36 protein-coding genes, 1 tRNA gene and 1 riboswitch are annotated in these 42,790 nt (G+C 43.8%); of the genes, 14 read left to right on the top strand and 23 right to left on the bottom strand.

Annotated features, from left to right (window positions below; translation table 11 throughout):
* Positions 1 to 92: 92 nt before the first annotated feature.
* Complete coding sequence (locus AB4513_RS24050; RefSeq protein WP_017099041.1) at positions 93 to 542, bottom strand: low molecular weight protein-tyrosine-phosphatase; 450 nt, start codon at positions 540 to 542, stop codon at positions 93 to 95.
* A gap of 84 nt (positions 543 to 626) precedes the next feature.
* On the opposite strand from AB4513_RS24050, the gene cobO reads away from it, so the two are divergent.
* Positions 627 to 1,232 carry a cob(I)yrinic acid a,c-diamide adenosyltransferase gene (gene cobO / locus AB4513_RS24045; RefSeq protein ID WP_009848617.1) on the top strand — a complete coding sequence of 202 codons (606 nt, stop codon included), beginning with the start codon at positions 627 to 629 and terminating at the stop codon, positions 1,230 to 1,232.
* Positions 1,233 to 1,471: 239 nt separating this feature from the next.
* Here the strand turns inward: cobO and AB4513_RS24040 are convergent, their stop codons facing one another.
* The 3 genes from AB4513_RS24040 to apbC form a co-directional block, all read right to left on the bottom strand.
* On the bottom strand, positions 1,472 to 3,655 hold the full coding sequence (locus AB4513_RS24040; protein WP_009848618.1) for an AsmA family protein: 2,184 nt from the start codon (positions 3,653 to 3,655) through the stop codon (positions 1,472 to 1,474).
* 106 nt (positions 3,656 to 3,761) lie between these two features.
* Positions 3,762 to 4,403 carry a uridine kinase gene (gene udk / locus AB4513_RS24035; protein WP_004734002.1) on the bottom strand — a complete coding sequence of 214 codons (642 nt, stop codon included), beginning with the start codon at positions 4,401 to 4,403 and terminating at the stop codon, positions 3,762 to 3,764.
* A gap of 256 nt (positions 4,404 to 4,659) precedes the next feature.
* Positions 4,660 to 5,736 carry an iron-sulfur cluster carrier protein ApbC gene (apbC, locus tag AB4513_RS24030; protein WP_009848619.1) on the bottom strand — a complete coding sequence of 359 codons (1,077 nt, stop codon included), beginning with the start codon at positions 5,734 to 5,736 and terminating at the stop codon, positions 4,660 to 4,662.
* Between the two features lie 158 nt (positions 5,737 to 5,894).
* Between apbC and metG the strand changes: the two genes are divergently transcribed.
* Positions 5,895 to 7,955 carry a methionine--tRNA ligase gene (gene metG / locus AB4513_RS24025; protein WP_009848620.1) on the top strand — a complete coding sequence of 687 codons (2,061 nt, stop codon included), beginning with the start codon at positions 5,895 to 5,897 and terminating at the stop codon, positions 7,953 to 7,955.
* Between the two features lie 221 nt (positions 7,956 to 8,176).
* A complete protein-coding gene (locus tag AB4513_RS24020) occupies positions 8,177 to 8,656 on the top strand; it encodes a DUF1456 family protein (protein WP_102257903.1) in 480 nt (159 codons plus the stop codon).
* Positions 8,657 to 8,798: 142 nt separating this feature from the next.
* Here the strand turns inward: AB4513_RS24020 and fadR are convergent, their stop codons facing one another.
* Positions 8,799 to 9,638, bottom strand: a complete 840-nt coding sequence (gene fadR / locus AB4513_RS24015) for a fatty acid metabolism transcriptional regulator FadR (RefSeq protein WP_009848622.1) — start codon at positions 9,636 to 9,638, stop codon at positions 8,799 to 8,801.
* A gap of 641 nt (positions 9,639 to 10,279) precedes the next feature.
* Here fadR and nhaB point away from each other — a divergent pair.
* Together nhaB and dsbB are read left to right on the top strand one after the other, a co-directional pair.
* Complete coding sequence (gene nhaB / locus AB4513_RS24010) at positions 10,280 to 11,872, top strand: Na(+)/H(+) antiporter NhaB (protein WP_009848623.1); 1,593 nt, start codon at positions 10,280 to 10,282, stop codon at positions 11,870 to 11,872.
* 131 nt (positions 11,873 to 12,003) lie between these two features.
* Complete coding sequence (gene dsbB / locus AB4513_RS24005; RefSeq protein ID WP_009848624.1) at positions 12,004 to 12,528, top strand: disulfide bond formation protein DsbB; 525 nt, start codon at positions 12,004 to 12,006, stop codon at positions 12,526 to 12,528.
* 125 nt (positions 12,529 to 12,653) lie between these two features.
* Here the strand turns inward: dsbB and AB4513_RS24000 are convergent, their stop codons facing one another.
* Entirely contained in the window at positions 12,654 to 13,274 is a 621-nt protein-coding gene (locus AB4513_RS24000; protein ID WP_009848625.1) for an SEC-C metal-binding domain-containing protein, read from the bottom strand.
* A gap of 218 nt (positions 13,275 to 13,492) precedes the next feature.
* Here AB4513_RS24000 and AB4513_RS23995 point away from each other — a divergent pair, with 218 nt between their 5' ends.
* Together AB4513_RS23995 and dusC are read left to right on the top strand one after the other, a co-directional pair.
* The gene (locus AB4513_RS23995) at positions 13,493 to 14,035 is read left to right on the top strand and encodes a prepilin-type N-terminal cleavage/methylation domain-containing protein (protein WP_009848626.1); all 543 of its coding nucleotides are present in this window, start codon (positions 13,493 to 13,495) and stop codon (positions 14,033 to 14,035) included.
* 70 nt (positions 14,036 to 14,105) lie between these two features.
* Complete coding sequence (gene dusC, locus AB4513_RS23990) at positions 14,106 to 15,062, top strand: tRNA dihydrouridine(16) synthase DusC (RefSeq protein ID WP_017099046.1); 957 nt, start codon at positions 14,106 to 14,108, stop codon at positions 15,060 to 15,062.
* 43 nt (positions 15,063 to 15,105) lie between these two features.
* Here the strand turns inward: dusC and AB4513_RS23985 are convergent, their stop codons facing one another.
* The 3 genes from AB4513_RS23985 to yfbV all read right to left on the bottom strand — a co-directional run bounded on the left by AB4513_RS23985 (position 15,106) and on the right by yfbV (position 18,553).
* Positions 15,106 to 16,572 (bottom strand): sensor domain-containing diguanylate cyclase, encoded by a 1,467-nt coding sequence (locus tag AB4513_RS23985; RefSeq protein ID WP_009848628.1) that lies wholly within the window; start codon positions 16,570 to 16,572, stop codon positions 15,106 to 15,108.
* A 251-nt stretch (positions 16,573 to 16,823) separates the two neighbouring features.
* Entirely contained in the window at positions 16,824 to 17,789 is a 966-nt protein-coding gene (locus AB4513_RS23980; RefSeq protein ID WP_009848629.1) for an ABC transporter substrate-binding protein, read from the bottom strand.
* Positions 17,790 to 18,100: 311 nt separating this feature from the next.
* Positions 18,101 to 18,553, bottom strand: coding sequence for a terminus macrodomain insulation protein YfbV (gene yfbV / locus AB4513_RS23975; protein WP_009848630.1), 453 nt, complete (start codon positions 18,551 to 18,553; stop codon positions 18,101 to 18,103).
* A gap of 341 nt (positions 18,554 to 18,894) precedes the next feature.
* Between yfbV and AB4513_RS23970 the strand changes: the two genes are divergently transcribed.
* On the top strand, positions 18,895 to 20,091 hold the full coding sequence (locus tag AB4513_RS23970; protein WP_009848631.1) for an acetate kinase: 1,197 nt from the start codon (positions 18,895 to 18,897) through the stop codon (positions 20,089 to 20,091).
* A gap of 146 nt (positions 20,092 to 20,237) precedes the next feature.
* The gene (gene pta, locus AB4513_RS23965) at positions 20,238 to 22,403 is read left to right on the top strand and encodes a phosphate acetyltransferase (RefSeq protein ID WP_009848632.1); all 2,166 of its coding nucleotides are present in this window, start codon (positions 20,238 to 20,240) and stop codon (positions 22,401 to 22,403) included.
* 93 nt (positions 22,404 to 22,496) lie between these two features.
* Here pta and AB4513_RS23960 read toward each other — a convergent pair whose 3' ends face one another.
* From AB4513_RS23960 to moaA, 11 genes are all read right to left on the bottom strand, one after another.
* On the bottom strand, positions 22,497 to 23,435 hold the full coding sequence (locus AB4513_RS23960) for a glutathione S-transferase family protein (protein ID WP_009848633.1): 939 nt from the start codon (positions 23,433 to 23,435) through the stop codon (positions 22,497 to 22,499).
* Between the two features lie 356 nt (positions 23,436 to 23,791).
* Positions 23,792 to 24,778 (bottom strand): murein tripeptide/oligopeptide ABC transporter ATP binding protein OppF, encoded by a 987-nt coding sequence (gene oppF / locus AB4513_RS23955; protein WP_009848634.1) that lies wholly within the window; start codon positions 24,776 to 24,778, stop codon positions 23,792 to 23,794.
* Entirely contained in the window at positions 24,775 to 25,746 is a 972-nt protein-coding gene (locus AB4513_RS23950) for an ABC transporter ATP-binding protein (RefSeq protein ID WP_009848635.1), read from the bottom strand. Before AB4513_RS23950 ends, oppF begins: the two co-directional genes overlap by 4 nt.
* Positions 25,747 to 25,797: 51 nt before the next feature.
* Positions 25,798 to 26,700, bottom strand: a complete 903-nt coding sequence (oppC, locus tag AB4513_RS23945) for an oligopeptide ABC transporter permease OppC (RefSeq protein WP_009848636.1) — start codon at positions 26,698 to 26,700, stop codon at positions 25,798 to 25,800.
* A 15-nt stretch (positions 26,701 to 26,715) separates the two neighbouring features.
* A complete protein-coding gene (gene oppB, locus AB4513_RS23940) occupies positions 26,716 to 27,636 on the bottom strand; it encodes an oligopeptide ABC transporter permease OppB (protein ID WP_009848637.1) in 921 nt (306 codons plus the stop codon).
* Between the two features lie 110 nt (positions 27,637 to 27,746).
* On the bottom strand, positions 27,747 to 29,378 hold the full coding sequence (locus AB4513_RS23935) for an ABC transporter substrate-binding protein (protein ID WP_009848638.1): 1,632 nt from the start codon (positions 29,376 to 29,378) through the stop codon (positions 27,747 to 27,749).
* Between the two features lie 660 nt (positions 29,379 to 30,038).
* Positions 30,039 to 30,512: a molybdopterin synthase catalytic subunit MoaE gene (gene moaE, locus AB4513_RS23930; protein ID WP_009848639.1), complete on the bottom strand. Its 474-nt coding sequence runs from the start codon at positions 30,510 to 30,512 to the stop codon at positions 30,039 to 30,041.
* Positions 30,513 to 30,514: 2 nt separating this feature from the next.
* Positions 30,515 to 30,760, bottom strand: coding sequence for a molybdopterin synthase sulfur carrier subunit (gene moaD / locus AB4513_RS23925; protein WP_009848640.1), 246 nt, complete (start codon positions 30,758 to 30,760; stop codon positions 30,515 to 30,517).
* Positions 30,757 to 31,236 carry a cyclic pyranopterin monophosphate synthase MoaC gene (gene moaC, locus AB4513_RS23920; protein ID WP_004734026.1) on the bottom strand — a complete coding sequence of 160 codons (480 nt, stop codon included), beginning with the start codon at positions 31,234 to 31,236 and terminating at the stop codon, positions 30,757 to 30,759. Before moaC ends, moaD begins: the two co-directional genes overlap by 4 nt.
* Positions 31,237 to 31,248: 12 nt before the next feature.
* Positions 31,249 to 31,761: a molybdenum cofactor biosynthesis protein B gene (gene moaB, locus AB4513_RS23915; RefSeq protein ID WP_009848641.1), complete on the bottom strand. Its 513-nt coding sequence runs from the start codon at positions 31,759 to 31,761 to the stop codon at positions 31,249 to 31,251.
* Between the two features lie 86 nt (positions 31,762 to 31,847).
* Positions 31,848 to 32,837, bottom strand: coding sequence for a GTP 3',8-cyclase MoaA (gene moaA / locus AB4513_RS23910; RefSeq protein WP_009848642.1), 990 nt, complete (start codon positions 32,835 to 32,837; stop codon positions 31,848 to 31,850).
* A riboswitch (molybdenum cofactor riboswitch) is annotated at positions 32,826 to 32,978 on the bottom strand. (Overlaps the previous gene by 12 nt.)
* Before the next feature lie 194 nt (positions 32,979 to 33,172).
* Between moaA and AB4513_RS23905 the strand changes: the two genes are divergently transcribed.
* Positions 33,173 to 34,060, top strand: coding sequence for a YvcK family protein (locus AB4513_RS23905; RefSeq protein WP_009848643.1), 888 nt, complete (start codon positions 33,173 to 33,175; stop codon positions 34,058 to 34,060).
* Between the two features lie 101 nt (positions 34,061 to 34,161).
* Here the strand turns inward: AB4513_RS23905 and luxU are convergent, their stop codons facing one another.
* From luxU to uvrB, 3 genes are all read right to left on the bottom strand, one after another.
* Entirely contained in the window at positions 34,162 to 34,506 is a 345-nt protein-coding gene (gene luxU, locus AB4513_RS23900; protein WP_009848644.1) for a quorum-sensing phosphorelay protein LuxU, read from the bottom strand.
* Between the two features lie 24 nt (positions 34,507 to 34,530).
* Complete coding sequence (luxO, locus tag AB4513_RS23895) at positions 34,531 to 35,919, bottom strand: quorum-sensing sigma-54 dependent transcriptional regulator LuxO (RefSeq protein ID WP_009848645.1); 1,389 nt, start codon at positions 35,917 to 35,919, stop codon at positions 34,531 to 34,533.
* A 301-nt stretch (positions 35,920 to 36,220) separates the two neighbouring features.
* Entirely contained in the window at positions 36,221 to 38,251 is a 2,031-nt protein-coding gene (gene uvrB, locus AB4513_RS23890) for an excinuclease ABC subunit UvrB (protein WP_009848646.1), read from the bottom strand.
* A 509-nt stretch (positions 38,252 to 38,760) separates the two neighbouring features.
* On the opposite strand from uvrB, the gene AB4513_RS23885 reads away from it, so the two are divergent.
* From AB4513_RS23885 to rsxC, 4 genes are all read left to right on the top strand, one after another.
* Positions 38,761 to 38,836 (top strand) — tRNA-Asn (locus AB4513_RS23885).
* Between the two features lie 526 nt (positions 38,837 to 39,362).
* Complete coding sequence (gene rsxA / locus AB4513_RS23880) at positions 39,363 to 39,941, top strand: electron transport complex subunit RsxA (RefSeq protein ID WP_004734039.1); 579 nt, start codon at positions 39,363 to 39,365, stop codon at positions 39,939 to 39,941.
* Between the two features lie 2 nt (positions 39,942 to 39,943).
* Positions 39,944 to 40,537, top strand: a complete 594-nt coding sequence (gene rsxB / locus AB4513_RS23875) for an electron transport complex subunit RsxB (protein WP_009848647.1) — start codon at positions 39,944 to 39,946, stop codon at positions 40,535 to 40,537.
* A gap of 7 nt (positions 40,538 to 40,544) precedes the next feature.
* Positions 40,545 to 42,790: electron transport complex subunit RsxC (rsxC, locus tag AB4513_RS23870; protein ID WP_372193444.1), on the top strand; the 2,246-nt coding region annotated here is incomplete at its 3' end.

Here is a 42,790-nt window from a genome sequence, read left to right as displayed (position 1 = left end):
CTTAAACGATCGGCATTAGACATTCAATGTCGGCCTTTTTTATATCGATGAACCTTGATACTTTATCGCCCACCAAGAACACAGCCTCTACACTATATTGAACGCAGTATCGCTTCGCTCGACTCTTCGATTAAATCCAACACTAATTCAAAGCCATTCCCCTCACCATAATAAGGATCGGGAATTTCTTGATATTGTGACTCTCCAAAACTCAAAAATAACGCGAGCTTGTATTGGAGGTGAACTGGACACTGGCTCACTAAGTCATCTAAATTCGCCTTGTCTGCCGCAAGTATCAGGTCAAACTCTTCGAAGTCATTATCTACCACTTTACGAGAGGTAATCCCTTTAAAGCTGTAGCCGCGCTTCTCTCCTGCTGATTTTGAACGTGAGTCTGGCGCATTGCCTTGATGAAAGCCAATCGTCCCAGCGGAGTCGACCGTTACATTAATATCCATCTGCTGAGCTTTCTTTCTCAGCACCGCTTCACCTGTTGGCGAACGACAAATATTCCCCATACAAACCACGAGTATCTTTTTCATCCGTAATCACCTGTTCTTCCGATGGTTTTTGCTATCGTTAAGTTAGGCTATGATAGGCGTAATCACAACTTAAAAGGATTTGTTATGTCGACCGAAGACAACAAAGAACAACGCCACAAAGCAAGACAACAGAAAGTAAAAGAGCAAGTCGATGCACGTGTTGCAGCAGCGCAAGAAGTGAAAGGACTGTTATTGGTTATTACTGGCAACGGGAAAGGGAAATCGACATCAGGTTTCGGTACGATTACACGTGCAGTCGGTCACGGTAAGAAATGTGCCGTTGCTCAGTTTGTAAAGGGAACCTGGGATAACGGTGAAAAGAACGTTCTTCAAAAACTCGATGTAGAGTTCCAAGTGATGGGTACAGGCTTTACTTGGGAAACTCAAAATAAGGCGAAAGATATTGAAGCCGCACAGCGCGTATGGAAAGAGTGCCAACGCATGCTAGCTGATGAGTCGATTGATGTAATTCTGTTTGATGAGCTGACGTACATGGTAAGCTATGGCTACATCGAGCTAGATGAAGTGGTAGAGGCTCTGAGTAACCGTCCTAAAATGCAATCAGTGATCATCACAGGCCGTGGAGCGCATCGTACTTTAACGGACATGGCCGATACCGTGTCTGAAGTTCGTAACGTTAAACACGCTTTTGAGTCTGGTGTTAAAGCTCTGCAAGGTGTGGATTGGTAACAGCCTTCCAACCAGAGGTCCCCGACTCGGTCACTCTTCCCTCTCGAGGATGACGACCACTAGACTGTCTCGCCCTTGAACAAGGCACTAATACCTATCGTCATTCCCTAATGCGAGGGACGAGCTTCATAGGGAATCTCTCTTGGGTATTATCGGCAGCCAAACAAAAGCGCCATTCCTCGTAATAAGGAATGGCGCTTTTTATATGCTATTTATATGCTATTTATTTAAAATAGCGATTAGTTAAACAAGCCTTTGAGTAAACCATTGACTGCATCTCTAGTTTTCTCATCTTTGATCTTGTCACCGTATTTTTCTTCAAGTTTCTTAATACCGCGATCAATCTCTTTTTCAGCTTTCTGTTTCAACACATCATCAAAAACAAGCCCAAATTTCGGGTCAGCCCACTGGCCGGTTACCTTAATTGGAATCGTCACATCTTTGAGATCATCAATGCTCTTACCACCCTGGCCTTCAAGCGAACCAACAATTGACGTGCGAACCAGGAAGTCGACCGTTTCATTGATGAAGTTTGCTTTACCTTGACCTGTCACGCGTAAAAGAGGCGATTGTGCCGATAAGTCATTCGTTGAAACCCAACCTTTATCAACCTTGAGTGTTGCTTTCATTGCACTAAAATCTGTCTTTTGAGACTCGTCTTTGCTTTCGACTTTTTCGCCTTTGATCTTAGCGTAGTTTTCTCTAATCAGTTGCGCGATGTTGATGCCATTAACCGCACCATCTTCAAAGTTAATCGCAATAGTACCAACCAAGTTCTTCTTGATTCCTGTTGGCGTCAAGCTCTTACCTTTAACGTTAACATCGATATTACCGGTACCTTCCAGCGTATCGTTGTTCGCTACGTCAACCAGTAACGGTTGTACTTTTACGCCTTTAATCTTTTTCTTAGCCGTGTAAGTCGCTGGCGTCTTGCGTGCATCTAATCGTGCTGTTGCCGAGATAGAGCCTTGGTAAAGATTCGAGGTAAACGATATCAGATCTGCGATACCACGGTTAACTGAGAACGCAGTTTTCACGTTCTGCATTTTTGCGTTGTTCGCCTTGAACTTATCGATTGTGATATTACCTTTCACATCGAGCGTTTTCAGAGCTGACAGGTCAGGTTCTACTTCTTTCGCAGGAGCCGAGTTATCTGAACTTGAAGTCGAGCTACCTGAGCTTGACGTCGAAGAAGCTGTAGTATTTGAAGTTGAGCCACCAGCAGAATCAGAAGGCGCAGCGCTCGCTGTTTCTTCTGTATTACCTAGGCCTAAGAACTCATCTAAATCGATGTTCGGGCTATGAAGAGAAAAACGAACCTTTGGTATTTCAGATAAAGTGATGTCCGCTTTACCGTCTAGTGCGATAGCGTTAGCTTGCAGCTTCGCTAGCACAAAGCTCAAGTGACTCTTCGTTAGATCAAAGCTTAAGTCAGACAGCATATCCACTTTCATTGGTGATTGAGGAAGCGTTTCACCTTTGAATGTTGAGTCTAATGTTAACTTGTTCAGTGTAACTTTTGAGATCGCGCTATCGACAGTTAAGTCACCGCCACCTTTAAGATCAAGGTCAAGACCAGCAGCATTACCAATCACCGCATAAGTCAGTTGGTTAACCTTATCGAACTCAAACGTATTTAAGCCAATCTTCGCTGACTCGATCGACGTTGCTGGATCATTGAACTTCGCATTAAGGTCAATATTTCGTAATGCGTAGCTTGCAAAGCCTTCCGCTAATTTGAATTCAGCACTGCCATTTGCAGAGAACTTCTGTTGGTTGTTTTCACCAGAAGCCGCAAACGTCGCGGTCGTCCATGTATCAACGGCAAACTCAGAAAGACTCAAAGACACATCGTATAGCTTAGTGAATGAACCTGCTTGCTTGTCGTCCATCTCAAACAATGCGTTTGAGACAGTTACACCTGCAAGATTGATCGTCCAGCCAGATGTGTCTGTAGAAGTTTGCTCTTGAGGCGCCGGTGTTGCTTCAGAACTTGTATCCGCTGCAGGTTCAGACTCCTTAGGAGCAGACACTTGTGTGAGCGCATCGATGTTCTTGCGACCATCTTTAAGCGTTTCTAAATAAAATTCTGCACCATCTAGAGTGATATTGCCGATCTCTAGTTGATTGCTAAATAGCGGAGTAACCGAAACATCAACGCCAACCGTATCAACCTTAAACAGGTTTGGTTGAGTGAACCCTTCAGGGTTACGTAATTCAGTTTGACCAAGTTCGAAGCCAATAGATGGGAAGAATTGCCAACTGATATCACCCTCGATCACGAGCTCTAGGCCTGTGTGTTTTTGGGCTTGTTCGACAATTAATGGCTTAAATTGGTTGGGATTCACTAACAGCACTAGTGCCAGAATTGCTGCAACGACAACAAACACTGGTACAGCTATGAAAATGAGTAGTTTCTTCATCCGCATATTCCTTGCTTAGATTCCAAAAGAAAGTGGCACTATAAAAGTGCCACTGATTCGGTAAAAAATAAAGCTAAGTGAGTCACTTAGGCAAAATTTAATTCGATTAAGACTTCAACAACTTCGCAATATGCGCTTTTAGCACATCAATCGCAATACGGTTTTTACCACCACGAGGAACGATGATGTCTGCATGTTGTTTTGAAGGCTCGATAAACTGCATGAACATTGGGCGTACTGTTTCTTGGTATTGTTTAAGTACCGTATCCATTGTTCGACCACGCTCTTCTACATCACGCTTAACACGACGTAGTAGACAGATGTCCAACGGTGTATCCATAAATACGCTTGCGTGCATTAGTTTACGAAGACGCGGGTCTGTCAGAAGCAGAATACCTTCTAAAATGATCACTTTCTTAGGAGTAAGTGTAGTCGTTTCAGAAGTGCGTGTGTGCTCTGTGTAGCTGTATTCAGGAACTTCCACGGCATTGCCACTCATTAGCTGCTGTAGATGTTCGCATAAAAGGTCATGATCTAGTGCATTTGGGTGGTCGTAGTTAGTTTTAACTCGCTCTTCCATACTCAAGTGACTTTGGTCGCTGTAATAGCAATCTTCCGTGATAACACCAATTTGATGGTCGCCTACTTTTTCGCGCAGCTCATTATAAATCGTACTCGCGATCAGGCTTTTTCCTGAAGCTGAAGCGCCAGCGATACCTACGATGACACATTGATTATTATCAGACATTAATTTGCACCCGATATGGTTTGGTGGTGGGAAGAGATAAACCGCCTGATTATAGGGGCTAAAGCATATAGATTCTAGTCGCGATGTTAGCTAATTGCAGTCAAATTGATGATCTCAATACATTTACTTAAAACAATCGTTTGCTTTCAAATAACTTAAATACAACTATATGCACACCCCCTATGGCTATCCACCTAATCCAACCGTTGTTTATCTCACCCAAACATGATTTACACACCTTTGTGATCAGCCATTGCTATTCAACCATCGAGAAGTTAATCGCCTCTGGTCTCGCCTTACCAGTCCAGAACATCTTCGCAGCCACGTTCTCAGCAAGCTCTAAGTAATGACGCGTGTGTTCACTGTCTGGACGACGTATAACGGTTGGGCAACCTGCATCAATATCTTCCCGTACATCAATGTGCAGCGGAATTTGCGCTAAGATATCGAGGTAAAACTCTTCTGACATGGCTTCCGCGCCACCAGCGCCAAAGATATGCTCTTTCTCGCCACAGTGGCTACAGATATGGTAGCTCATGTTTTCCACTAAGCCTGCCACTGGCACGCTCACTTTATCAAACATTGCCACACCTTTACGCGCATCGGCTAATGCCAAATCTTGAGGGGTGGTCACCACAACCGCGCCCGTCACTGGGATCTGCTGCGAAAGCGTTAGCTGAATATCACCCGTACCCGGTGGCATGTCGATAACAAGGTAATCCAATTCTGGCCATACGGTTTCATTCACGAGCTGACCTAAAGCCTTCGCTGCCATTGGGCCACGCCAGATTGCAGCATCATCTTTCGACACAAGATAGCCAATAGAATGCGTAAAAATGCCGTGCGCCTCGATTGGCATCATCCATTTGTTGTTCTGCACTTCTGGCTTTGCATCCAGTTGACCGAGCATCATCGGCACAGATGGACCATAGATATCCGCATCCAACAAGCCCACTTTTGAACCTGACTTAGATAACGCAAGCGCAAGGTTTACCGAAGTTGTCGATTTACCCACCCCACCCTTTGCCGACGTCACGGCGATAATGTTCTTAACGCCCTTCAAAGGTGTCGCGACTGTTGTTTCTAGCGCAGACGGCTTCACTTTTACTTCAAACTGAAAAGCGCTAACAAGTTGCTGTTCAATCTGGGAGTGGATCCACTGTTCCAGTTCAACCGCGAGCTGATTGGCAGCAAAAGGCAAGGTAATAACAAATGACCCACGCGGATCAACCGATACAATATTTTGGTGTAGCGCCCACTCTGGGATGAGGATTGGTGACTCGAACTCATTCAACCATGAACAGAAATCTTGCTTAGAAGTAAAGTTACGCATTGGGGCTCCTTTTTTTATTTATGCTATCACCCACGAGATGAAGACTGAACCCCTAAAAAACTAGGGGAATCCTTTGTCTGATACCTTGGCGTATCACACGTTATAAAGTAGTATTACCTCTCAAAATTTATACCTATCAAAAAAGCGAATTATTAAGTATGGCAACTGATCCAAGACAACTTTTGGTAACTTGTGCGCTTCCGTACGCTAACGGCTCTATTCACCTTGGCCATATGCTTGAGCATATCCAAGCTGATATCTGGGTTCGATACCAGCGTCTACGTGGCAACACTGTAAACTTCATCTGTGCTGACGATGCTCACGGCACGCCAATTATGCTTAAAGCTCAACAGATGGGTATCACGCCAGAAGAGATGATCGCTGCTGTTAGTGAAGAGCACCAAAAAGACTTCGCTGGCTTTGATATCAGCTTTGATAACTACCACAGCACACATAGCGAAGAGAACCGTGAACTGGCTTCTCACATCTATCTAGAACTTAAAAAGAACGGCTTCATTTCTAGCCGTACTATTTCTCAGCTTTTCGACCCTGAGAAAGAGATGTTCCTACCAGACCGCTTCGTAAAAGGTACTTGCCCTAAGTGTAAGTCAGAAGACCAGTATGGTGATAACTGTGATAACTGTGGTGAGACATACAGCCCAACTGAGCTAATTAACCCTAAATCAGCGGTTTCTGGCGCAACTCCAGTAATGAAAGATTCTGAGCACTTCTTCTTCGACCTACCTCAGTTCGAAAGCATGCTTAAAGAGTGGACTCGTTCTGGTTCTCTACAGAATGAAACTGCAAACAAAATGCAGGAATGGTTCGAGTCTGGCCTGCAACAGTGGGATATCTCACGTGATGCACCTTACTTCGGTTTCGAAATCCCAGGCGAGAAAAACAAATTTTTCTACGTTTGGCTAGACGCTCCTGTTGGCTACATGGCTTCTTTCAAGAACCTATGTGACAAGCGCGACGATCTCAACTTTGACGAATACTGGAAGAAAGACAGCACAACTGAGCTTTACCACTTCATCGGTAAAGACATCGTTTACTTCCACAGCCTATTCTGGCCTGCAATGCTAGAAGGCGCTGGTTTCCGTAAGCCAAACAACGTATTCGTACACGGCTACGTAACGGTGAACGGTGCGAAAATGTCTAAGTCGAAAGGCACATTCATCAAAGCAAGTACGTACTTAAATCACCTAGACCCTGAGTGTCTTCGCTACTACTACGCTGCTAAGCTAAACAGCCGTATCGATGACCTTGACCTTAACCTTGAAGACTTCACTCAACGTGTAAACGCTGACGTGGTAAACAAGATTGTTAACTTAGCGTCTCGTAACGCTGGCTTCATCACTAAGCGTTTCGAAGGCAAGCTTTCTGCTGAATTTGCAGAACCAGAGCTTTACAACGAATTCGTTGCTGCTGCAGAGCGTATCGGTCAGCTGTACGAAACTCGTGAGTTCAGCCGCGCTATCCGTGAAATTACTGCACTAGCTGATAAAGCTAACCAGTACATCGACGAAAAAGCACCTTGGGTTCTTGCAAAAGAAGAAGGTAAAGAGAAAGAGCTTCAAGAAGTTTCTTCTGTGGGTATTAACCTATTCCGCGTGCTAATGGCTTACCTGAAACCCGTTATGCCAGAGCTTGCGGCTCGCACTGAAGCTTTCCTAAACGAAGAGCTAACGTGGGAAGCGATTGCTACACCGCTAACTGATCACGAAATCACTAAGTTCAAAGCGCTGTTTAGCCGTATTGATCCGAAGAAAGTGGAAGCAATGATCGAGTCTTCTAAAGAAGATGCAGCCGCTGAAGCAGCAGCAAAAGAAAAAGCAGAAGCTGAAAAAGAGCAAGCAAGCCAAACTGAGCTAGACAAAGAGCCAATCGCAGACGAGATTGAATTCGATGCCTTTGCAGCAGTCGATATGCGTATTGCTCGTATTATCTCATGTGAAGAAGTACCAAAAGCGAACAAGCTACTGAAGTTCCAACTGGACATCGGTGGTGAAACTCGCCAAGTATTCTCTGGTATCAAGTCAGCGTACAAACCTGAAGAGTTAGAAGGCAAACTAACTGTCATGGTAGCAAACCTTAAACCTCGTAAGATGAAGTTTGGTATGTCTGAAGGCATGATCCTAGCTGCTGGTCCTGGTGGCAGTGACTTGTGGATCCTTGAACCACACGAAGGTGCTCAACCTGGCATGCGTGTAATGTAGCTCTGGCTTCAGTCAGATAACAAGCACTCATAGCGAAATCCCTAATGCACTTTTAACTTGAATGAGTTGATAAGCATTGGGGATTTTTTATATCTACCGAAAATAAGCGTTCTCTGTTAGAGTCGCCGTCAACTATGCTATGTAGAGTAGAAATTTGTTTGCCGACAATAACGGGCTAACCAACACCTCTTTACTCTTCAAACCCTTTTTAGGAATCCCCAGTGACTAACAACGAAATCTTGCGTCGTATTCAACACGCGCTAAACCTTAAAAATGCACAGATCATTAAAGCTATCGAGCAAGCTGATGTGACCGTTGCTCATGACCAAGTGATTAATTGGCTAAAAGACGACAACGACAAGTCATGCTCTAAGATGAAAGATAAAGAGTTAGCGGTATTCCTAAATGGTTTTATCAATCTTAAGCGTGGCAAAAAAGAAGGTGTTCAACCTAAACCTGAAGTAGCTCTGACTAACAACATGATTTTCATGAAGCTGCGTATTGCGTTGAACATGAAAGCAGAAGATGTATTAGATATATTAGAAGTGGTAGGCATCAGCCTAAGTAAGTACGAGATTGGTGCCTACTTCCGTAAGCCAGAGAACAATAACTACAAAGTATGTGAAGACCAACTACTTTGCGATTTTCTAAATGGCGTGCAATTTACTAACCGTCCAGACTCAGAAGAGTTTGCAGGGTAAGTTACTGCCTATTGATACGTTCTCACCAACTATCAATAAATAAAAAGCGGCGAGATAATTTGATTATCTCGCCGCTTTTTCGTTTTCTTTACGTCGTTTACTCAATAAGTAAAACAACCGAACAGTAGTTTAATGAAAAGACTTAGCTGTCGTCTTCAGTAAAGTTTGTCGGTAACGTTGTCTTCATCTCGTTCCAAATCTGTGCGCTTGCGATACCGTAGTTACGAATCACAAGTGGCAAATTCTCACGCTCACCGCTTTCACAAATAACAAACAAGTTTTTGTAGAACTCCATGGCTAAACGACGAGCTTCTGGGTTAGAGAAGTAGTAGCTACCAACACGGTCGTACAATTTTCGAACACCATTAAAGATCAGGCCATAAATTTGGTTACCTGAATGGAATGCTAAACGTTGGAAAAGCATGTAATCGTAGAAGTTAAAAGTTTTAGCAATTAAGATCGTTTGACGCTTCGCTTCATCTTTTTCTACGTCTTCTTTCACCGATTGTTTGATCTTGTCAGCATATGGCGACGATTCTAAGAATTCATCCCAAGTAGGTGCCGCAAGTAAAGATTCACAAGATTCAATTACGTTAGTAATCGTACGCTCTGAAGCCTCTTTATTTGCTTTGAATGCATAACGCATAAAGATAGGGCTGATATTAGTACGAGCAGCAAGCAGGTCTTCTACCATTTTACTTGCGTTATCAACGTCCAACGTCATTAATGTATCAAGGATATGAAGACCTGACGTTTCCATAAACTGATTAACTTTAGTTGGCTTACCGTGTTGGATTGTCAACCAACCATCACGAGCAAGACGCTGAAGTACTTCACGAAGCGTAGTACGTGTAACACCAATCAGCTCAGAAAGCTCACGCTCTGCGGGCAAGATAGAACCTGGAGCGAAACGGCCATTCCAAATACTTTCAATGATATACTTTTCTGCAAATCCTGCCGGGCTCTTTGCCTTAATGACCATCTACACTTCAATCCAATTTAATTATTTTGTTCTAATTTACTCATCATACCACTAGTTAACACCCTGCGGAAATACCCCCAAAAAATTTTACGCACTCAAAACCCAAGTAGAGTTAAAACTCTAAAGTTCAGCACACGTTTGCACTCAAGGTTTGGATAGCAAGCGACTACAAATCATCATTTAAACAAACCATTAACACAACAAATTCTTTTTAAAATCAATGAGATTGGTCATATTTTTAAATCTATTAATTTGCAATGTTAAGTTGTAATAATCATATATAATCCGTCGTTATTCTGTAAATTTTAATCATTTCGCTGAAATATTGATTCTAGTCGGTTTTTATCACATTTTAAGTGGTATGCTTGCGCTACTTTGATCGCGTTTCTCAACAAAAAAGAGGTATTTTTAGTGCTACAGGGGTTTTCCTGTTGACTAAATGTTATCTAAGAGTAGAGTTGCGCTCAAAAATAAGCAGTGCTTGAGTTTCTAAGGGAGTGACTTGGCAAGACCACAGAACATTACATGGAATGTAGTTTTTCTAAGTCACTGTTAGTTATAGGTTTTAACTAAACCTACAGCTCGATTCTCAAAATGTTGTATTGCTTGTCTATTCATAATCAACATAAAAGAGTATTAACATGCCGATGTCTCTCGGAAACGCTTTTATCAAAAACTTCCTTGGTAAAGCTCCTGATTGGTATAAACTTGCCATCATTTCCTTTTTAATCATCAACCCGTTTGTTTTTTTCCTAGTTGACCCATTCGTTGCGGGCTGGCTATTAGTGGTTGAGTTTATTTTCACTCTAGCTATGGCTCTAAAGTGCTACCCTCTCCAACCCGGTGGCTTATTGGCAATTCAAGCCGTCGCCATTGGCATGACTAAACCAGAAATGGTTTATCATGAGCTACAAGCAAACCTACCAGTATTACTCTTACTAGTATTCATGGTTGCTGGCATCTACTTCATGAAAGAACTACTTCTGTTCATTTTTACGAAGATCCTGCTCGGTATCCAATCCAAAATTCTACTCTCTGTCGCTTTCTGTGTCGCCGCAGCATTCTTGTCTGCCTTCCTAGATGCGCTGACAGTAATCGCCGTAGTCATTAGCGTTGCAGTGGGCTTCTACTCTATCTACCACAAGGTTGCATCAGGTAAGGGCACAACGTCTGCGCACGATCATACTCATGATGAAGAGATCTCTGAGCTAACTCGTGATGACCTTGAAAACTACCGCGCATTCCTACGTTCACTACTTATGCACGCCGGTGTTGGTACTGCTCTGGGTGGTGTAATGACCATGGTAGGTGAACCACAAAACTTAGTAATTGCTAAGCAAGCGGGTTGGGAGTTCGGGGAATTTATTATCCGCATGCTGCCAGTTACACTGCCTGTTTTCTTCTGTGGTATTTTAACTTGTGCACTTGTCGAGAAATTCAAAGTGTTTGGCTACGGTGCAGAGCTGCCAAATAACGTTCGCCAAATCTTAGTTGAATTTGACAACAAAGAACGCGCAAATCGTACAAAACAAGATGTAGCTAAACTATGGGTTCAGAGTGCAATCGCAGTTTGGCTTATTGTTGGCCTTGCGCTTCACGTCGCTGAAGTCGGTTTGATTGGCCTTTCAGTGATCATCTTAGCTACAGCGTTTACAGGTGTAATTGAAGAGCACTCGATGGGTAAAGCTTTTGAAGAAGCACTGCCATTTACCGCACTTCTTGCCGTCTTTTTTGCGGTTGTTGCTGTAATCATCGACCAGGCTCTATTTAAGCCAGTAATCGATGCTGTACTTCACGTTGAAGATAAAGGCGCACAGCTCGCACTCTTCTACGTAGCCAATGGTATCTTGTCGATGGTTTCAGACAACGTATTCGTCGGTACGGTTTACATCAACGAAGTTAAAACAGCTCTGGTTGAAGGCGTCATCACTCGCGACCAATTTGATCTGCTTGCTGTTGCTATCAACACAGGTACCAACCTACCTTCTGTTGCTACGCCAAACGGCCAAGCTGCATTCCTATTCCTATTAACGTCAGCACTTGCTCCGTTAATTCGACTGTCTTACGGCCGCATGGTCATCATGGCTTTGCCATATACTCTCGTATTAGCACTTGTTGGCCTTGCCGGTATTGTGTTCTTCGTAGAACCGATGACAGCATGGTTCTATGATGCAGGTTGGATCATTCACCGTACGGGTGAAGTGGTAGCTCCAGTTATCTCCGGTGGCCACTAACCCGGATTTCTATCGCTAAACACAATAGGTGCATCTAACTAATCAAAAATATTAGTTGATTAGGAAACTTATCCAAGATAAAAAGCTCTGAGTAATCAGGGCTTTTTTATTTTATTGACAGGATTAAATTCGTGAACTTTTTTGCAATGCTCAAAGACTTCTCTAAGGGACGTTTATCTTGGCTTTTACTGCTGGCTTTTATTGTCTTTTTTGAAGCATGTGCTCTTTTCTTTCAGCACGTGATGATGCTTGGCCCTTGCGTAATGTGTATCTACGAGCGCGTTGCTATGCTCGCTATCGGCATCGCAGCAATGATTGGTGCTATTGCCCCGCATAATCCGATTTCACGTTGGCTAGGTCTACTTGGTTGGGGGTTAGGTGCGTATAAAGGGTTGATGCTTGCTTTAGAGCACGTTGACTACCAGTTTAACCCGTCTCCTTTCGCTACCTGTGACCTGTTCGTGACCTTCCCTAGCTGGGCACCTCTAAACCAATGGGCTCCGTGGATGTTTGAGGCCTACGGCGACTGCAGCAAGGTTGTATGGCAGTTCTTAGAACTTTCAATGCCTCAATGGCTAGTGATTATCTTCGCGGGTAACTTGGTTGCTTTCGGTTTTGTAGTGATTTCTCAATTCGTTAAATCGAAGAATGACTAACAATTAGCACATAATGTTCAGAAACGAAAAAGTCGACCACGAGGTCGACTTTTTTATTGCTTAAGCTTTTATCACTTAAAGAGAATCTAATGCTCATTCAAGCTTAATCTATCAACAAGTCTCGATTAGCTGTTTTTACCACAGCACTGTTTAAACTTTTTACCACTTTCACACGGGCAAACATCATTTCGGCCGATGCCCTTAAACGGATTCACACTTTGAGATTTATTTCCGAGCATCGCTTCATCCGCTGCTAGCGCAACTTCTGTCACCATCAAATCGACTTGCCCGACTAGATCATTCAAAGTTGGCGGGGTTTCTAATCCAGCTGCTTTCATTTGCTCGATTGTCTGTTCTTCATCAATCGCCAGCATGAATGTTGTTAACATTGCTTGTAGCATGCGTAATGTGCCATCTGCGATTGACGTTTCCTGCCACTGTTCTTCAATCGTCGGCCAGACCATCATAAAACCTTCAGAAAAATCGGCTAGCTGTTCAGCAAAATTATCTGCATCAAGCACTTCTGTAAGCAAATATTCACTTCGCTGAATGAGGTTATGTTGGCGATTAATTTGCTCGGTGACTTGAGGAACGAAGTCCTGACCAGTTTCAGGAATAGCTATAGGTAACCAAGCCTCTGGATCAAGAGGTTTAGTTGCAAGGTTAGATGCAAATATAGCACCTTCTACAAACTGGGCTGTTACGTCGTTAATTGAGTCAGGAAGACTCAATAATTGATACTTCATATTACTTCACTAGTCGGTCAATTCTGTTGTCTCCATTATACCCACAAGGCTAACAATTAGTAATTATTCGTATAGCTCTATGATTAATTACACCTACCAGTAGCCACGCAAACATTATCTTTAGTTCAATTCAGCAAACTAAACTTATTTCATTTTGAAAATTTAAGTTTGAAGTGTAAAAGAGTCACTGAAATATTTAGTTACATATAGAATACATTATGAAACAACACCAAAATGGTTTTACTTTGATAGAGCTGGTCTCTGTCGTCGTTATTTTAGGCATACTTGCCGTTACCGCAGCTCCTCGCTTTCTAAATTACCAACGCGATAGCCATGAAGCTATAGCTCAAGGTGCTTTTTCTTCTTTTCGAACTGCGGTTAACCTTTACCACTCACAGTGGCTTGTTGATGGAGAGCCTGATTTTAATCAAGATGTCGATTATGGTGAAGGCAGCGTTTATCCTTCATCGACTGGTTTTCCAATCGCTGTTGATCAACTACCGATTAATTCGGGGACTGCAATTAGAGGGAGTGACTGCGCAAGGCTTTGGCGGGCGCTCATGAATACTGACCTCACCGTTAGAGATCACGGTAGCTCAGTATTCCCTTCAGAAGAACCGATCGTTGCTTGGTATACATCAGATCCAAGCTGCTATTACTACTACACTGATGGTTACTCGCTAGGCGAAGATTTACCAAGGCTCAACTACTTCCCTCTAACCGGTGAAATAACTGTTACGTCAGATTCACCTAGCTCATAGTGACAAGCTTTTAACTTGCCCGTACAATCACGCGTCTTAATTTTCGATCCATTCAGTTTCGGTAAAGCAAATGCGAGTAATACTTGGCCCTATGGAGGGCGTTTTAGACCATCTAATGCGTGAAATTCTCACAGAGATCAATGATTACGATCTCTGTGTGACGGAATTTGTGCGCGTAGTTGATCAACTTCTTCCTCCGCATGTTTTTCACCGTATTTGCCCTGAATTGCATCAAGGCTCTCAAACCATGGCTGGTGTTCCAATCCATCTCCAGCTTCTAGGACAACACCCAAATTGGATGGCCGAGAATGCTTTTCAAGCTGCTAGTTTAGGCGCTAAAGGCATTGATCTTAATTTTGGTTGCCCTGCAAAAGCGGTAAACAAAAGTAATGGCGGTGCGTCACTGCTAAAAGAACCAGAACTCATCTATCAAGTGGTGAAGTCTTGTCGAGATGCGGTGCCAGCACACATTCCCGTATCTGCAAAAATTCGATTGGGTTGGGAGCACCCGGAAGAGTGCTTTGAAATTGTCGACGCTATCGAACAAGCAAAGGCAGACGAACTCACTGTGCATGCAAGAACCAAAGTTGGCGGCTATAAAGCCAGCGAAATTAAATGGGATTACATCAATCAAATAAGAGAAAAAACGTCTCTACCTTTGATTGCTAATGGGGAAATCTGGAACTATCAAGATGGTCAAGATTGCATAGAAGCCACTGGCGTCGATTCATTGATGGTTTGCCGTGGCGCTTTCAACATTCCAAATCTTGGCAACGTCGTTAAACACAACCACCCAAAAATGCCGTGGAATAAAGTCATCGAACTTTTGCTACGCTATTCAGAGTTTCAAATAAAAGGGGACAAAGGCATGTACTACCCCAATAGAGTGAAGCAGTGGTTTGTTTATCTAAGTAAAGGCTACCCTGAAGCGAACGAACTATTTAAAGAAATTCGTACTTTCAAGAAAGCGCCACCTATTGTAGAGCGCCTTCAGCGTTATCAAGAGGAACATCGCCAAACTGTGTGAGTTAGTTGCCCTTCTTCTCTAGCATAGAAGTTCAATAGCGTGGTTAAAATACGATACGGTCTTTACCTGTCGTCTTAGCCACGTACAACTTTTCATCCGCGTGTTTGAATATCTCTTCAAAGCTTAGGTTGTTATGCTCAGCTTCAGTAATGCAAACACCACCAGAGACAGTAAAACCATTAGGTACAATGTTAGCTGAGTTCGCACAGACAGCATTTTTAACACGCTCTAATGTCCTCATTAACGTTTCACGATCATCACCTTTTAGATAAACGACAAACTCTTCACCACCAAACCTTGCTGCGACATCACTACTTCGAATGCTATTACTTATCTGGCGGGACATGTAGCGAATAACATCATCCCCTTTGTCATGCCCAAAGGTATCATTAATCAACTTGAAATTATCAATGTCAAATACAGTCAAGGCGAATAACTGGTCATGCTCCACACTGCGCCAAAAAGCTTCCAGTCCCCTACGGTTTAGCAGCCCGGTCATCGGATCTTTAGCTGCCAGCTCTTTGAAGTAACCACGTTCAATATTGGAGTTAACGAAGAAAAAGAGCGTTACAGAGAATAGATATACGATGATAGCGACAATCAGGCTGTCTTTCTCGTAGACAAAAAAGTGCTCGACCTCTTTGGCAAAATCTAATTCGTAGTACATCGCGTGATGAGAGGTGACTCCTTCCAGTTGTATCGCGTGATAGAAAGTAGCGCTATCAACCGGATTAACCAAGGTGGTATCAATAATATCGATTCTACCGGCTAAGTGCTCATTCGAACTCGCAAGCAATTTACTGGCGTCAATCTCAACAGAAAGCATTCCTTGATGTATCCCCTTATGAAACACCGGAATCGTCATGCTTATCATACGGTCAAGAGAGTCAAATCGATACGCAGGACCCGTTAAAGTCAATTGTTCTGGATTGTTGGCGGTTCTTTGCCAATACGGGCGGCTTTTTATGGTCGAAAGTAGTTCTTTCCCTAGCTCTTTAGCAAAGTCTTCTGGCGAAGAGATCACATAACCACGAGTATCTATAAAGTGTACGCCGTTGTGATATTCATCAAGCTGGGACAAAAATGAAAGAATTGGCGCGAGAGCAATTTTCTCTGACGCACTTTTATAGCTATCACTGGTTTCATTGCAAAGGGATTCTTGACCAACCAACATATAGTCGATATCGACAGAGGGGATATCTGCGGTTTTTCCGTCAGCAAGAAGTAATACGTCGATAGGCCAAATACGGCAAATACCGTCAACCACCTGCTTATTGTGATCAAGGAAAAGAGGGTTTCCTGATTTGTAGTAATTAGAGAAGCTGTAATCTAGAGCGGTAACAATTTTGGTCGTTCGTTTAAACACTTCTTCAATACGCTGAAACTCACTGCTGATGTCTTTTTCAACCGCATCAAAATAATTTTTTCCTATCAGCCCAAGTAACATGGTCGCGATCACAGCGGGAAAGCCGAAGACAAAGGTAAGGCTAAAGTGCCTATTTACTTTCATAGAATGTGCTCTTAGCGCTCAGTTATTTTCATTAGTTCCATTAATATTATGACATTAATCGACAGCCCTCTCGATGTAAAATAATGTAAGTTGGTATTAACGTTGCACCTGAAGGGGAAATAACTACTTAAAAATGAATAAAATAGATCGCAGCTAATGGTTAGAGTCGACTAATGTTGTTCATTGTGATGGTTTAAATTCCTGTTAACAAAATGACTTATTGAGCATTGTTTTTTTGATGTCAATACTAATCAACGGCTGACTATAGCGCGATCAACCACAGACTTAGGTAGCGTCAAACCAAGCTCACGAGCGGCATCTAGGTTAACTACCAACTGAGAGCTTTGAGCCGTTTTAACACTCAACTTCCCTGGTTTTTGTCCGTTCAAAATAGCGGCCACATAATCAGCGGTCTGCACCCCGACGTCATAGTAATCTAGACCTAATCCAGCGATTGCTCCCTTGCCAACATAAGACGTTGCTCCTGCAACCACGGGTGTGCCAGCTTGGTTTGCAGCATTTATAAGTCCTTCGATACCGCTTGCCACCGTGTTATCAGTTAGTGCGTAGATAACATCAGATTTCTTAGCCACGGATGCTGTTTTTTCTTCTACATCATCGATGGTCAACGCTTTTTCAGTATGCAAAGTAAAGCCAAAGTCTCGTGTTGCCTGCTTTAACAGCCCTACTAAAGCAACAGCATTTGCCTCTGCTGGGTTATAAACCACACCGACTGAAACTGCATTGGGGAGTAGCTCTTTAATAAGAGATACATGTTGGGAAATAGGTGATAAGTCAGAAAGGCCCGTGACATTTCGTCCCGGCTGCTCCAATTGTTTAACAAGTCTTGCTCCGATAGGGTCTGTCACCGCGGTGAACACAATCGGGATCGTTCGAGTCGCTGAAACCAACGCTTGAGAGGTCGGTGTCGCGATGCCAACTAATACATGAGGGTTCTCACTAACTAACTCTCTGGCTATTTTTGCTGCCTGAGCGGGATTGCCACCAGCCATTTCATAAGAAAACTCTAAATTTTTACCCGGTTCGTAACCTTTTGCTCTCAATCCTTCAAGAAGCCCTAGACGCGTCGCATTCAGATCTGGATGGTCGACAACTTGTGAAACCGAAACTTTGGCAACGTTCGCCATTACATTGCTTGTCCATAGCAACAACAGACAACTTACGACCGCTGCCAATACCTTTTTTACAGAACTCATTATCGCTCCCTGAATCAAGCTCTACTCATTATTGCTCGCTCAAAGAGAACAACATCACTATTGATATTATTACCAGTAACTATTGATGACTTGAAGTTATATTTAACAAAAACACAACAAGGCTCGAAAAATGCGTGAAATAGCGAAAGGCAGAATTTGAAAAGTAAGAAACTACATGAGTAGTAAGAGAAAAAAGGAATGAGGGGGAGATGGGTGAATAAAAGCGAAGCGAAAATAATAAAAATCAAACCTGAGAACAAACCATCAATGATGAATAGTTGCTCTCAGACAAGAGGGAGAGTTGAAACTCATTAGAACCAACGTTCCATTGAGGATTTATCTAGCTGACGAAATGCGCGATTTAAAATGATCGCCAATTCTTTATAACGAGGGCGCGACTTCATTGGCTCTAACGCGAAACCCGTTTCAGTGATCTTCTCGTGAAGTTCGCGATACCATGAGACTAGCGCAGGTGGAAGTTGTGTGTTTGAGCGATTACCTAACCACCACATGCCTTGAAGCGGTAAGCTGATTGCAAACAAAGCCATGACCACTGCTTGTGGCATCGCTTGATAATTATTAAAGACCATTTGTGTAAGAACACTAATAGCAGCTATCGCTGGCATCACTTTCACGCCAAAACGCGTCGCTTTGATAATGCGCTGTTCAGGGAAGATCGAGTTTAACTCTTTGCGGACGGGCCAGAGATCCATGTACTTTTGGCCATCTTTTAAACTACTCGCTAAACCAACTCTATTGCTCATATGAGTCTCCCATTAAAAAAAAGTTGAAACCATCAACTAAAAACACAAAAATTTGACGAAAAATAATATTCTTTCAAATTTTTTTGTTATATTTGCACAATATCGCTATTATTTGCAGACCTCAATCTCATTGTTGCCCTTATTTACAATTTAAGCAACTTTGAGAAGACTTCTGCAAGGAATGCACAAGCCTCTTTTTGATAAAGAGTGCTTTCAATTTATACGGAAATTAACGTTTTTTTGACCAAGGTTAGTACGCAAGCCCATGTGCTTCGACTATTCTTGAGATTAATTTTCATCCTTAACTGATTTCGATCAGAAAAATAAACAGGTAGTCATTAATGTCTAAGCTAGTTTTAGTTTTAAACTGTGGTAGTTCTTCTCTTAAATTCGCTGTTGTTGATGCAGAATCAGGTGCAGAGCACCTAACTGGTCTTGCTGAGTGTCTAGGTCTTCCAGAAGCTCGTATGAAATGGAAACTTGATGGCAAGCATGAAGCACAACTAGGCGCGGGCGCAGCTCACGTAGAAGCACTATCTTTCATGGTAGAAACTATTCTTGCTTCTAAGCCTGAGCTTAAAGCTAACCTTGGCGCTATCGGTCACCGTATCGTACACGGCGGTGAGCAGTTCACTTCTTCTGCGCTTATCACTGATGAAGTTCTTAAGGGTATTCAAGACGCTGCGACTTTTGCACCTCTTCACAACCCTGCTCACCTTATCGGTATCGAAGCGGCTCAAAAGAACTTCCCTGGTCTACAAAACGTTGCTGTATTTGACACTGCGTTCCACCAAACAATGCCTTCTGAGTCTTACCTATACGCTCTACCGTACAACCTGTACAAAGAGCACGGCATCCGTCGTTACGGCATGCACGGTACTTCTCACCTATTCATCACTCGTGAAGTTGCAGGCCTACTAAACAAGCCAGTTGAAGAAGTTAACATCATCAACTGTCACCTAGGTAACGGCGCTTCTGTATGTGCAATCAAGAACGGTCAATCTGTAGATACTTCTATGGGTCTTACTCCTCTTGAAGGTCTTGTAATGGGTACACGTTGTGGTGACCTAGATCCTGCGATCATCTTCCACCTACACGACGCTCTTGGTTACTCTGTTGAAGAAATCAACAACATGCTAACTAAAGAATCTGGTCTTGCTGGTCTAACTGAAGTGACTTCTGACTGTCGTTTCGTTGAAGACAACTACGGCGAGAAAGAAGAAGCAACTCGTGCAATGGACGTGTTCTGTCACCGTCTAGCTAAGTACGTTGCTGGTTACACTGCAACTCTAGAAGGTCGTCTAGACGCAATCACTTTCACTGGCGGCATCGGCGAGAACTCTGGCCCAATCCGTGAAATGGTTCTTAACCGCCTAGGCATCTTCGGCATCGAAGTTGACGGTGAAGCTAACCTTAAAGCTCGTTTCGGCGGCGAAGGTACTATCACTACAGCTAACAGCCGTATCCCTGCAATGGTTATCTCGACTAACGAAGAGCTAGTAATTGCTGAAGACACTGCGAAACTAGCAGGTCTTTAATTGATTTTCCTGACTAGCTTCACTCGAAGCTAGTCAGTTTTTCATATCAAGAAAATGGGGCTCAACTTCTATTCCTACCCCAATATGTTTATCGGTGGGAATAGCGGTTGAGCTTTTTTATTTCCAATAGTCAAAGGTGTTCGTCAATGTCACGTACTATTATGCTTATCCCTACAAGCGCTGGTGTTGGTCTTACTAGTGTTAGCATGGGTGTTCTTCGCGCTATGGAGCGTAAGGGCGTAAGTGTTTCTTTCTACAAGCCAATCGCTCAACCTCGTAGCGGTGGTAACCAGCCAGATTTAACCTCTACTATCATCAGCGCGAATAGCGACATTAAGATTGGTGAGCCAATCGCAATGACAAAAGCTGAAGCTTTGATCGGTAGTGAAAAAACGGATGAGCTTCTTGAATCTGTTGTTGAGCAATACAACAAAATCAACAAAGACGCTGAAGTAACGCTAATCGAAGGCCTAGTCCCTACTCGTAAGCACCCGTTTGCAAACCAAGTGAACGCAGAAATCGCAAAAACGCTTGGCGCAGAGATCGTATTCGTTGCGACTCCTGGTACTGACAACCCTACGCAACTTAAAGAGCGTATCGAAGTAGCATGTTCTAACTTCGGCGGTACTAAGAACAAGAATATCAAAGGCGTAATCATCAACAAGCTTAACGCTCCTGTTGATGAAGCTGGTCGTACTCGCCCTGACCTATCTGAAATCTTTGATGATGCAGACAGCGCTCAGCAAGCGAACCTTGAAGTAATGCAAATCTTCAACTCTAGTCCTATCCGTGTTCTTGGCTGTGTGCCATGGAGCATCGACCTAATCGCAACTCGTGCGGTTGATATGGCTAAGCACCTTAACGCTGAAATCGTTAACGAAGGTGAAATCTCAACTCGTCGTATTAAGAGCATCACTTTCTGTGCACGTTCTCTACCGCACATGATTGAGCACTTCAAGCCAGGTTCACTGCTAGTAACTTCTGCAGACCGTCCTGACGTTATCGTTGCTGCGGCTCTTGCTGCGAAAAACGGTGTTGAGATTGGCGCAATCCTACTGACTGGCGGTTACGACATTCCAGAAAGTATTGCTAACCTTTGTGCACCAGCATTCGCTTCAGGTCTACCGATCTTCAAAGCTCAAGGTAACACTTGGCAGACGTCTCTAAACCTACAGAGCTTCAACCTAGAAGTTCCTGCAGACGATAAAGAGCGTATCGAGTTCGTTAACGATCACGTTGCAAGCCACATTGATGGCCCTTGGATTGATTCTCTATCTGAAGGTACTCAAGGCATCCGTCGTCTAAGCCCACCAGCATTCCGTTACCAGCTAACTGAATTTGCTCGTAAAGCGGCTAAGCGCATCGTTCTTCCTGAAGGTGACGAGCCACGTACAGTTAAAGCTGCGGCTATCTGTGCAGAGCGCGGTATCGCAACGTGTGTACTTCTAGGTAACCCTGAAGAAATCCGTCGCGTTGCAGCACAGCAAGGTGTTGAGCTTGGCGCTGGCGTTGAGATCATCGATTCTGCATCAGTTCGCGAAAACTACGTAGCTCGTCTAGTAGAACTTCGTGGCGCTAAAGGTATGACTGAAGTTGTTGCTCGTGAGAAGCTAGAAGACTCAGTATTCCTAGGTACTATGATGCTTGAAGCTGGCGAAGTTGACGGCCTAGTTTCTGGTGCTGTTCACACAACGGCGAACACTATCGTTCCTCCGTTCCAGATCATCAAGACTGCTCCTGATGCTTCTATCGTATCTTCAATCTTCTTCATGCTTCTGCCTGATCAAGTTCTTGTATACGGTGACTGTGCGATCAACCCAGATCCAACAGCTGAACAGCTTGCTGAAATCGCTATCCAATCTGCAGATTCTGCTGCGGCATTCGGTATCGACCCACGCGTTGCTATGATCTCTTACTCTACTGGTGAATCTGGTAAAGGTGCAGACGTAGATAAAGTGCGTGAAGCAACCAAACTTGCTCAAGCGAAACGTCCTGATCTTGTGATCGACGGTCCTCTTCAGTACGACGCTGCAATCATGGAAAACGTAGCCGCTTCTAAAGCGCCTAACTCTCCAGTTGCAGGTAAAGCGACAGTATTCGTATTCCCAGACCTAAACACGGGTAACACGACTTACAAAGCGGTACAGCGTTCAGCAGATCTAGTGTCTATCGGTCCAATGCTTCAAGGTATGCGCAAGCCAGTAAATGACTTGTCTCGTGGCGCTCTAGTAGACGACATCGTTTACACAGTGGCTCTAACGGCTATCCAAGCAGACCAAGCAGCTCAAGCTGAAGAAAAAGTAATTAACTAATTTTTCTTTTGTAGAAAGCAAAAAACCCTAGATTCTTATCTAGGGTTTTTTTATATCTAACGCTTAAGGTTACTTGATGCTCTTAAGATTAATCTAACCTCGCCCATGGACTGATTCTAAGTCTAGCGCAGGTCCTTTCGGCACAACTTGGGTTGGGTTTATACCTGTATGGCTGTAATAATAGTGGCGCTTGATGTGATAAAAATCGGTCGTCTCTTTAATGCCTTCGACCTGGTAGAGCTCTTTTAAGTAGCCCTGAATATGGACGTAGTCTGAAATTCGCTGCTTATTACACTTAAAGTGCCCAACATAAACGGCATCAAATCGAACCAGAGTGGTAAACAAGCGCCAATCCGCTTCTGTAATCTCGTTACCCGCTAAATAGCGATGTTCGCTAAGGTGAGCGTCTACTTTGTCTAAGGCTTCAAATAACGCATCATACGCTTCTTCGTAGGCTTCTTGTGTCGTTGCAAAGCCCGTTCGGTACACACCGTTGTTAATGTTTGGGTAGATATAGTCATTCCACTCATCAATCTTCTTTGCCAGTTCCCACGGATAGTAATCATCGGTGTTGCCTGTCAGTTCATTAAACTCTGAGTTAAACATACGGATAATCTCAGACGACTCGTTACTCACAATGGTGTTAGTCTTTTTATCCCACAACACAGGCACCGTCACTCTACCCGAGTAGTCAGGTTTGGCTTGAGTGTAGATTTGATGCATGCGCGTATGGCCGAACAGAGGTTCAGGTAACCCCATTTGCCAACCATCACTCATCATGTCTGGGCAAACAACCGTCACGTCAATGTGATCGGTTAGGTCTTTAAGCTCTCGGAAGATAAGGGTGCGGTGCGCCCAAGGGCAAGCCAATGATACGTACAAGTGATAACGGCCGCTTTCAGGCTGAAACTGCGCGGACGCTTTATTCTCTACCCAGTGACGAAAGCCTGCATCTTCACGAACAAACTTGCCACCGCTTTCTTTGGTGTCGTACCACACATCGTGCCAAACACCTTCAACTAACTTGCCCATATCCAAACCTCTGTCATCCAAAATTTTTTATACCAATCACAGTAAGTAAATGTTCAGAAATAGCGCAGAGAAAAGGCTTGAGAACAAGGAAGAATTTTTCTGTTAGTAGTTATTCTACAATCAAAAATTCTAACGCCGTTATCGAGCGTTTTAACAAGCTAGGATGAGCAGTTATTTACTACGATTGGTATTAGTATAAAAAAAGCCAACTTTTTCTAAACTAGAAGAAGTTGGCTTAGTTGTTCAAATTATTTGATGAAGCTTATTTAATATGGAACTTTAGACACAAAAAAAGCGCGACTCTAATAACTAGTCGCGCTTAAGCCTGTCACAGGCTGAACCGTTTTAAATAGGCTCTAGACTTGTACGTGCAAGCAAGATACTGCGTGAACGTCATCGCCTTGAATAGTTGGCTTAGTTTGCGCACAAGCCTCTGTTGCTTGTGGGCAACGTGTACGGAACACACAACCTGACGGTGGATTGATTGGTGAAGGTAAATCGCCTTCCAACATCTGAATCGTTTTGTTGCGCTCTAGACGAGGATCTGGAATCGGAACTGCAGACATCAACGCTTTGGTGTACGGGTGCTTAGGGTCAGAGAACAAGGCGTCTGATTCACCAAGCTCTACCGCGTTACCTAGGTACATCACCAAGACACGGTCAGAGATGTGTTTAACCACTGACAAATCGTGCGCGATGAATACCAAAGACAAACCTAACTCTTTTTGTAGCTCCTTAAGAAGGTTAACTACTTGAGCTTGGATAGATACATCCAGTGCAGAAACAGGTTCATCACAGATGATCATCTTAGGTTTCAAGATAAGCGCACGTGCAATACCAATACGCTGACACTGACCACCAGAGAATTCATGTGGGTAACGGTTGATTACGTTTGGTAATAGGCCAACCTTTGCCATCATCTCTTTAACTCTGTCCTTTACTTCTTGTTTAGAAAGTTCAGGGAAGAAAGTCTCTAGAGGCTCAGCAATGATATCGCCTACTGACATACGTGGGTTAAGCGACGCTAGCGGGTCTTGGAAGATCATCTGAATCTCTTTACGAGTCTCACGACGCTTCACTTCCTGCATCTTAGTTAGGTCTTGACCTAACCACATCACTTGCCCTTCAGTCGCTTCAACCAAACCGATAATTGCGCGTGCAAAAGTCGACTTACCACAACCAGACTCACCTACCACACCTAGCGTTTCGCCTTCGTAAAGATGAACATCAACACCATCGACTGCTTTAAGGTTTGATGGTTTCGCCCAAGGCCAAGCAGACTTAGCCGCAATGCTAAAGTGAACTTTTAGGTCTTTAATATCTAATAGTAATTCTTTACTCATTTTGTCCAAGTCTCCCAGTCTGAAAAACAAGCACGCTGACGGTCTTTAGCAAATGGCTGCAAAATCGGTGCTTCTTGCTTACAACGGTCCATTACACGGTGACAACGGTCTTGGTAAGGACAACCTGTTGGTAGGCGAAGTAAGTTAGGTGGGTTACCTGGAATCGTCGGTAGAATTTCACCTTCGGTATCCAAACGAGGAATTGCTTTAAGCAGGCCTTCCGCATAAGGGTGGCTTGGCTCGTAGAAGATTTCATCAACCGTGCCATATTCCATTGTACGACCTGCGTACATCACCAGTACTTTGTCACATGAGCCAGCAACAACACCCAAATCATGGGTGATCATGATGATTGCCGTATTGAACTCATCTTTAAGTTCGTTCAGCAATTCCATAATTTGCGCTTGAATGGTTACATCCAGTGCCGTTGTTGGTTCATCAGCGATAAGCAATTTAGGGCGACACAGCAGTGCCATTGCGATCATCACACGCTGACGCATACCGCCCGAAAACTCGTGCGGGTACATAGTGATGCGCTTGCGTGCTTCAGGGATTTTCACCGCTTCCAGCATACGAACTGATTCTTCGAACGCTTCTGCTTTACCCATGCCTTTATGCAGCATCAGTACTTCCATCAGCTGATCACATACTTTCATGTAAGGATTCAGTGACGTCATTGGATCTTGGAAGATCATCGCGATCTGTTCAGCACGTACTTTGTTCAGCTCTTTTTCAGGCAGGTTAAGAATTTCATTGCCTTCAAACTTTGCGCTACCTGAGATGATGCCGTTCTTAGCCAGCAGCCCCATCAGTGCAAATACCGTTTGTGATTTACCTGAACCCGACTCACCAACAATACCCAGCGTTTCGCCTTGGTTAAGTGAGAAGTTCAAGTCGTTTACTGCGGTTACGATACCATCTTGCGTGGTAAATTCGACGCGCAGATCTTTGACATCTAATAAGCTCATCATTGCTTCCTTCAATCTTTTATAGCTTTTGTATTTTTATTTGCTATTTCTTTATCTGTCTTTTGGATCAAGCGCGTCGCGCAGACCATCACCTACGTAGTTAAAGCAGAACAGCGTAACTACCATGAATGCCGCTGGGAATGCCAATTGCCAAATAGCAACTTCCATTGTTTGCGAGCCTTCTTGTAATAGCGCGCCCCAACTTGTCATAGGCTCTTGAACACCAAGACCAAGGAAAGATAAGAATGATTCAGTAAGGATCATGCTCGGAATAAGTAGCGTCGAGTAAACCGCAACAATACCCAATACATTCGGTACGATATGACGTGTAATGATCTTCCATTTACTTACACCACATACGTGAGCAGCCTCGATGAATTCTTTGCTACGTAGACTCAACGTTTGACCACGTACGATTCGTGCCATATCGAGCCAAGCAATAGCACCGATAGCAACAAAGATAAGTACAATATTACGACCAAAGAATGTTACCAGTACGATCACAAGGAACATGAATGGTACTGCGTACAAGATCTCTAGGATACGCATCATCACTCGGTCAGTACGACCGCCAATGAAACCTGAAGCTGCACCGTAAAGCGTACCAATCAGTACCGCTACAAATGCGCCCATCACACCAACCATCAGAGAAATACGGCCGCCAATCATTGTACGAACGTATAAGTCACGACCTAAACTGTCGGTACCAAACCAGTGATCCGCATTTGGGCCTACGTGCATTGCGTACCAGTCAGTATCATCGTAAGCATGCTGCGCCAACATAGGTAAGAAGATTACCGAAAGCACCATGATAATTAGAATGAACAGACTGATCATTGCCGCTTTGTTGCGCATAAAACGAATACGCGCATCTTGCCACAAACTACGACCTTCAATTTCCAAATTCTCAGAGAATTTTTCGATCGCTTCTAAGTTTTCTTTTTTCTTCAACATAACCATGCGTCCCTGCTAGTAGCGAATTTTCGGGTCAATAAGCGCTAGTAAAATATCAACGATAGCGTTGAACAAGATGAATAGGAAACCAATCAAAATGGTTACACCCATTACTAACGAGTAGTCACGGTTAAACGCGGCGTTAACAAACAGCTTACCGATTCCCGGTAGACCAAAGATGGTTTCAACAACAACTGAACCTGTGATGATACCTACGAACGCAGGTCCCATGTATGACACAACAGGTAGCATTGCTGGCTTAAGCGCATGTTTAAGAACGATATAACGGTAACTTAGACCTTTAGCACGAGCAGTACGGATAAAGTTACTGTTTAACGTTTCAATCATGCTACCGCGAGTGATACGAGCAAAGGTTGCTACATATAGAAGAGACATCGCAATAACAGGTAGCACGATGTACACGAAGGTGCCGCCATGCCAACCACCTGCTGGGAATATATTCCAGTGCAGGGAGAAAAGGTAAATAAGCGCTGGTGCCAACACGAAGGATGGCATCACCACCCCGAGCATGGCTGTCGACATTATGGTGTAGTCGACCCAGGTATTGTGCTTCAACGCGGCTATAGTGCCGACGGTGACCCCCATAATTAGCGTAAAGATAAAGGCAACGAAGCCTACCTTCGCAGATACTGGAAGTGCTACAGCAATCAGCTCATTTACTGTGTAATCTTGATATTTGAAAGATGGACCAAAATCACCCTGAAGGATGTTGGTTAAGTACGTGGTGTACTGTTCAAATACTGGTTTATCTAAGCCGTATTTAGCTTCGATGTTAGCCATAACTTCTGGCGGTAATGGACGCTCGCTTGAAAACGGGTTACCCGGTGCGAAACGCATGAGAAAGAAAGATATAGTGATCAACACCAACATCGTTGGAATCGCTTCAAATATCCTTTTCATAATGAATTTAAGCATAAACTCACTCTTTCAGTCTGTGACAATTAAAATTAGAAAGACGCTACATGCGCGTATTACGCATGTAGTGTCTGTATCGTTATAGTTATATTAACTTTTAGAATCGAAGCTTATTGAGCCTTGATGTATAAGTCTTTCGAGAAGATCTTATCTTCCGCGTTATTAGTAGGGAAGCCACCAACGTGCGGATTTAGTAGACGTGATTTCACGTATTGGTAGATAGGTGCGATAGGCATATCGTTAGCCATTAGCGCCTCAGCTTCAAGGTAAAGTGCTTTACGCTCTTCTTCTGAAGTCGAGTTCAGTGCTTTATCAATGATTTGATCGTAAGCCGCGCTGTCGTAGTGAACACCACCGGTAGTGTTGTTACTCTTCATTAGCGTTAGGAATGACGACGCTTCATTGTAGTCACCACACCAACCAGCACGAGCTACTTCGAAGTCACCAGAATCTTTAGAAGATAGGTAAGTTTTCCACTCTTGGTTTTCAAGTGTAACTTTAAGACCCAGTGTTTTCTTCCACATAGAACCTAGTGCTACAGCAATCTTCTTGTGGTTTTCAGAAGTGTTGTACAGTAGGTTGAAGTTTAGTGGATTGTCTTTGCCGTAGCCCGCTTCTTCAAGAAGACGTGCCGCTTCTACGTTACGTTCTTTTTGAGACATTGTACCGTACTGAGGAAGCTCAGGATCGAAGCCCGCCGTGATTTCAGGCGTCAGGAAATATGCTGGTTTTTGACCTTGCGCTAAGATAGCGCCAGTCACGATGTCACGGTCAATTGCGTAAGAGATAGCCTTACGTACGCGAACGTCATCAAATGGAGCTTTCTTCGTGTTGAAGATGTAGTAGTAAGTACACAAGTTACCAGCTACAGATACGTCTTCTGCGTGCTCTTTCTTAAGACGCTTGAAGTGCTCAGTTGGAAGTTCATTTGTGAAGTCGATTTCACCAGATAAGAAACGGTTCATTTCCGCAACTTGGTTTTCGATTGGTAGGAAGGTTACTTTGTTTAGAACAGTTTTGTCGTTGTTCCAGTATTGGTCGTTACGCTTTAGAACTAGACGTTCGTTAACAACCCACTTATCAACAGAGAATGCGCCGTTACCTACGAAGTTACCCGGCTTGGTCCATTGGTCACCGAATTTTTCAACAGTTGCTTTGTGTACTGGCTTCACTGTTGTGTGGCCCATCATCATTACGAAGTATGGTACCGCTGTTTCTAATTCAACAACAAGTGTGTTTGCATCTACAGCTTTAACGCCTAGCTCACTCTTGTCTTTCTTACCCGCTACGATGTCTTTCGCATTCACCATCTTGGTATATTCCATGTACCAAGCGTATGGAGAAGCAGTGGCAGGATCAACTGCACGTTTCCAGCTGTAAACGAAATCTTCAGCTGTTACAGGATCGCCGTTAGACCATTTTGCATCTTTGCGTAGATGGAAAGTGAATGTTTTGTTGTCTGTCGTTTCCCAGCTCTCAGCAACACCAGGGATAGTATTACCTTCACCGTCCTGGTTCACTAGACCTTCTAGAAGATCACGAATTACGTGAGATTCTGGTACACCTTGAGATTTGTGTGGGTCGATAGTCGCAACTTCAGTACCGTTACCGCGAACAAGTTCCTGAACTTTTGCTAGTTCTGTACCTGCTGGAACTTCAGCAGCGATAGAAAGAGTAGAAGTGGCAGCCACTGCCAAACCAGCACCTAGAAGAAGGGCCTGAGTGATTTTATTCTTGTACATTTAATAAACTCCAAGTTTTTCGTATTGCATCCATGACTTCTTTGCTAAGTTCACTGAACGGCAGTGATTTAGATTTATTTAGCTTAAAATATAAGCATAAAAATCTAAAACCTTACAAAGATTGAGGCACACACTATCAACCATTGAAGTAATTTGCCATAAACAAGTCGCAAAAAATCGGATAATTCTCCGAAATACTCAAGGTATCAGTGTAAATATCTAATAAAATCCTAATGAATAGTGAGTTACACATAGGGATTTATTAAATAACAGCCTTTAGTGTTGATGTATCTGTGTTGATACTTTTTTTTAGCATCTTATGCTAGAACACCTTTGATAAGTTAACATTAATGCCACATTAAATCTAAGTGCACATCACATATCCCCTAAATAGACTGTACTATTTGTGAGGATTATCACTTTATACAAAACAGCATAATGCACTGCACCAAAACAGATGCAGAGCTGCACCAGTACAGAAAAAATAAGCCAAAGAATTTATATGCAACTCGAATGATTAATCATTTAATAAACACCCTATTTTTTATAAATGACTTTGTTGCACGCACAAAAAAACCGACGTTCAACGTCGGCTTTATTACCTAAGTCCTAACCTGAAATGCGTTATCACGTTAAGGACGAAACATTATGTGGGATAATTTACTTTTTCCAGCGCTCTGCAGCTTTGGTATCAGAATCGCGAGAATCAACCCAGCGAGTTGTTTCAGTGGTACGTTCTTTTTTCCAAAACGGCGCTTTGGTTTTGAGGAAGTCCATAACAAACTCGCACGCTTCGAAGGCAGCCCCTCGGTGCGCACTGGATACACCAACGTAAACAATCTGGTCACCGATATCTAGGTCACCAACACGGTGAATCACTCGCATCTTCTGAATAGGCCAGCGCGCTTCAGCTTGATCACAGATCTCGCTCAGCGACTTCTCTGTCATACCCGGATAGTGCTCTAGAGACAAACCAATCACGTTGTCGCCAAGGTTCATGTCGCGAACTTTACCAACAAACGTCACTACCGCTCCTGCAGCTGTGCCTTGAGCTAGATAATCGTATTCGTCACCCACAGAAAAATCTTCTGCCGTAACTAGTACTCTTGGATCAATAACTCGAGAGTCGTTCATGGCTAACCTCCAGTAACCGGTGGGAAGAAAGCCACTTCATCGCCGTCTTTCACTTCAGTTGTCAAAGGTACGATTGATTGGTTAAGCGCAGCCAGAAGTTTGCCCTCCTCCAATGCGATATCCCATTTGCCTTCTTGTGTTACAAGGTGGCTGCGAATCGCTTCAATAGTATTGAATTGTGCATCGACTTCTAGGCTATCGACACCGACAAGTTCACGAGTTTGAGCAAAGAACAGTACAGTAATCATGATTCCACCTTGAAGTGACCAGATTTACCACCCGTCTTCTCTAACAGGCGTACATTTTCGATAACAATGTCTTTTTGAACGGCTTTACACATATCGTAAATCGTTAGCGCAGCAACAGAAGCAGCCGTAAGCGCTTCCATCTCAACGCCCGTCTTACCCGCAAGTTTACAAACAGATTCAATGCGAACCTTGTTTTCAGACTCGATAGCTTCTAGCTGCACTTCGACTTTAGTTAGTAGTAGAGGGTGACACAGTGGAATCAAGTCCCACGTTTTCTTAGCCGCTTGGATGCCAGCAATACGTGCCGTCGCAAAAACATCACCCTTATGGTGGCTACCAGAAACAATCAGTTCTAGCGTTTCAGCTGACATTTGAACGAAAGCTTCCGCTCTCGCTTCGCGTACAGTTTCCGCTTTAGCCGATACATCGACCATGTTCGCTTCGCCAGACGCGTTAATGTGGGTAAATTGGCTCATGCTCAAACCACCTTATACAGAAAGATGTGGCATGAAGTTACAAGGACGGTGGCTAGCATCCATCTGTTGCTTGATGATCTTAGTCCAACCTGTACGGCACGCACCTGTAGAACCTGGCATCGCAAAGATAACCGTGTGGTTAGCAAAACCCGCGATTGCACGCGATTGAATCGTCGAAGTACCAATCTCTTCGTAAGACACTTGGCGGAATAGCTCACCAAAGCCTTCTACTTCTTTGTCGAACAGTGGCTTAAGTGCTTCTGGGGTGCTATCACGAGAAGTAAAACCCGTACCACCAGTGATCATGATCGCTTGGACGCTGTCATCAGCAATCCACTGAGATACGATCGCACGGATCTTGTACATGTCATCGATAACAATTTGCTTATCAACCACGTTGTGACCAGCTTTCTTAGCATGCTCAGCTAGGTAACCACCTGACGTGTCATTTTCTTCTGTACGAGTATCTGAAACCGTTAGTACTGCAATGTTCGCTGCTTGAAATTTGCTTTCTGCGTGACCCATTTGTTCACCTATATAAATTTTTCATTAGACTGATTCGCCCAGCTTAAAGAAGCTGAGCGATAAAATGCTTTAGAGTATATAGCGGGTTAACCGCCGATTGACGCCAAATTTGGAGTCATGCCGCTGTTGCCATCATGTAAGAAGTGACTAACGGACTTGGTTTGAAGCTGAGCCTGAATTCGATCAATGAGCTCTTGCTCTTGTTGATCTTCTTGAATCAGATCTCTCAGTTCAACACCGTGGTCGCCAAACAGACATAGGTGAAGTTTACCGGTCGCAGAAACACGCAGTCGGTTACAACTCTCACAAAAGTCTTTCTCGTAAGGCATGATCAAACCAATTTCACCCTTGTAGTCTGGGTGGACAAACACTTGCGCCGGGCCATCGTTAACAGCTTTGACTTTTAACAGCCAACCATTAGCAATAAGCTGGTTGCGGATCGCAACGCCAGACACATGGTGTTTATCGAACAACTCGTCCATCTCGCCGGTTTTCATCAGCTCGATAAAACGTAATTGAATAGGTTTGTCTTTAATCCAATTAAGGAAGGCTGGTAATTCCTGACTATTGAGGTCTTTCATCAATACGACGTTGACTTTGACTTGTTCAAAGCCAACCTCAAACGCTTTATCAATACCTCGCATAACCTCAGTAAACTTGTTCTCACCAGTGATCTGATGGAACATGCGCGAATCTAAGCTATCCACGCTCACGTTTATATGGGTTAAACCAGCATCACGCCATTGCCCTACTTGTTTCTCCATGCGGTAGCCATTCGTTGTGGTGGCTACTTTTTCAATGCCTGGAGTAGAAGCAACGGTATGTATGATTTCAGGAAAGTCTTTACGCAGACTCGGCTCTCCGCCAGTAATGCGGATCTTTGAGGTACCACAATCAGCAAACGCTTTAACAACGCGTTTGATCTCAGGAACACTTAAAAAAGACGAGTTTTTTTGCCCTGACGGTTTATAACCATCTGGCAAGCAGTAAGTACATTTAAAGTTACAGACGTCTGTAACCGACAAGCGCAAGTAATAAAACTTGCGATGGAATCTATCTTCGAATTGTTGCGCCACGGAACACCTTTCCAAACACGGGAGGCATAATCATTTCCAATTAAGCCCTTGTGACAACATGTCACTGGCTCTTGATGCGTATCGGTACAGCAAATACCACTGTGCGACTTAGCATGCGAGAGCTCGGAGTTATGGCAACTGCACTTTATATTCACACGCGCAGTAGCTGAGTAATAAAATACTTAATATTTGTACGTGAATCTAGCTTTGATGACAAAAAACGAGTCACATCGGCAAAAAAAACGTATCAAACCCTCAAAATAACTCTTGTTGAGTATCTGACGAGAAGCATTTAACCTAAATTATAGTTGGTAATAATCTAACAAGAACAAAAAATGAATATTTACTCTTCAAAGAAAGTTGTCGCAATTGGTGGTGGTCACGGCTTAGGTCGTATGCTTGCGGCATTAAAAGACTTTGGTAGCAACGCGACAGGCATTGTTGCAACCACAGATAACGGTGGATCAACCGGGCGTATTCGAGATTGCCAAGGTGGTATCGCTTGGGGTGATACTCGTAACTGTATCAACCAACTAATCACCGAGCCTTCGATCAGTTCGATGATGTTCGAATACCGCTTTCGCGGTCAAGGTGAACTCGATGGTCACAACCTCGGTAACCTAATGCTGACTGCACTAGACAACCTTTCTGTTCGCCCATTGGAAGCGATCAACCTGATTCGTAACATGCTTAAAGTCGATGTGAATATTGTGCCAATGACGGAACATCCTTCCGATCTCACTGCTTTGTCAATGGACGGCCGTTGGGTTACGGGTGAAACCAACGTTGATGACATGACAGAAAAACTGCGCATGATGGACTTGTCTCCAGAAGTTCCTGCGACCAGAGAAGCCGTTGCAGCTGTCGAACAAGCAGACTGTATCGTGCTTGGCCCGGGAAGTTTTCTAACCAGTGTTATGCCGCCCCTTCTACTGCCAGAAATTGGTAAAGCGATCGCTGATAATACTAAAGCCAAGGTTATCTTCGTTGAAAACCTGTCGCCAGAGCATGGACCTGCTGGGAAAATGACGCTACAAGAGCAATTGGAGTGGTGTGAGCGTACCTGTAAGGCAAGAAAAATTGATATTGTATTAGGTAACGCGCCCCATCCGGAACTTGAAGGGCTTTGGAATTGCGTGACTACTGACCTTGCCTCGCCAAATAGAGATTGGCGACACGACCGTTTAAAACTCCAACAAGCAATTAGGGATCAGTTGGTTTAACTCGGTTTTCTGAATCTATTTACCAAACAAAAACAAAAAGGAGCACGATGCTCCTTTTTAAGTTCATTGATGACTGACCACTTTAGTGATAATTGACCGCGTTAAAGCTCTGTCATTAACTGCTGGTACTCTTGGTAGGTGGATAACAAAATATCCTGCATACCTTGAAAGTCGACCTCTGTCATTGGCAGCGCTTGTTTCACTTTTGCATCTAGGCTAATCGCAAAACTACACAAAGAGTCCGCTCCAAAGCTCGCAGCACTACTCTTAAGTGCATGGCTAATATCCGCTAAATACTTAGATGTGTCTGACTCTTTATTTAGCTCTAAATGTTCGTAGTATCCCTTCAGTTCACCTAAAAATATTTCCAGTAACACTGGGACATTCTCTTGCCCTATTTCACCGGCAAGCTCATCAACTTTTTGCTGATTTAATATTATCATCATTGCTCTTTTCTTATTATTTGGTGATTACTGCTTCGCATTCCATGTTTGCAATTTTCGGTATATCGTCGATGGACTGACATCCAAGAAACCTGCCGCGCGAGGAACGTTACCGTCACACGCTTTGATGGCCTGTTCGATAGCCGTTTTCTCAGTGATCCACAATGGGAAAATATCTTTTACCGTGATGTCTTCGTTCTGCTTCTCTTTTAAACGGAGACTGTTTTCAATTGGTTGGTTCAATGGCGGTGGAAGCATATTGAGAGTAATCTCTTTACCATTATTCAGTACCACTACATTTCGCAACACATTTTGTAACTGACGAACGTTCCCCGGCCACTCATATTGATTAAAGCGATCGAGTACTTCTTCAGCAAAACGTACGAACGCCTTGCCTTCTTCGACAGACATATAACCCAGCAATGAATATGCAATTTCGATGACATCTTCACCACGCTCACGCAATGGCGGCAAATGCAATGGAATCACATATAAACGGTAGTACAGATCTTCTCTAAAGCGACCTTCTTGAACTTCTTTCCAAGGGTCGCGGTTCGTTGCACATACGAAACGAACATCCACACTCTTCATCTTCGAAGAGCCGACTTTTTGAAAGGTGCCAGTTTGAATGAAGCGGAGTAGCTTAGTTTGCAGCTCTAAGTCCATTTCGCACAATTCATCGAGGAACAGGGTTCCACCATCTGCAAGTTCAGCCGCGCCTTGTCGATCCGTTGCCGCCCCAGTAAAGGCCCCTTTAACGTGACCAAACAGTTCACTCTCAATCAAATCTTTAGGAATCGCTGCACAGTTGATCGCGATAAATGGCTTATCACCACGCTTACTCGCAGCGTGAATGGCTTCAGCACATACCTCTTTACCGGTACCACTTTCACCTGTGATGAAAATACTGGCTTTGCTCGATGCGGCAGAATCGATCGTTCGGTAAACCTGCTGCATGGTTTGACTACTGCCAATAAAGCCTTGATAGTTCTGATTTCCTGGATGTTCCGAGCTATTTTTAAGTTTAGTGGCTTTGCGGATCGCATTGTTCACCGTAATACGAAGTCGGTCGGCTTCACACGGCTTGATAAGGAAATCTTGGGAACCATGTCGCATGGCTTCTACTGCGGTATCAATAGAGCCGTGAGCAGTCATGAAGATAACCGGAACTTCCGGATATTTTTGTTTTACAGCAAACAGTACATCCATACCCGTCATATCGGGCAGGCGTAGATCTAATAAAATGAGGTCTGGGATTCGATGGTTCAAACTCTCGATTGCATCGCGGCCAGTACCAACAATGTTAATATCAATTTCGAGCGGTGTAAGATACGATCGATACAACGCTGCTACCGACGCGGTATCTTCTACCATTAACAAATACTTCGATTTGTTATCTAACGTTTTTGATTGCATATCCTAGCCATTTATAATTTGCATTTCTTATTATAATCGCATTCCGCTTTGCATTATGCAAATTAACCACACTATTTATACTGTGTTCGTTTGCTTGCTTCAAACAATCAATGTGTTATCTATGTGGCACGAACGATGCAGTTATCTAACTGACCTTCGGGTCACCTAGCCAACTGACGTTGTTAGTGGACTTTGTGTCCACAGACGTAAGCCAGTAGAACATTTACTACTGGCTGTTTTTTGTCTGAAACACTCTCAATTCTTGTGCTGAAGGGATCAACTTCTTGAGTGGAAAGTGAGATTAGCTGTTGGTAATAAACTGCTTTCTTAGCTGCTCAATTTCATCACGCTTTTGTGCGGCCAATTCAAATTCTAGATTCTGAGCATGCTGATACATCGCAGCTTCTAGCTTGCTGATCTCTTTATCAAGCTGTTGTGGAGTCAGTACGACATAACTTTCAGAAGGCTCTGCCACCTTAGATAGAGGAACTTGCTTCGATTGGCGCTGCTGCTTCGACTTGGTTAGATCACCCAACTCCATAATGTCTTTGATATTACGTTTAAGTGCTTGCGGCGTAATACCTTGCTCTTCGTTATAGGCCTGCTGTTTCTCTCTACGGCGGTCGGTTTCATCAATCGCCTTTCTCATCGACTTAGTAATCGAGTCACCATATAGAATTGCTCGACCTTCCAAATTACGAGCTGCACGGCCAATGGTCTGTATCAAAGAACGCTCAGAACGTAAGAAGCCCTCTTTATCAGCATCAAGAATCGCCACCAGCGATACTTCCGGCATATCCAAACCTTCTCGAAGTAAGTTAATGCCCACTAACACGTCAAACTCGCCCAAACGTAGGTCTCTGATAATTTCTACGCGTTCAACGGTATCGATATCAGAGTGCAAGTAACGAACTTTAACGCCATGCTCACTCAGGTATTCAGTTAAGTCCTCTGCCATTCGCTTAGTTAGCGTCGTGACAAGTACACGCTCTTCTTTCACTGAACGTATTCTGATTTCAGACAATAGGTCATCAACCTGAGTCGCGACAGGCCTTACTTCAATAATTGGGTCTAACAAACCAGTAGGACGCACCACTTGATCAGCAATCTCACCGTCTGATTTTTCGATTTCGTAATTGCCTGGCGTGGCCGACACAAAAATTGTTTGCGGGGCTATAGACTCAAATTCTTCAAACTTCATTGGACGGTTATCCAATGCCGAAGGCAGACGGAAACCAAATTCAACCAAGGTTTCTTTACGAGAGCGGTCACCTTTATACATCGCACCAATTTGCGGCACGGTCACGTGTGACTCATCGATAATCAACAGACCATCATCAGGCAAGTAATCAAATAACGTCGGAGGCGCTTCCCCTTCAGCACGGCCACTCAAGTATCGTGAATAGTTTTCGATACCAGAACAGAAGCCAAGCTCGGTCATCATCTCGATATCAAACTGAGTTCTTTGAGAGATACGCTGTTCTTCTAGAAGCTTATTATTGTCTTTTAAATATTGAGCTCTATCACGCAACTCATCCTTAATCTTCTCAATCGCTTCAAGGATTTTCTCTCGTGGAGTTACATAGTGCGTTTTTGGATAAACCGTAAAGCGAGGCAGGTCTCTTTGCTTAACCGCACCAGTTAGTGGGTCAAAGATACTGATGCAATCCACTTCATCATCGAACATTTCAATTCGCACGGCATCTTGGTCAGATTCAGCCGGGAAGATATCAATCACTTCACCACGCACGCGAAACTGACCTCGTTCAAATGCGACGTCGTTTCTTGAATATTGTAGCTCCGCCAAACGGCGCAAAATATCACGCTGATCCATAACCTCACCACGACTCAAGTGAAGCATCATTTTCAAATACGATTTAGGATCACCAAGACCATAGATAGCCGATACAGAAGCTACAATGATGGCGTCTTTTCGCTCTAATAAGGCCTTGGTCGCCGAAAGTCTCATCTGCTCGATATGAGCATTCACCGACGCATCTTTCTCAATGAACGTATCTGTGGTTGGTACATACGCTTCAGGCTGGTAGTAATCGTAGTAAGAAACGAAGTATTCAACGGCATTATTTGGAAAGAATGACTTCATCTCACCATAAAGTTGAGCTGCCAACGTTTTGTTAGGCGCTAACAAGATTGCTGGTCTTTGAGATTGAGAAATGACGTTGGCAAGCGTAAAGGTTTTACCCGAGCCCGTTACCCCTAATAGAGTTTGATGTGCCAAACCAGAATCTAGTCCATCTAGTAATTTGGTAATCGCCGTCGGCTGGTCACCGGACGGACTGTAGTCCGATACCAAGTCAAAGAGTTTACTCATAGGTCGCCATTTCCATACTGTTTATTTAATCAGGTCATTGTCACTCTAGGAGGAGTGTCGTTGCAACTATTATCTAGAGAAATGCATCTTAAGATTAGATATCAGTTATAGCTTTTATTTTTGGAACTTGGTATTATCCGTGCCCCTGCAAGATCTCTTCAGCTAAATTACTCGATTTTTAATCCACTACTTTTCCCCAAAAAATCTAAAAATAGCACTTGTTTTACTGTTTATTTTATAATCTTAAAAAGTTATACAATCGTAATGTTTCGATATAAAACTTTTAAATACATCACGTTACCGCAGATTTTAACATTTTCAGATTTATCCCAATTATTGTTGTTAAAGTTTCACGCACATACTTATCCACAATTTTGGTGGATAACTAAAGCAAAGCTAAATCTGATAAGGCGTTCAAGAAAGTAAAGTTTTTTATCTTATTTTTTTCTGCTATTTTTTATTGACAGAAAATAGGAGTCTTATTAGAATTCGCGTCGCTAACAAGCAATTCCCCTTTAGTTCAGTTGGTAGAACGGCGGACTGTTAATCCGTATGTCGCAAGTTCAAGTCTTGCAAGGGGAGCCAAATTCAGAAAAAAGCTCAATCGAAAGATTGGGCTTTTTTCGTATATAACTGCGACTAACTTGTTCCAAGTTAATATCACACCCGAATCGTCGGACCGTGCTACCCGCCCGCGTTTAAGTCTCGACAAGGGGGCCAAATTTAAAGAAGCCGCATCACTCGATGCGGCTTTTTGCGTTTTAACGTACTCACTTTCCTAAAAGCCCTCTAAGCAACCGAGCAACAGCCTTGAGTTAGCAACAATCAATTGACTCAAAAGTTCGCTATTTACTTCAATCAATTTCGACCTTTTGGCCGAAGACAAAAGTGAAATCACTGAGTACTCAAATGATCAGACAAAGATCATTGTGATATACCGCTGCACGCTCACACCATCAAAATCTATGTCTATACTTACTGCAGCTTTGGTAATCAATCGATTACCTGATGTTTTTTTCACCAAGTGTCTAAATCCCTAGTGATCCTTGGTTGTTATTAGGTGAGCAAAACAGGATAATATCGGGATCGGAATCTCAAGAATTAATCCATTATGACCGAATACCTTTTGTTGTTGGTTGGCACAGTGCTAGTCAATAACTTTGTGCTAGTGAAGTTTTTAGGGCTATGTCCATTTATGGGCGTCTCCAAGAAGTTGGAGACTGCAATTGGCATGGGCCTCGCGACGACTTTCGTTCTGACGTTAGCGTCGGTATCTGCATACCTAGTAGAAACCTACATCCTTACCCCTCTGGGTATTGAATACTTGCGTACCATGAGCTTTATCTTGGTTATCGCGGTGGTTGTTCAATTTACGGAAATGGTCGTTCACAAAACTAGCCCTACCCTTTATCGCCTATTGGGTATCTTTCTGCCGCTTATCACCACCAACTGTGCGGTATTAGGTGTGGCACTTCTGAACATCAATGAAAACCACAACTTCATTCAGTCGATCATCTATGGTTTTGGCGCAGCGGTGGGTTTCTCTCTTGTATTGATCCTATTTGCTGCAATGCGTGAACGTATTGCGGTTGCTGATGTTCCAATGCCATTTAAAGGCGCGTCGATTGCGATGATCACAGCTGGCCTAATGTCTCTGGCATTTATGGGCTTTACTGGGTTGGTGAAATAAGCATGAGTACCATTTTAATTGCGATCATTGCACTCGCCGCTTTAGCCGCTATTTTTGGCGCTATTTTGGGCTTTGCTTCTATCCGTTTTAAAGTTGAAGCCGATCCGATCGTCGATCAAATCGACACTATTTTACCGCAAACTCAATGTGGCCAGTGTGGCTACCCTGGTTGTCGCCCATACGCGGAGGCGATCGCGAACGGAGACAAGATCAACAAGTGTCCTCCAGGCGGCCAAGCAACCATTGAGAAGCTCGCAGACTTAATGGGCGTAGAAGTTGAAGACTCCGCTCATGACTTAGATAACAAAGTAAAAACCGTTGCCTTCATTCATGAAGATATGTGTATCGGCTGTACCAAGTGTATTCAAGCCTGCCCTGTTGACGCCATTGTTGGTGGCACCAAGGCACTCCACACAGTAATCAAAGATGAATGTACAGGTTGTGATCTATGTGTCGCACCGTGCCCTACTGACTGTATCGAAATGATTCCAGTGGCAACAACGACTGAAAATTGGAAATGGCAGATGAACATCATTCCTGTTACTGATATCACTAACCAAGCAACTGATGCGACCGCGTCAGAGCCTAAGGCATAGGGTTAGTATGATCTCTTTAATTGAACAAATTCGCACGGGCTCTATTTGGAACTTCCCGGGCGGTGTGCACCCTGCTGAAAACAAGAAACAGTCGAATACTACTGACATCGTGCATGCAAGGCTCCCAGAAGAAATCGTTCTTCCAGTGAAACAGCATATAGGTAAGCCTGGTAACTTATTGGTTACTGTCGGTGATGCCGTACTCAAAGGTCAGCAACTTACTGCCTTAGAGACTGGTTTTACTTTGCCAGTACATGCGCCAACATCGGGTGTGATTACCGCTATCGAACCACGAACCACCGCTCACCCTTCTGGCTTGAGCGACGTGTGCGTGGTTATTAAACCTGATGGCTTAGACGCTTGGATTGAAAAAAATCCAGTTGAAGATTTCTCGACAAAGACCTCTGACGAACTGCTTGATGTGATTCGCCAAGCTGGTATTTCAGGCATGGGCGGCGCAGGCTTCCCTACGGCTAAGAAGCTTCAATCAGGCTTAGGTCGTACCGACATTTTGATCGTCAATGCTGCGGAATGTGAACCTTACATCACCTCTGATGACAAGTTGCTTCAAGAACATGCCGACGAAGTATTAAAAGGCATCGAAGTGGTTGAACACATTCTTCAACCAAAGCTGACGGTTATCGGCATTGAAGACAACAAACCAGATGCGATAAAAGCACTTGAGATTGCTGCGAGAGACAAAGATATCGTCATTCGTGTTATCCCAACTAAATACCCTTCTGGTGGTGAGAAGCAGCTTATCAAGATTCTCACCAACAAAGAGGTCCCAGCTGGCGGCATCCCTGCAGACATTGGTGTTTTGGTTCAGAACGTCGGCTCTCTTTACTCGATTAAGCGAGCGGTAATTGACGGCGAACCTGTGGTTAACCGCGTTGTGACATTAACCGGTAAAACCTTTAAGCAACCTCGTAACGTTTGGGCGCTATTAGGCACACCAGTACATGAGTTACTTGAAGAGTTTGGCTACAAAGCCGATAAAAAACTGCCGCGTTTGATTTTGGGCGGCCCGATGATGGGCTTTACCTTGCCGCATGCCAATGTGCCAATCACCAAAACGTCGAACTGTATTTTAGCGCCAACGCGTCGTGAGATTTCACCAAGCACTTACGAGATGGAATGTATTCGTTGCAGCGCGTGTGCTGAAGCTTGTCCTGCGTCTCTACTTCCTCAACAACTGCAATGGCACGCCAAAGCCAACGAGTTGGATAAGTGTGAAGAACTGAATATTAAAGACTGTATTGAATGCGGTGCTTGTGCATTTGTCTGCCCAAGTGAAATTCCTCTTGTTCAGTACTACCGCCAAGCAAAAGCTGAGATCAAAACTCGAAAAGATGAAGCCGCTGCAGCAGAGCGCGCCAAGATTCGTTTCGAAGAGAAAAACGCTCGTATGGAGCGCGACAAAGCAGAACGTGAAAACCGCTTTAAGAAAGCAGCTGACAACCGTCGTAAAGACATGAAATCAGCCGACGGTGACGATGCAATTGCTGCGGCGATTGCGCGTGTTAAGGCACAAAAAGCGACAGCAGACCAAGCTCCTAATGCGGAACCAGCGGTGAAACCTGCGGTTGCGGCTGCGATTGCCAAGGCAAAAGCAAAACAAGCTGCGGCTCAGAAAGCGGATAGCGCTGAACCAGACAATTCTGAAATGTCGAAACTGCGTGAAGAACGTAAACGACAAGCTCGAGAGCGCAAGGCACAACAAGCAGCAACTGATGCTCCTGCAGAAAAATCAGGTGACGCTAAGAAAGACGCGGTTGCTGCGGCTATTGCTCGCGCTAAAGCCAAGAAGGCTCTACAAGTGGAATCTTCTACTCAAACAGAAAGCGAGGCTCCAGTTGCAAGTACTGGCGACGCTAAGAAAGATGCTGTCGCTGCGGCCATTGCTCGCGCTAAAGCCAAGAAAGCTCAACAAGCGGAATCAGCTACTCAAACCGAAAGTGAAGCTCCAGCTGAAAGTACTGGCGACGCTAAGAAAGATGCTGTTGCTGCAGCTATCGCTCGTGCTAAAGCAAAGAAAGCTCAACAAGCAGAATCAGCTACTCAAACCGCAAGTGAGGCTCCGGCTGAAAGTACTGGCGATGCCAAGAAAGATGCTGTCGCTGCTGCAATAGCTCGCGCTAAAGCAAAGAAAGCACAACAAGCTGAATCAGCTACTCTAACCGAAAGTGAAGCTCCGGTTAAAAGTTCTGGCGATGCTAAAAAAGATGCTGTCGCTGCCGCAATAGCTCGCGC

It is taken from the genome of Vibrio sp. 10N.222.54.E6 (genome assembly GCF_041473955.1).
GTDB classification, from domain to species: Bacteria; Pseudomonadota; Gammaproteobacteria; order Enterobacterales; family Vibrionaceae; genus Vibrio; species Vibrio tasmaniensis_A.
Note: the sequence above shows the minus strand (reverse complement) of the source record. Positions and strands in the feature narration are given on the sequence as shown.

Coding starts and splice junctions, on each gene's coding strand:
- moaE (WP_009848639.1), bottom strand. CDS start 30,512: ATGAACGACTCTCGAGTTATTGATCCAAGAGTACTAGTTACGGCAGAA.
- oppF (WP_009848634.1), bottom strand. CDS start 24,778: ATGAGTAAAGAATTACTATTAGATATTAAAGACCTAAAAGTTCACTTT.
- AB4513_RS23935 (WP_009848638.1), bottom strand. CDS start 29,378: ATGTACAAGAATAAAATCACTCAGGCCCTTCTTCTAGGTGCTGGTTTG.
- rsxA (WP_004734039.1), top strand. CDS start 39,363: ATGACCGAATACCTTTTGTTGTTGGTTGGCACAGTGCTAGTCAATAAC.
- AB4513_RS23980 (WP_009848629.1), bottom strand. CDS start 17,789: ATGAGTTCTGTAAAAAAGGTATTGGCAGCGGTCGTAAGTTGTCTGTTG.
- uvrB (WP_009848646.1), bottom strand. CDS start 38,251: ATGAGTAAACTCTTTGACTTGGTATCGGACTACAGTCCGTCCGGTGAC.
- rsxB (WP_009848647.1), top strand. CDS start 39,944: ATGAGTACCATTTTAATTGCGATCATTGCACTCGCCGCTTTAGCCGCT.
- AB4513_RS23905 (WP_009848643.1), top strand. CDS start 33,173: ATGAATATTTACTCTTCAAAGAAAGTTGTCGCAATTGGTGGTGGTCAC.
- AB4513_RS23985 (WP_009848628.1), bottom strand. CDS start 16,572: ATGAAAGTAAATAGGCACTTTAGCCTTACCTTTGTCTTCGGCTTTCCC.
- cobO (WP_009848617.1), top strand. CDS start 627: ATGTCGACCGAAGACAACAAAGAACAACGCCACAAAGCAAGACAACAG.
- udk (WP_004734002.1), bottom strand. CDS start 4,403: ATGTCTGATAATAATCAATGTGTCATCGTAGGTATCGCTGGCGCTTCA.
- nhaB (WP_009848623.1), top strand. CDS start 10,280: ATGCCGATGTCTCTCGGAAACGCTTTTATCAAAAACTTCCTTGGTAAA.
- moaC (WP_004734026.1), bottom strand. CDS start 31,236: ATGAGCCAATTTACCCACATTAACGCGTCTGGCGAAGCGAACATGGTC.
- AB4513_RS24050 (WP_017099041.1), bottom strand. CDS start 542: ATGAAAAAGATACTCGTGGTTTGTATGGGGAATATTTGTCGTTCGCCA.
- metG (WP_009848620.1), top strand. CDS start 5,895: ATGGCAACTGATCCAAGACAACTTTTGGTAACTTGTGCGCTTCCGTAC.
- oppC (WP_009848636.1), bottom strand. CDS start 26,700: ATGTTGAAGAAAAAAGAAAACTTAGAAGCGATCGAAAAATTCTCTGAG.
- dusC (WP_017099046.1), top strand. CDS start 14,106: ATGCGAGTAATACTTGGCCCTATGGAGGGCGTTTTAGACCATCTAATG.
- moaB (WP_009848641.1), bottom strand. CDS start 31,761: ATGGGTCACGCAGAAAGCAAATTTCAAGCAGCGAACATTGCAGTACTA.
- apbC (WP_009848619.1), bottom strand. CDS start 5,736: ATGCGTAACTTTACTTCTAAGCAAGATTTCTGTTCATGGTTGAATGAG.
- moaD (WP_009848640.1), bottom strand. CDS start 30,760: ATGATTACTGTACTGTTCTTTGCTCAAACTCGTGAACTTGTCGGTGTC.
- luxU (WP_009848644.1), bottom strand. CDS start 34,506: ATGATGATAATATTAAATCAGCAAAAAGTTGATGAGCTTGCCGGTGAA.
- AB4513_RS24040 (WP_009848618.1), bottom strand. CDS start 3,655: ATGAAGAAACTACTCATTTTCATAGCTGTACCAGTGTTTGTTGTCGTT.
- pta (WP_009848632.1), top strand. CDS start 20,238: ATGTCACGTACTATTATGCTTATCCCTACAAGCGCTGGTGTTGGTCTT.
- AB4513_RS23995 (WP_009848626.1), top strand. CDS start 13,493: ATGAAACAACACCAAAATGGTTTTACTTTGATAGAGCTGGTCTCTGTC.
- AB4513_RS23970 (WP_009848631.1), top strand. CDS start 18,895: ATGTCTAAGCTAGTTTTAGTTTTAAACTGTGGTAGTTCTTCTCTTAAA.
- oppB (WP_009848637.1), bottom strand. CDS start 27,636: ATGCTTAAATTCATTATGAAAAGGATATTTGAAGCGATTCCAACGATG.
- luxO (WP_009848645.1), bottom strand. CDS start 35,919: ATGCAATCAAAAACGTTAGATAACAAATCGAAGTATTTGTTAATGGTA.
- fadR (WP_009848622.1), bottom strand. CDS start 9,638: ATGGTCATTAAGGCAAAGAGCCCGGCAGGATTTGCAGAAAAGTATATC.
- AB4513_RS24000 (WP_009848625.1), bottom strand. CDS start 13,274: ATGAAGTATCAATTATTGAGTCTTCCTGACTCAATTAACGACGTAACA.
- yfbV (WP_009848630.1), bottom strand. CDS start 18,553: ATGAGCAATAGAGTTGGTTTAGCGAGTAGTTTAAAAGATGGCCAAAAG.
- AB4513_RS23960 (WP_009848633.1), bottom strand. CDS start 23,435: ATGGGCAAGTTAGTTGAAGGTGTTTGGCACGATGTGTGGTACGACACC.
- AB4513_RS23950 (WP_009848635.1), bottom strand. CDS start 25,746: ATGAGCTTATTAGATGTCAAAGATCTGCGCGTCGAATTTACCACGCAA.